At 73.5% G+C, this 55,952-nt stretch carries 56 protein-coding genes and 1 pseudogene (1 of these 57 running past the window's edge); 28 read left to right on the plus strand and 29 right to left on the minus strand.

The genetic code is table 11. From position 1 onward, the window contains the following. Positions 1–31: 31 nt before the first annotated feature. Entirely contained in the window at positions 32–1,105 is a 1,074-nt protein-coding gene (gene dapE, locus ACFT41_RS08910) for a succinyl-diaminopimelate desuccinylase (RefSeq protein ID WP_377590509.1), read from the minus strand. Between the two features lie 24 nt (positions 1,106–1,129). Between dapE and dapD the strand changes: the two genes are divergently transcribed. Next, a complete protein-coding gene (dapD, locus tag ACFT41_RS08915) occupies positions 1,130–2,089 on the plus strand; it encodes a 2,3,4,5-tetrahydropyridine-2,6-dicarboxylate N-succinyltransferase (RefSeq protein ID WP_377590508.1) in 960 nt (319 codons plus the stop codon). A gap of 103 nt (positions 2,090–2,192) precedes the next feature. Here the strand turns inward: dapD and ACFT41_RS08920 are convergent, their stop codons facing one another. Then, positions 2,193–5,591, minus strand: a complete 3,399-nt coding sequence (locus ACFT41_RS08920) for a S8 family serine peptidase (protein ID WP_377613782.1) — start codon at positions 5,589–5,591, stop codon at positions 2,193–2,195. A gap of 140 nt (positions 5,592–5,731) precedes the next feature. Here ACFT41_RS08920 and ACFT41_RS08925 point away from each other — a divergent pair, with 140 nt between their 5' ends. From ACFT41_RS08925 to ACFT41_RS08935, 3 genes are all read left to right on the plus strand, one after another. Beyond that, on the plus strand, positions 5,732–6,289 hold the full coding sequence (locus tag ACFT41_RS08925; RefSeq protein ID WP_377585986.1) for a sugar O-acetyltransferase: 558 nt from the start codon (positions 5,732–5,734) through the stop codon (positions 6,287–6,289). Positions 6,290–6,405: 116 nt separating this feature from the next. Then, the gene (locus tag ACFT41_RS08930; protein WP_377585984.1) at positions 6,406–9,012 is read left to right on the plus strand and encodes a hypothetical protein; all 2,607 of its coding nucleotides are present in this window, start codon (positions 6,406–6,408) and stop codon (positions 9,010–9,012) included. 146 nt (positions 9,013–9,158) lie between these two features. Next, positions 9,159–10,079: a ribosome-inactivating family protein gene (locus ACFT41_RS08935; RefSeq protein WP_377585982.1), complete on the plus strand. Its 921-nt coding sequence runs from the start codon at positions 9,159–9,161 to the stop codon at positions 10,077–10,079. Positions 10,080–10,147: 68 nt separating this feature from the next. Here the strand turns inward: ACFT41_RS08935 and ACFT41_RS08940 are convergent, their stop codons facing one another. The 3 genes from ACFT41_RS08940 to ACFT41_RS08950 are packed head-to-tail and all read right to left on the minus strand — an operon-like array spanning position 10,148 to position 12,557. Then, positions 10,148–10,795, minus strand: coding sequence for a nucleoside/nucleotide kinase family protein (locus ACFT41_RS08940; RefSeq protein ID WP_377585979.1), 648 nt, complete (start codon positions 10,793–10,795; stop codon positions 10,148–10,150). Continuing rightward, positions 10,795–11,442, minus strand: a complete 648-nt coding sequence (locus ACFT41_RS08945; protein WP_377585976.1) for an SIMPL domain-containing protein — start codon at positions 11,440–11,442, stop codon at positions 10,795–10,797. The genes ACFT41_RS08940 and ACFT41_RS08945 overlap by 1 nt, the downstream gene beginning before the upstream one ends. 59 nt (positions 11,443–11,501) lie before the next feature. Then, complete coding sequence (locus tag ACFT41_RS08950; RefSeq protein WP_377585972.1) at positions 11,502–12,557, minus strand: prephenate dehydrogenase; 1,056 nt, start codon at positions 12,555–12,557, stop codon at positions 11,502–11,504. A 166-nt stretch (positions 12,558–12,723) separates the two neighbouring features. Between ACFT41_RS08950 and ACFT41_RS08955 the strand changes: the two genes are divergently transcribed. Continuing rightward, positions 12,724–14,565, plus strand: coding sequence for a M48 family metallopeptidase (locus ACFT41_RS08955; RefSeq protein ID WP_377585970.1), 1,842 nt, complete (start codon positions 12,724–12,726; stop codon positions 14,563–14,565). A gap of 94 nt (positions 14,566–14,659) precedes the next feature. Here the strand turns inward: ACFT41_RS08955 and dapC are convergent, their stop codons facing one another. Both dapC and fdxA read right to left on the minus strand, forming a co-directional pair. Next, entirely contained in the window at positions 14,660–15,775 is a 1,116-nt protein-coding gene (dapC, locus tag ACFT41_RS08960; protein ID WP_377585998.1) for a succinyldiaminopimelate transaminase, read from the minus strand. Beyond that, positions 15,772–16,098, minus strand: a complete 327-nt coding sequence (fdxA, locus tag ACFT41_RS08965) for a ferredoxin (RefSeq protein WP_007072862.1) — start codon at positions 16,096–16,098, stop codon at positions 15,772–15,774. Before fdxA ends, dapC begins: the two co-directional genes overlap by 4 nt. 79 nt (positions 16,099–16,177) lie before the next feature. Here fdxA and ACFT41_RS08970 point away from each other — a divergent pair, with 79 nt between their 5' ends. Continuing rightward, positions 16,178–17,218: a GNAT family N-acetyltransferase gene (locus tag ACFT41_RS08970; protein WP_377585967.1), complete on the plus strand. Its 1,041-nt coding sequence runs from the start codon at positions 16,178–16,180 to the stop codon at positions 17,216–17,218. Between the two features lie 62 nt (positions 17,219–17,280). On the opposite strand, the gene ACFT41_RS08975 is transcribed toward ACFT41_RS08970, so the two are convergent. The 3 genes from ACFT41_RS08975 to mshB all read right to left on the minus strand — a co-directional run bounded on the left by ACFT41_RS08975 (position 17,281) and on the right by mshB (position 19,214). Continuing rightward, positions 17,281–17,745: a hypothetical protein gene (locus ACFT41_RS08975; RefSeq protein WP_377585964.1), complete on the minus strand. Its 465-nt coding sequence runs from the start codon at positions 17,743–17,745 to the stop codon at positions 17,281–17,283. An 81-nt stretch (positions 17,746–17,826) separates the two neighbouring features. After that, positions 17,827–18,267, minus strand: a complete 441-nt coding sequence (locus ACFT41_RS08980) for a hypothetical protein (RefSeq protein ID WP_377585996.1) — start codon at positions 18,265–18,267, stop codon at positions 17,827–17,829. Positions 18,268–18,284: 17 nt separating this feature from the next. Next, positions 18,285–19,214, minus strand: a complete 930-nt coding sequence (gene mshB / locus ACFT41_RS08985; RefSeq protein WP_377585961.1) for an N-acetyl-1-D-myo-inositol-2-amino-2-deoxy-alpha-D-glucopyranoside deacetylase — start codon at positions 19,212–19,214, stop codon at positions 18,285–18,287. Between the two features lie 86 nt (positions 19,215–19,300). Between mshB and ACFT41_RS08990 the strand changes: the two genes are divergently transcribed. Next, a complete protein-coding gene (locus tag ACFT41_RS08990; RefSeq protein WP_377585958.1) occupies positions 19,301–21,445 on the plus strand; it encodes a prolyl oligopeptidase family serine peptidase in 2,145 nt (714 codons plus the stop codon). Between the two features lie 296 nt (positions 21,446–21,741). Continuing rightward, a complete protein-coding gene (locus tag ACFT41_RS08995) occupies positions 21,742–22,056 on the plus strand; it encodes a hypothetical protein (RefSeq protein ID WP_377585956.1) in 315 nt (104 codons plus the stop codon). Positions 22,057–22,206: 150 nt separating this feature from the next. On the opposite strand, the gene ACFT41_RS09000 is transcribed toward ACFT41_RS08995, so the two are convergent. From ACFT41_RS09000 to ACFT41_RS09020, 5 genes are read right to left on the minus strand one after another with little or no spacing between them, the layout of a single operon-like run. After that, complete coding sequence (locus ACFT41_RS09000; protein WP_377585953.1) at positions 22,207–23,949, minus strand: ABC transporter substrate-binding protein; 1,743 nt, start codon at positions 23,947–23,949, stop codon at positions 22,207–22,209. A 35-nt stretch (positions 23,950–23,984) separates the two neighbouring features. Continuing rightward, positions 23,985–24,971 carry an ABC transporter permease gene (locus ACFT41_RS09005; protein WP_377585951.1) on the minus strand — a complete coding sequence of 329 codons (987 nt, stop codon included), beginning with the start codon at positions 24,969–24,971 and terminating at the stop codon, positions 23,985–23,987. A gap of 12 nt (positions 24,972–24,983) precedes the next feature. Continuing rightward, positions 24,984–25,991, minus strand: a complete 1,008-nt coding sequence (locus tag ACFT41_RS09010) for an ABC transporter permease (protein WP_377585948.1) — start codon at positions 25,989–25,991, stop codon at positions 24,984–24,986. Then, a complete protein-coding gene (locus tag ACFT41_RS09015; RefSeq protein WP_377585945.1) occupies positions 25,988–27,019 on the minus strand; it encodes an ABC transporter ATP-binding protein in 1,032 nt (343 codons plus the stop codon). The genes ACFT41_RS09010 and ACFT41_RS09015 overlap by 4 nt, the downstream gene beginning before the upstream one ends. Then, positions 27,016–28,071, minus strand: coding sequence for an ABC transporter ATP-binding protein (locus tag ACFT41_RS09020; protein ID WP_377585942.1), 1,056 nt, complete (start codon positions 28,069–28,071; stop codon positions 27,016–27,018). The genes ACFT41_RS09015 and ACFT41_RS09020 overlap by 4 nt, the downstream gene beginning before the upstream one ends. 219 nt (positions 28,072–28,290) lie before the next feature. Between ACFT41_RS09020 and ACFT41_RS09025 the strand changes: the two genes are divergently transcribed. From ACFT41_RS09025 to ACFT41_RS09050, 6 genes are all read left to right on the plus strand, one after another. Next, complete coding sequence (locus ACFT41_RS09025) at positions 28,291–28,839, plus strand: Uma2 family endonuclease (protein WP_377585940.1); 549 nt, start codon at positions 28,291–28,293, stop codon at positions 28,837–28,839. A 110-nt stretch (positions 28,840–28,949) separates the two neighbouring features. Continuing rightward, positions 28,950–30,386: a TldD/PmbA family protein gene (locus ACFT41_RS09030; RefSeq protein WP_377585937.1), complete on the plus strand. Its 1,437-nt coding sequence runs from the start codon at positions 28,950–28,952 to the stop codon at positions 30,384–30,386. After that, positions 30,383–31,816 (plus strand): TldD/PmbA family protein, encoded by a 1,434-nt coding sequence (locus tag ACFT41_RS09035; RefSeq protein WP_377585934.1) that lies wholly within the window; start codon positions 30,383–30,385, stop codon positions 31,814–31,816. Before ACFT41_RS09030 ends, ACFT41_RS09035 begins: the two co-directional genes overlap by 4 nt. A gap of 299 nt (positions 31,817–32,115) precedes the next feature. Next, positions 32,116–32,922: a hypothetical protein gene (locus ACFT41_RS09040; RefSeq protein WP_377585931.1), complete on the plus strand. Its 807-nt coding sequence runs from the start codon at positions 32,116–32,118 to the stop codon at positions 32,920–32,922. A gap of 10 nt (positions 32,923–32,932) precedes the next feature. Further along, the gene (locus tag ACFT41_RS09045; protein WP_377585928.1) at positions 32,933–34,849 is read left to right on the plus strand and encodes a fumarate reductase/succinate dehydrogenase flavoprotein subunit; all 1,917 of its coding nucleotides are present in this window, start codon (positions 32,933–32,935) and stop codon (positions 34,847–34,849) included. Then, the gene (locus ACFT41_RS09050) at positions 34,849–35,913 is read left to right on the plus strand and encodes a succinate dehydrogenase/fumarate reductase iron-sulfur subunit (RefSeq protein WP_377585926.1); all 1,065 of its coding nucleotides are present in this window, start codon (positions 34,849–34,851) and stop codon (positions 35,911–35,913) included. The genes ACFT41_RS09045 and ACFT41_RS09050 overlap by 1 nt, the downstream gene beginning before the upstream one ends. 111 nt (positions 35,914–36,024) lie before the next feature. Here the strand turns inward: ACFT41_RS09050 and ACFT41_RS09055 are convergent, their stop codons facing one another. Beyond that, a complete protein-coding gene (locus tag ACFT41_RS09055) occupies positions 36,025–36,465 on the minus strand; it encodes a (deoxy)nucleoside triphosphate pyrophosphohydrolase (protein ID WP_377585923.1) in 441 nt (146 codons plus the stop codon). Positions 36,466–36,648: 183 nt separating this feature from the next. Here ACFT41_RS09055 and ACFT41_RS09060 point away from each other — a divergent pair, with 183 nt between their 5' ends. Genes ACFT41_RS09060 through ACFT41_RS09075 form a run of 4 tightly spaced genes read left to right on the plus strand, consistent with a single transcriptional unit; the run spans position 36,649 to position 38,373 of the window. Then, positions 36,649–36,957: a pterin dehydratase gene (locus tag ACFT41_RS09060; protein ID WP_377585920.1), complete on the plus strand. Its 309-nt coding sequence runs from the start codon at positions 36,649–36,651 to the stop codon at positions 36,955–36,957. Positions 36,958–36,967: 10 nt separating this feature from the next. After that, positions 36,968–37,738 (plus strand): class I SAM-dependent DNA methyltransferase, encoded by a 771-nt coding sequence (locus ACFT41_RS09065; protein ID WP_377585918.1) that lies wholly within the window; start codon positions 36,968–36,970, stop codon positions 37,736–37,738. A 28-nt stretch (positions 37,739–37,766) separates the two neighbouring features. Continuing rightward, positions 37,767–38,129 (plus strand): PH domain-containing protein, encoded by a 363-nt coding sequence (locus tag ACFT41_RS09070; RefSeq protein ID WP_043965760.1) that lies wholly within the window; start codon positions 37,767–37,769, stop codon positions 38,127–38,129. 34 nt (positions 38,130–38,163) lie between these two features. Beyond that, entirely contained in the window at positions 38,164–38,373 is a 210-nt protein-coding gene (locus ACFT41_RS09075) for a hypothetical protein (protein WP_377585915.1), read from the plus strand. Between the two features lie 83 nt (positions 38,374–38,456). Here the strand turns inward: ACFT41_RS09075 and ACFT41_RS09080 are convergent, their stop codons facing one another. The 3 genes from ACFT41_RS09080 to ACFT41_RS09090 all read right to left on the minus strand — a co-directional run bounded on the left by ACFT41_RS09080 (position 38,457) and on the right by ACFT41_RS09090 (position 41,204). Further along, positions 38,457–40,316, minus strand: a complete 1,860-nt coding sequence (locus tag ACFT41_RS09080; protein ID WP_377585912.1) for a hypothetical protein — start codon at positions 40,314–40,316, stop codon at positions 38,457–38,459. A 307-nt stretch (positions 40,317–40,623) separates the two neighbouring features. Beyond that, on the minus strand, positions 40,624–40,884 hold the full coding sequence (locus ACFT41_RS09085) for a hypothetical protein (RefSeq protein WP_377585909.1): 261 nt from the start codon (positions 40,882–40,884) through the stop codon (positions 40,624–40,626). Beyond that, positions 40,884–41,204, minus strand: a complete 321-nt coding sequence (locus tag ACFT41_RS09090) for a DivIVA domain-containing protein (protein ID WP_377585906.1) — start codon at positions 41,202–41,204, stop codon at positions 40,884–40,886. Before ACFT41_RS09090 ends, ACFT41_RS09085 begins: the two co-directional genes overlap by 1 nt. A 147-nt stretch (positions 41,205–41,351) precedes the next feature. On the opposite strand from ACFT41_RS09090, the gene ACFT41_RS09095 reads away from it, so the two are divergent. Together ACFT41_RS09095 and ACFT41_RS09100 are read left to right on the plus strand one after the other, a co-directional pair. Then, positions 41,352–41,765 carry a GntR family transcriptional regulator gene (locus tag ACFT41_RS09095; protein ID WP_377585904.1) on the plus strand — a complete coding sequence of 138 codons (414 nt, stop codon included), beginning with the start codon at positions 41,352–41,354 and terminating at the stop codon, positions 41,763–41,765. Positions 41,766–41,909: 144 nt separating this feature from the next. Continuing rightward, positions 41,910–42,629 (plus strand): vancomycin high temperature exclusion protein, encoded by a 720-nt coding sequence (locus ACFT41_RS09100; protein WP_377585994.1) that lies wholly within the window; start codon positions 41,910–41,912, stop codon positions 42,627–42,629. Between the two features lie 61 nt (positions 42,630–42,690). Here the strand turns inward: ACFT41_RS09100 and ACFT41_RS09105 are convergent, their stop codons facing one another. The 4 genes from ACFT41_RS09105 to ACFT41_RS09120 form a co-directional block, all read right to left on the minus strand. Further along, the gene (locus ACFT41_RS09105; protein ID WP_377585901.1) at positions 42,691–43,584 is read right to left on the minus strand and encodes an alpha/beta hydrolase family protein; all 894 of its coding nucleotides are present in this window, start codon (positions 43,582–43,584) and stop codon (positions 42,691–42,693) included. A gap of 120 nt (positions 43,585–43,704) precedes the next feature. Further along, on the minus strand, positions 43,705–44,040 hold the full coding sequence (locus ACFT41_RS09110) for a glyoxalase superfamily protein (RefSeq protein WP_377585899.1): 336 nt from the start codon (positions 44,038–44,040) through the stop codon (positions 43,705–43,707). 76 nt (positions 44,041–44,116) lie between these two features. Next, a complete protein-coding gene (locus ACFT41_RS09115) occupies positions 44,117–44,743 on the minus strand; it encodes a histidine phosphatase family protein (protein WP_377585896.1) in 627 nt (208 codons plus the stop codon). Between the two features lie 35 nt (positions 44,744–44,778). Then, positions 44,779–45,405, minus strand: coding sequence for a dihydrofolate reductase family protein (locus ACFT41_RS09120; RefSeq protein WP_377585894.1), 627 nt, complete (start codon positions 45,403–45,405; stop codon positions 44,779–44,781). Between ACFT41_RS09120 and ACFT41_RS09125 the strand changes: the two genes are divergently transcribed. After that, the gene (locus ACFT41_RS09125; protein ID WP_377613786.1) at positions 45,358–45,762 is read left to right on the plus strand and encodes a Uma2 family endonuclease; all 405 of its coding nucleotides are present in this window, start codon (positions 45,358–45,360) and stop codon (positions 45,760–45,762) included. The two genes, ACFT41_RS09120 and ACFT41_RS09125, sit on opposite strands and share 48 nt — an antisense overlap. A 144-nt stretch (positions 45,763–45,906) precedes the next feature. Here ACFT41_RS09125 and ACFT41_RS09130 read toward each other — a convergent pair whose 3' ends face one another. From ACFT41_RS09130 to ACFT41_RS09150, 5 genes are all read right to left on the minus strand, one after another. Continuing rightward, positions 45,907–46,302 carry a hypothetical protein gene (locus ACFT41_RS09130; protein ID WP_377585891.1) on the minus strand — a complete coding sequence of 132 codons (396 nt, stop codon included), beginning with the start codon at positions 46,300–46,302 and terminating at the stop codon, positions 45,907–45,909. Beyond that, entirely contained in the window at positions 46,299–46,538 is a 240-nt protein-coding gene (locus ACFT41_RS09135) for a hypothetical protein (RefSeq protein ID WP_377585889.1), read from the minus strand. The genes ACFT41_RS09130 and ACFT41_RS09135 overlap by 4 nt, the downstream gene beginning before the upstream one ends. A 167-nt stretch (positions 46,539–46,705) precedes the next feature. Further along, entirely contained in the window at positions 46,706–47,791 is a 1,086-nt protein-coding gene (gene ychF / locus ACFT41_RS09140; protein WP_377585886.1) for a redox-regulated ATPase YchF, read from the minus strand. Positions 47,792–47,830: 39 nt separating this feature from the next. Beyond that, entirely contained in the window at positions 47,831–48,577 is a 747-nt protein-coding gene (locus ACFT41_RS09145) for a Type 1 glutamine amidotransferase-like domain-containing protein (RefSeq protein ID WP_377585883.1), read from the minus strand. Between the two features lie 67 nt (positions 48,578–48,644). Next, complete coding sequence (locus tag ACFT41_RS09150) at positions 48,645–49,154, minus strand: MarR family winged helix-turn-helix transcriptional regulator (RefSeq protein ID WP_377585880.1); 510 nt, start codon at positions 49,152–49,154, stop codon at positions 48,645–48,647. Between the two features lie 92 nt (positions 49,155–49,246). Here ACFT41_RS09150 and ACFT41_RS09155 point away from each other — a divergent pair. Continuing rightward, a pseudogene (locus ACFT41_RS09155) lies at positions 49,247–50,020 on the plus strand (EamA family transporter); the annotation flags it as partial. Positions 50,021–50,100: 80 nt separating this feature from the next. Here ACFT41_RS09155 and ACFT41_RS09160 read toward each other — a convergent pair. Further along, positions 50,101–50,694 (minus strand): hypothetical protein, encoded by a 594-nt coding sequence (locus ACFT41_RS09160; RefSeq protein WP_377585877.1) that lies wholly within the window; start codon positions 50,692–50,694, stop codon positions 50,101–50,103. A 174-nt stretch (positions 50,695–50,868) separates the two neighbouring features. Here ACFT41_RS09160 and ACFT41_RS09165 point away from each other — a divergent pair, with 174 nt between their 5' ends. The 6 genes from ACFT41_RS09165 to ACFT41_RS09190 all read left to right on the plus strand — a co-directional run. Beyond that, a complete protein-coding gene (locus ACFT41_RS09165; RefSeq protein WP_377585875.1) occupies positions 50,869–51,378 on the plus strand; it encodes a SigE family RNA polymerase sigma factor in 510 nt (169 codons plus the stop codon). Beyond that, positions 51,375–51,704 carry a hypothetical protein gene (locus tag ACFT41_RS09170; protein ID WP_377585872.1) on the plus strand — a complete coding sequence of 110 codons (330 nt, stop codon included), beginning with the start codon at positions 51,375–51,377 and terminating at the stop codon, positions 51,702–51,704. Before ACFT41_RS09165 ends, ACFT41_RS09170 begins: the two co-directional genes overlap by 4 nt. A gap of 125 nt (positions 51,705–51,829) precedes the next feature. Beyond that, a complete protein-coding gene (locus ACFT41_RS09175; protein ID WP_377585869.1) occupies positions 51,830–53,257 on the plus strand; it encodes an AlkA N-terminal domain-containing protein in 1,428 nt (475 codons plus the stop codon). Further along, positions 53,254–53,766 carry a methylated-DNA--[protein]-cysteine S-methyltransferase gene (locus ACFT41_RS09180; protein ID WP_377585867.1) on the plus strand — a complete coding sequence of 171 codons (513 nt, stop codon included), beginning with the start codon at positions 53,254–53,256 and terminating at the stop codon, positions 53,764–53,766. The genes ACFT41_RS09175 and ACFT41_RS09180 overlap by 4 nt, the downstream gene beginning before the upstream one ends. Before the next feature lie 88 nt (positions 53,767–53,854). Beyond that, positions 53,855–55,699 (plus strand): ABC transporter ATP-binding protein, encoded by a 1,845-nt coding sequence (locus tag ACFT41_RS09185; RefSeq protein ID WP_377585865.1) that lies wholly within the window; start codon positions 53,855–53,857, stop codon positions 55,697–55,699. A gap of 71 nt (positions 55,700–55,770) precedes the next feature. Continuing rightward, a protein-coding gene (locus ACFT41_RS09190; RefSeq protein ID WP_377585990.1) for an ABC transporter ATP-binding protein crosses the window boundary here: on the plus strand, positions 55,771–55,952 show its 5' end (the start). It continues 1,657 nt past the right edge of the window; 182 of the gene's 1,839 nt are visible here — the first part of the coding sequence; its start codon is at positions 55,771–55,773; its stop codon lies beyond the right edge, outside the window.

Genomic DNA, 55,952 nt, shown 5'->3' on the forward strand with positions numbered 1-55,952 from the left:
GCTGCGAGGCGACCCGGGCCGGAGCGGGGGCTCAGGCGGGGGCGAGCCAGCGGTGCAGGGTCGCCGCGCCGTCGCGGATCTTGCCGATCTCGACGTGCTCGTCGGGGTGGTGGGCCAGGTTGGGGTCGCCCGGGCCGAAGTTCAGCGCGGGGATGCCCAGCGCGGCGAACCGGGCCACGTCCGTCCAACCGAGCTTGCCGATCGGCGCCGCGCCGACGGCCGCCAGGAACTCCTTCGCCGGGGCCGCGTCCAGCCCGGGCACCGCTCCGGCGGCCACGTCGGTCACCCGCAGTTCGAAGCCGTCGAAGACCTCCCGCAGGTGCGCCTCGGCCTCGGCCGGCGTCCGGTCGGGCGCGAACCGGTAGTTGACCTCGATCTCGCACCGGTCCGGCACCACGTTGCCGGCGACGCCGCCGCTGATCCGGACCGCGTTCATGCCCTCGCGGTAGGCGCAGCCGTCGATGGTGACCCGCCGCGCCTCGTACGCCGACAGCCGGCGCAGCACCTCGCCAGCACCGTGGATGGCGTTCACCCCGTGCCAGGAGCGCGCCGAGTGGGCCCGGACGCCGGTGGTGGTCACCACCGACCGCATGGTCCCCTGGCAGCCGGCCTCGACGATGCCGTACGTCGGCTCCAGCAGCACCGCGAAGTCCGCCTGGAGCCACTCCGGGTGCGCGTCGGCGACCAGGAAGAGCCCGTTGTGCTTGGACTCGATCTCCTCGGCCTCGTAGAAGAAGTACGTCACGTCGTAGCGCGGGTCGGGCAGGGTGACCGCCAGGTGCAGCGCGTACGCCACGCCGGACTTCATGTCGGAGGTGCCGCAGCCGTACATGAGGTCGCCGCGCATGGTCGACGGGAAGTTGTCGTTCAGCGGGACGGTGTCCAGGTGCCCGGCGAGCACCACCCGGGTGGCCCGCCCCAGATCGGTGCGCGCCATCACGGTGTTGCCGTGCCGGAAGGTGGTCAGGTGCGGCACCCCGCGCAGCACCTGCTCGACGCAGTCTGCGATGGCCTGCTCGTGGAGGGAGACGGACTCTATGTCGACCAGTGCACGGGTCAACGCCACCGGATCGGCGAGGACCTCGGGGGTCAGCGGGTTCTCCATGGTTCGCACGGTACCGTCACAGGCGTGACGACTGCACAGCCTGCGTGGGGCATCGGCCTGGCCACAATCACCGCTGACGGGCAGGTGCTCGACACCTGGTATCCGACGGGCAAGCTGGGGCTCGGCGAGCTGCCGCTGGTGCCGGGCGAGGACGAGGCGGACGTGCTGGACCTGCCGCCGGGGGCGGTCGGCGAGCGGGCGCTGCCGGGCCTGCGTACGGTCCAGGTGGTCACCGTGCTCGGCTCGCTGGACGACCCGATCAAGGACGCCGCCGACGCGTACCTGAGGTTGCACCTGCTCTCCCACCGCCTGGTGCGGCCCAACGAGCTGAACCTCGACGGCATCTTCGGCGCGCTGGCGAACGTGGCCTGGACGTCGGCCGGGCCGTGCCCGCCGGAGCGGGTGGACGAGCTGCGGGTGATCGAGCGGGCCGCTGGCCGCCACCTGGCCGTCCACGGGGTGGACAAGTTCCCCCGGATGACCGACTACGTGGTCCCCTCCGGCGTGCGGATCGCCGACGCGGACCGGGTCCGGCTCGGCGCGCACCTGGCCGCCGGCACCACCGTGATGCACGAGGGCTTCGTCAACTTCAACGCCGGCACGCTCGGCACCTCGATGGTCGAGGGGCGGATCGTGCAGGGCGTGGTGGTCGGCGACGGCTCCGACATCGGCGGCGGTGCGTCGATCATGGGCACCCTCTCCGGCGGCGGCACCGACCGGGTACGCATCGGCGAGCGGAGCCTGGTCGGCGCGAACGCGGGCGTCGGCATCTCGCTCGGCGACGACTGCGTGGTCGAGGCGGGCTGCTACGTCACGGCGGCCTCGAAGATCGCCCTGCCGGACGGCCGGGTGGTCAAGGCCCGCGAGCTGTCCGGCGTCGACGGGCTGCTGTTCTGGCGCAACTCGGTCACCGGCGCGCTGGAGGCCCGCCCGCGCACGGGCCGGGGCATCGAGCTGAACGCCGCCCTGCACGCCAACGACTGACGGTCTGTGCGCCAACGACTGACGGCCTACGCGCCCGACGACCGACGGTGGGGCCCGCCCGTCCGGGCCCGGCGGGTGGGGGCCGCCGGGCCCGGACGCCGGGTCACTTCAGCCGGTACGCCTGGATGATCCGCGTGGTCACCGTGTTGCCGGCGGTGTCCTTCGCGGTGGCGCGCAGCGACACGTAGCCGTTGCCCGCCGGGTGGCGCAGCGTCGCCACCCAGCCGGCACCCTGGCGGCGCAGTTCCGCCTTGCGCCAGGTCTTGCCACCGTCGTACGAGGCGTCGACGGTCAGCGAGGCCACCTTCGACTTCGGCGCGCCGTCCTGCGGTTCGACCCGCACCGGCACGGTGAAGGTGCGGCCCGCCGGGGCGCTGTTGTCGGGGCGCAGCGCCGGGGCGAAGCGCACCGCCGCCGCCGGCTGCGGCACGAAGTCGGCACCGGCGACGTGCGTCGAGCGGAACGTCCACGCGGCGGTGACCTCGGTGCTCAGGTCGGTGAGGTCACGCCTGGCCAGGATCTCCACCCGGTAGTCCGCCGCTCCGGGCGGCACCTCGAACTCGCCGTAGCCGGCGTATCCGCTCTCCCCGACCAACTTTCCGTTGCGGTAGAGCCGGGTCCGCTGGGGCTCGTTGAGCGACCCGCCGACGTGCCCGACCGCGTCGCTGTGCACGGAGAGGTCGACCACGATGAGGTCGCCCTGGCGGGTGATCCCCTCGGTCCCCCAGCGCCGCACCGGGAACGACGGCGCGAGCGGGGCCGCGCCCCACGTCTCGTGGCCGGTCCGTCCGGCCCGGTACTTCGTCAGCGGCGACGCCAGCAGCGCCTGCACGTTCAGCCAGACGTCGTCGCGGGTGCCGAAGTCCAGCTCCGTGCTCCAGCTCACGGCGTTGGTGCTGTAGTGCTCGACCCGCTTGCCGGGCACCGCCGTGGGCAGGATCAGCGCGGAGCCGCCCGTGTTGTACTCCGGTTCGCCGAAGACGATCCGTTCCGCCTCCAGCCCCGGGTGGGCGTCCCGGAAGGTGTGCACGACGGTGGCGAGGTCCTTGTCGCGGTAGTGCTTGACGAAGCCGGTCGGCAGCCGACCCGGGAACGCCTCCAGCAGCGCGTAGAGGTAGGGGCTGACCTCGACGTCCCGGTCGACCCACTGGCTGCCGATCGTGGCGACGAAGCTCTCCGGCGTGCTCGCCGGGCCGAGGTGGGCGCTGGTCAGCCCGGCGAAGCCGTCGCTCCACACCCCGAAGGAGTAGCTGCCGCCGTCGGGGCTGAAGAAGATCGCGCTGACGTCGACCAGCGGGGCGGTCGCGCCGCGCTCCGGCACCGTGGTCACCACCGGTTTGCCGGCGCGGGCGTCGAGGGTGAGCCGGAGATCCCGGTCGACGACCAGCTCGGGCCGGGCGAGCAGGGTGGCCCCGGCAGGGTCGCCCGCCTCGTCGGTGGCGAACAGGAAGCTGGCCAGCCCGTAGCGGCCCTTCGGCACGCGCGCGGTCGCCGTCGCGGCACCGCCGTAGATGTCGATGGGGAAGGCGAAGCCCTCCAGGTCCATCAGGCTGGTGCCGTAGTCGCCGGTGGGCTTGCCGTCCCGCCCGACGTGGCTGACGGTGACGTCGTAGCTCTCCACCTCGCGGTGCACGGCGATCGGGGTGACCGCCACGGTCTCGCCGGAGCGGGCGACGACCCGGCCGGTGTGGTAGCCGTCCGGGCCGTCGACCCGGGTGTCGGCGCTGACCTGCACCCCGGCCGTGCCGCCGGCGGGCACGGTGACCCGGGACGCGCCGAGCCGGAACAGGCCGGCGGGGTCCGGCTTGCCGTCCGGCCCGGTGGCCTCGATCGTGAGGTCGAGGGTGACCGGCGCCGACCCGGAGTTGCGCCAGGTGATCGTGCGGTCGAGCACCGGGTCGTCGTCGTGCGGCCACTGCGCCCGGCCGAACGACACGCTCACCGGGTCGCTGGTGACCTGCTGCCCGATCGCCCGGGCCACGTCGACCCGGCCCGCGCCCTGCTGGTAGGCGGTCTGCTCGGGGTGCGGCTTCGCGGCGGCCATCAGGGTGGCCTTCAGCGCGCCGGCCTTCCAGTCGGGGTGCCGCTGGGCGAGCAGCGCCACCGAGCCGGCGACGTGCGGCGTGGCCATCGACGTGCCGGAGGCCGTGACGTACCGGTCGCCGACCGGCCCGCCGAGTTCGGTGCCGGCGGCCCGGGCCGCGACGATGTCCACGCCGGGGGCGGTGATGTCCGGCTTGAGGGCGTCGTCGCCGGTGCGGGGCCCTCGGCTGGAGAAGCCGGCCAGCTCGTCGTCCCGGTCGACGGCGCCGACCGCGAGGGCGGCGTCCGCGCTGGCCGGGGAGCCGACGGAGGCGTCCATGCCGGCGTTGCCGGCGGCGAGGACGAACAGGGTGCCGGTCTGCGCGGTGAGGGTCTGCACCGCCTCCTCCAACGGGTCGACCTCCGGGGTGTCCCACCCGCTGAGGCTCATGTTGACCACGGTGGCCCGCTTGTCCACGGCGGCCCACTGCATGCCGGCGAGGATCGCGGAGTCGGAGCAGCCGTTGTCCTCGCACACCTTGCCGGAGACCAGCGTGGCGTCCGGCGCGACGCCCCGGTACTTCCCGCCGGAGGCGGCGCCGCTGCCGGCGATGGTGGAGGCGACGTGCGTGCCGTGGCCGATCGTGTCGCCCGGCTCGGGCGCCTCGCTGAAGTTGCGCGACTCGGCGAGCCGGCCGGCGAGGTCGGGGTGCTCCGGATCGACGCCGGTGTCGAGCACCGCGACGGTGACGCCCTTGCCGGTGAGGCCGGCCGCCCAGGCGGTGGGCGCGCCGATCTGCGGGACGCTGTGGTCGAGGGTGACCCGACGCCTGCCGTCCAGCCAGAGCCGGTCGACACCCCCCGCAGTGTCGACGCGGGCCGCCGCCCGTCCGGTGGTCACCGCGCCCCAGACCGCGCCGGCCCGGGCCTTCTCGGCCGTCACCGCCGCGCCCCGGATGGCCGGCAGGTCGCGGGTCACCCGGGTGCCGGCGACGGCCCGGCGGGCGTCCCCCGGCCGGTACGACACCAGCAGCGGCAGGCTGTCGCGGCGGGCGTCGTCGTAGCCGGCGGCGATCAGCTCGGTCACGTCGAACAGCCGGGGGTCCACCCGGCCGGAGCGCAGCAGGGGCAGGGCGTCCTGCGGCTGCACGGTGACGTGGCCCCGGTCGCGGCGGACCAGGAAGCGCAGGTCGGCACGCCCCGCTCCGGGACGGATGCTCACCGCCCCGGAGCCGGTGACGGTGACCCGGTCGCCGGTGACCAGGGTGACGGTGGCCGGTCGGCCGGCGGCGGGTCCCGCCGGACCGGTTCCGCCGGCTCCGGCCGAGCCTGCGGCGAGCATCGCGGGGGACGTCGTTCCGGGGGACGTGGCCGGGGCGGCGGCGGCCGGGGCGGCGGCGGCCGGGGCGGCCAGGGGCGCGGCGAGCACCAGGCCCAGGGCCAGCGCCAGGCTGGCCGGTTTTCTTCCCTTTCGATGCAACTTGATCCTCCTCATGAGGCGTCATCACTGACAGGGGTCGCATTGACCGGGAGAAGAATTGCATACTCGGTATGCATAGGTGGAGACAAAAACGTGACGAACTTCGCACAGAGTCGAGATCGGGCGGGGATCATCGCCCGATGACCTCCATGAAGGACCGCATGCTGGCCGGCGAGCCCTACCGCGCCGAAGGGCCCGAGCTCCTGGCCGACCTGGACCTCGCCGCGCGCCGCAGCGAGGCGTTCAACCGCAGCTCCGCCGCCGACCCCGAGGCCCGACTGGCCGCCCTGCGCGAGCTGCTCGGCTCGGTCGGCGAGGACACCTGGGTCCGCCCGCCGTTCCACTGCGACTACGGCTTCAACATCCACCTCGGGCCGCGCGGGTTCGTCAACTTCAACGCCGTCCTCCTCGACGTCGCCCCCATCACCGTCGGCGCGGACGCCCAGATCGGACCGAACGTGCAGCTGCTGACGGCCACCCACCCCGTCGACCCGGAGCCCCGGCGACAGAAGTGGGAGGCGGCGCAGCCGATCACCCTCGGCGACAACGTCTGGCTCGGCGGCGGGGTGATCGTGCTCGCCGGGGTCACCATCGGCGACAACACCGTGGTCGGCGCCGGGGCCGTGGTGACCCGCGACCTGCCGGCGAACGTCGTCGCCGTGGGCAACCCCGCCCGGGTGGTACGCACCATCGACTGAGCCGCCCGAATTCGGTCATCACGGCGCCCACCTGCGAAAACGTCTCGCTCCAGGGGTGGCCGAAGCAGGCCCAGAGGGTGCACTCTGGGTAGTGGAGCCATCACTAGGAGGTACCGATGGCCGCTCGGGTGCTCGAACTACGCGTACACGGGGTGTCCAACACTCCCCCGGACCAGGTGCTCGGCCTGGCCCCACAGCCCGGCGACGACGGCCCCCGCCCCTGGCTCGTCGCCGGCGACGAGGTGACCGGCTTCTACCGCTCGACCGACGTCGGTCCGGACGACGCGGTGGTCGTCGAGGCGTACAGCTGGGGGCAGTTGACCTCCGGAGCGCGGACCGCGCGGGACGTCGAGCGGGCCCTCTGGACGCTGCTGCTGCCCTTCACGCTGGCGAACGTGGCGCTGCACGCCCGGCCCGGCATCCCACCCGACCCGGACGAGGAGCGCTGGGGCAGCCGGTCCGGGATCACCGCCTGGCTGGTCCGGCTGTTCTGCCTCAGCCTCACCGGGACGCTGGTCCTCGCCGCCACCGGCATCGGCGTGGACCTCATCGCCTGGCAGTGCGTCGACGAGGAGTGCCTGCGCCGCGTCCCGGGCGGGTGGGAGTTCCTCGCGCACGGCTGGTGGCGGCAGGGCGCACACTCCCTCGTCGTCGGCCTCGCGATCCCGCTGGGCCTGCTGGCGCTGCTCGGCCTGCTCGCCTGGCGGACCTACCAGTACGAGGCGGAGATGCCGGCCGCACCGGCCACCCGCCCGGCTGCCGACCCCGCCCCGGCCGGCGCGGCACCTCAGGACGACGGCCCGCCGCAGGAGAACCCCGCCACTGCCAACCCGTTGCAGGACCCCACCTTCTGGTGCGGCGAGGGGCAGCTGCGCCGCGCCGGGGTGCTGCACCTCTGCGTCGGCGCGGTGGTCGCGGCGGCCGTGCCGCTCGGCGCGGTGCTCGCCATGGACCCGCCGCTGGGCATACGGGCCGCCGTCGCCTGGCCCACCGTGGCGCTCCTCGGCGCGGTGGTGCTGATCGCCGTGGTGGCGCTGGGCCGGCCCTGGCTGAGCCGCCGCGCCGGGGACACCCCCCTCGGCCCATGGAGCGTCGCCGTCATCGTGCTGACCTGCGCCGGGGTGACCGGAACGGTGCTGCTCCTGCTGCTGCCGGACGGCCCGGCCGGCACCCCGCTGGCGCAGCTGCGCCCGCCCGCCGGGTGCATCCGCGACCCGGCCCAGGCCGGCTGCCTCATCGACCGCTCGCTGCCCGGCTACGACTGGATCATCGCCTGGTACGGCACCGGGCAGGTGCTCCTGCTCGCCGCCATCGGCGCGGTGGCCCGGTCCGGCCGGCGGGCGCTGGCCGCGCCGGTCGCCGCCGCGCTGCTCCTGCCGCTCGGCGTCGCCTGGATCGCCGGCTGGCTGCCCGCGAGCACGCCGGTACCGGAACGGCTGGACGACTGGATGCTCACCGTCCCCGCGATCGCGCTGGCCGGCGGCGGGCTGCTGCTGCCGCGCACCGGCCCCGCCGCGCGGCCCCGCCCCGGGCAGCCGCACGCCGACCTCGCCTGGGGTGGGCGGGGGCCGGCGGTGATCGCCGGATTCGGCTGGCTGCTCGGCATCGCGTACTGCTCCGGGGTGCTCTACTGGGTCACCGACCGGCTCACCGACGGCAACCCGGCGGGCGGCCGGACCGGGGTGGTCCCGCCGCTGCCGGTGATGTGGGCCGGTCTCGCCTTCGCCGTCGCGGTGCTCGCGCTGGCCGGCGTCGCGCTCCGCGCCGGCCTGCTGTTCCGCCGGCTCCGCCGGCAGGAGTACGCCGAGCTGGTGCCCGGCGACAACACCCTCTCCGCCCACGACCGGCGGCGCTGCCGCGACGTGAGCGCGTTCCGGGCGCTGCACCGGCTGGTGGGTGAGCACGCGCTACGCCTCATCGGCTGGTACGCGGCGGTCGGCGCCGCGCTCGCCACCCTAGGCTCCGCCGCCGCCCTCTCCCACGTCCCGCCCGACGCGGCCACCCTCACCGGATGGCCGACGGTGGTCAAGGCGGTGGCCGACGCCGGCGACACCCTGCTCGGCTGGCTGCCGGTGGCCATCGCCGCCGTGGGGCTCATGGTCTACCGCAACGACACCGTGCGCCGCTCCGTCGGGGTGCTGTGGGACATCGGCACCTTCTGGCCCCGGGCCGCGCACCCGCTCGCCCCGCCCAGCTATGCCGAGCGGGCCGTGCCGGAACTCCAGACCCGCACCGCCGGCCTGCTCGCGCTCGACGAGCACGACGTACGCCGGGTCGACGGGATCATCCTCTCCGGGCACAGCCAGGGCGCGGTGATCTGCGCGGCGGTGCTCCTCCAACTCCCCGCCCGCTGGCGGCGGCGGATCTGGTTCTTCTCCTACGGCTGCCAGCTCACCCGGCTCTACGGGCGGATCTTCCCGGCGTACTTCGGGCCGGACCGGCTGCCGGCGCTGGCCGACGCGCTGCGCGGGCCGTCCGGGCGGCCCGGCTGGACCAACTTCTGGCGGGACACCGACCCGCTGGGCTGGCCGGTGACGGCCGGCGAACGGAACCTGCCCGTCCACGACCCGGACGCGCTGCACCCCACCGGCGGGGAGGTCGCCGACCCGCCGATCCGCAACCACAGCGCCTACCCGGACGCCGCCGAGTTCCGCCGCGAGCGGGCCCGGGTGACCTGGCTGCTGCGGCGCGGCGTCCCGGTGCCCCGGCAGGGCGTCGGCTGAGAGCGGCGGCGACGCTGCGTAGTTTCTGCGTGTCTTCTTCGTGGTCCCGCCGCCATCCATCGAATGAGATGGAAACGCGGATGGCGGCCCGCCCCGGGCCGTCGCCGCGACCACGGCCACGGCCACCGGCCGGAGGAAGGAAGATCATGTTGCGTACCACGAGGCCACCGCTGGGCGGACGGCCCGCGCACCCGACGCTGCGCCGCCTCGCCGCGCTGCTCACCGCCATTGCGATGGCTCTCGGGCTGGTCACGGTCGCCCCGCCGGCCGCTCAGGCCGACTTCACCGGCAACTACACCGTCTTCGACTGGAACCTCGACAGCCTGAACTACGTGGGCTCCCCGGGCCCGTCCCAGCAGGCGGCGACCGACTACTGGAACATGCTCGCGCAACTGCACCGCGTCGCCGGGCACGACTTCCTCGGCGACAACGTCGACGAGACCACCCAGACGGGCGCCCAACTGATCGAGATCCGGCTCAGCCTGTCCGGCCTCTACCGGGCGTCCGTCTACCTGTGGTCCAACAACCTCTACGTCGCCGGCTTCTACTCCGCCAGCACGGGCCGGCACTACCAGTTCACCACCTACTCGGACGTGTTCCAGGCCCGCATCCGGGCCATGGCCCCGAACGCCCAGTTCACGACCATCGGCAGCGGCTCCTACACGGGCCTCAGCGGCGGCAGCCCGGAATCCCGGGCCGGTCGGCAGATGGGCCGCGCGACCATGATCGGGTCGCTGTACGTGCTGTTCACGCCGAACTCGTACACCCAGGCGCGCCAGCAGCAGGCCTGGGTCGACATCATCCAGTTCGTCGCCGAGGCGGCCCGGTTCGGGTCGATCCTCAACACCGTCTACAACAACCTCCGCAACGGCACCGGCAACCAGATGGGCACGAACAACATCGAGCTGGAGAACAACTGGGGGGCCGTCTCGTCCTTCATCCACCAGCAGGCGGACGGGGACTACCCCGTCGGTCACCACATCCAGATCTGGGGGCAGGTCTTCTACTTCATCAGCACGCTCGTCGCGAGGATCGGCTACGTGATGATCAACAACGGCTCCCGCTGACCGGGCGACCCACCCCGCGTCTGGCCCGCGCCCAGCGCAGCTGCCCGCAGCGCCGGCCCGCCGCCCGCTCAGCCGGGCGGCGGGTCGGCCAGCCGGACCACCAGGTCGGCCCGGCCGGCGGTGCCGGCCACCAGGGCCGCGTTGGTTTCGTCACTGCCCAGCGCCCAGGCCCGCGCCTGCTCCGGTGACCGCCCGTACGCCTCGTGCCGGGCGGTCAGCCGGCGCTGCCGCACCTCGGCGTCCAGGTCGAGGAACCACGCCTCGTGCAGCAGCGACCGCACCTCGTCCCACGGGTAGTCCGGCAGCAGCAGATAGTTGCCCTCGGTCACCACCAGCCGGACCTCCGGCGGCACCTCGACCGCACCAGCGACCGGCTCCTCCAGGTCCCGGCGGAACTCCGGGGCCCAGACCGAGGTCGGCTCCAGCCGGCGCAGCCGGCGCAGCAGCGCGACGAACCCGGCCACGTCGAACGTGTCCACCGCGCCCTTGCGCACGTCCCGGCCGAGCCGGCGCAGCTCCGCCTGGGCCAGGTGGAACCCGTCCATCGGCACCAGCCGGGCCACCCCGCCCAGCTCGGCGACGACCCGCCCGGCCAGCGTCGACTTGCCCGCCCCGGGTGCGCCCGCGATGCCCAGCAACTGGCGGGGACCGGCGTCGGCGAGCGCGCGGGCCCGGGCCACCAGCTCCTCGACGGCGAGCACGTCGGCGGTCGGCATCAGCCCAGCACCGGCTCGGAGATCGTGAACCGGGCGTCCACCGCCGCGTGCACGGTCTGCGGCTGCGGGTCCAGGTCCAGCTCCGGCGGGCCGCCGGACTCCACGCCGCCACCGGCGAACGCGGCACGGGCGAACATCGGCTGCGGGGCCGGCCCGGTGTCGGCCAGCTCCAGCAGGGCCGTCACCCGGGCACCGAGGGCCTCCGCGTACTCCCGGGCGCGGGCCAGCGCGTCGGCGATCGCGGCGTGCCGGGCGTCCCGGTGGGCCGGGCTGTCCGGCCGCAGCGACCACCAGGGGCCGGCGATCTCGACCTGGTCCTGGTCGGCCAGCCGCAGCATCAGCTCGCCCAGCGCGGTGAAGTCGGTGACGGTGACGGTGGTGGCGACGCTGCCGTGCCAGGCCACCACCCGCTCGCCGGAGCGGCGCGTCTGCGGCCACACCCGCAGGTCGCCGGTCTCCCGGCGGTCCACGGCCGGCTCGGCGGCGTCGAGCAGCACCCGCACGGCGGCGGCCCGCTCGGCGAGCCGGCTCAGGACGGCCTCCCGGCTGCGGTCCCGGGCCGTCGCGGTCACCGTGAACCGCGCCAGCTCGGGAGGAACCTCCCGGTACGCCTCGCCGCGCACCGCCACGACCGGTCCGTCCACCATGCCCTCACCCTAGAGGAAGGGCACCTTGTTGACGCATTCTGTAGAGCAGGGGCCCCTTCTTAACACCCGCTGGGCAGGTGGGCGGCGTACGTCACCGTGGCGTCCGTGACCGCACAGCCGGTCAGGTAGCCGCCGGCCGCACCGAGCGACAGCAGGTACGCCAGCTCACCGTCCACCGCCGCAGCGGCCGGTCCGTCGGCGGCCCCGTCGAGCGGCAGGGCGCGTGGACGTTCGAGCGGGAAGGCGCGGGGGGCGGCGGCGGGCAGCTCCCGGTCGAGCAGGGCCAGCCGGAGACCGTGGGCCCGCTGCTGGAGCGCGAGCAGGGCCGCCGCGTCGCCGTCCCGCAGCGCGGCGGCGTACCGGTCGAGGAGACCGGTCACCCGGGCGAGCTGGGCGAGCACCTGGTCACGGTTGCTCAGCAGCATGTCCACGGTCCGGGTCGCCGGCGTACCGACGATGCGGGTGCCGTCGCGGAAGCTGCCGGCGGCCAGGCCCAGCGCGGCGTCGCGCAGGTCGGCTTCGGCCACCGTCGCGGCGAGGGTGCCGGCCAGCAGGTGCGGCAGGTGCGAGGCGAGGGCCGCCGCCGCGTCGTGGGCGTCCGGATCCAGCGGTACGACCCGCGCGCCGAAGACGTCGACGAGCAGGGCCGCCAGCGTCCGGAACCGGTCGAGGCCCTCCGCCGTGGGGCAGAGCACCCAGGCCGCCCCGTCGAAGAGGGCGGGGCTGGCGGCGGTCAGCCCGGCGCGCTCGGTCCCGGCCATCGGGTGGCCCGGGACGAACCGGCCGGTCAGCCCGTGCGCCGCCGCGTACCCGGCGATCCCGCCCTTGGTGCTGCCGACGTCGGTGACCACGCAGTCGGGGCCGGTCAGCTCGCTGACGGTGCCCAGCGTCTCGGGCAGGCTGGACAGCGGGCCGCAGAGGAACACCACGTCCCGGTCGCGGACGGCGTCGGCGAGTTCGTCGGGGCAGGTGACACCCCGCGCCCGTCCCTCCGCCCGGGTGGCGGCGTCCGGGTCCCAGCCGGCGACGTCGAGCCCCCGTTCCCGCAGCCGGAGCAGGATCGAGCCGCCGATGAGCCCGGTGCCCACCACCGCGGCCCGGAGAGTCTCCACCATCACGCACCTCGGCGTCTCGGTCGGTTCCCGTCGAGATCGCCCCGACCCGGTCCGGCCCGAGGATATCTCCCCGTCCGGAAGGTGGTTGCCGGACGAAGATCGAAAGCCGTACGGTCCCCTCCGCCGCCCACCGCACGGGTGGGCGTACGGGGGAAGGGACAGCACCATGTCCGCGACGTACCGGGCGCTCGCCTCGGTGCTCATGTTGATCGGCTTCTATGTCGTCGCGCTGCTCCAGCTCGCCGCCGTCGTCGCCTTCGCCGTCTGGATCCACCAGTGGGCCAGCGGCCTGGTCACCGCCAAGCTCACCATCCCGCTGGTGCTCGCGCTGGGCGCGGTGCTGGTGGGTCTGTGGCGGGCCATCCGGACGAAGAACGAGCCCGCTCCGGGCCTGGTCCTCAGCGAGCGGGAGGCCCCGCAGCTCTGGGCCACCGTGCGCGAGCTGGCCGCCGCGGTCGGCACCCGCGCCCCGGACGAGATCCGGCTGGTGCCCGAGGTGAACGCGGCCGTCGCCGAACAGAGCAGCATGCTGGGCCTGGTCGGCGGCCGGCGGACCATGTACGTCGGGTTGCAGCTGCTCCAGGCGATGCGGGTGGACCAGCTCCGTTCGGTGCTGGCGCACGAGCTGGGCCACTACTCGGGCCGGCACACCCGGCTCGGCGGGGTGGCGTACCGGGGTCGACTGGCGATCGCGGAGACCATCGGGCGGATCAGCAGGCGCAACCCGGTCGGCTGGGTCTTCCGGGGGTACGCGAAGCTCTACCTGCTGGTGGACAACGCCGCGTCGCGCCGCCAGGAGCTGGAGGCCGACCGGTCCTCGGTGCGGCTGGCCGGCCGGGAGGCGGCCACGTCCGCGCTGCGTACCCTGCCGGCGCTCGACGCCGCCTGGGCGTTCTACCTACGCCGGTACGTCGAGCCGGGTTGGTCGGCGGGGCTCGCCCCGGACGACTTCTTCGGCGGCTTCGCCAAGCTGCTCGCCGGCCGGCGGAACGAGATCGACGAGCTGCGGGAGAACGCGCCCGACGAGAAGGCCTCCCGCTGGGACACCCACCCGCCCATCGGGATCCGGGTGGCCGCGATGGCCGACGCACCGGTTGACCCGGCTGCCCCCGACGAGCGGCCGGCCGCCGTCCTGCTGGCCGACATCGACGCCGCCGGCCAGGCGTTGCAGGGGCTCGTGGTCGATTGCGAGGGACGGCAGGTCCTGCCGTGGCCCGAGTTCATCGCGGCGGCCATCGCCGCCGGTGGGCAGCGCGAGGCCGACGCCGTCTACCGGGCCGCAGGCCGGTTCACCGGCGCGGAGAATCCCGGCCTGGCCACCGTGCTGGACCTGGTCCGCGCGGGTCGGCTGGGCGAGTTCGCCGAGCGGTTCCTCACCGGGGTCGACCCGGAGGAGGCGGCGGCCCGGTTCGCCGGCCCGATGGGGTCACTGCTGGTCAACGCCGCGATCCGCGCCGGGCGGGCGCACTGGCGGCTCTCCTGGTCGGCCCCGGCCCGGTTGGTCGGCCCGGACGGCGAGCCGTGCGACCTGTCCGACATCGCCAAGCTGGCGGTGGATCCGCTGACCCTGGACGACGCGCTGGCCCGCCTCGCCGAGCTGGGCGTCGACCCGGACGGTGCGACGGTGGTGCAGCGGCGGGTCTCCGGCCGGGACGCCGACCTCGTCGGCGGGCTCGCCAACATCAAGATCGACGGTACGGAGCACGACGTGCTGGTCCTGGACCGGGGGCTGGTGCTGATCGCCGACCCCGGCAAGGCGAGCCAGGGCGAGGAGCGGCTGCGGGCGCTGGTCGGCTCGGTGCCGGTGGCCGAGCTGGCGGGCCGGCACACCTTCTGGCCGTACGAGGAGATCACCTCGGTGGCGGTGAAGCGGGAGGTGCCGCTGAAGGCCGAGCTGACCCTGCACGACGGGCGCACGGTGACGATGCAGGAACTCTTCTTCGGCGAGCTGCTGGAGAAGAGCAGCCGCGACACCCTGCTGGCGGTGTTCCGGCGGATCAACGGGTGACGCCCCGGGTGCCCCGGCCGGTCGGTCCGGGGCACCCGGGCACACCCGCAGAGCAGGCCCGGGGGCCAGGGCTGGGCCGCAGAGCAGACCCCGGTCAGGGCTGGGCGAGGCGGGCGGCGACTGCCGCGACGTGCTCGTCGGACTCGGTCAGCGCCGCCCGGACGTGCTTCGCGCCACCCGGCCCGTAGAAGACGCCTGCGGCGACCAGGATGCCCCGGCGGGCCAGCCAGTCGACGGTCGACCAGCAGTCCTCGCCCCGGGTCAGCCACAGGTAGAGCCCGGCCTCGGAGTGCTCGACGGTGAACCCGGCCCCGGTGAACGCGGCCAGCAGCCGCTCGCGCCGCGCCCGGTAGCGCTCCCGCTGGGCGTCGGCGTGCTCCTGGTCGCCCAACGCCGCGATCATCGCCGCCTGTACGGGCGCCGGCACGATCATGCCGGCGTGCTTGCGCACCTTCAGCAGCTCCGCCACCAGGGCGGGGTCACCGGCGACGAAGCCCGCGCGGTAGCCGGCCAGGTTGGAGCGCTTGGACAGCGAGTGCACCGCCAGCAGCCCGTCGTACGACCCGCCGCTCACCTCGGGCGCGAGCACGGAGACCGGCTCGGCGGCGGCCGACCAGCCCAGCGGCAGATAGCACTCGTCGCTGGCCACCACGGCCCCCCGCTCCCGCGCCCAGTCGACCACCTTGCGCAGGTGGTTGGCGGGCAGCACCCGGCCGGTCGGGTTGCCGGGCGAGTTGACCCAGACCAGGCGGACCCGGGGGTCGGGGCCGAGCGCGGTCAGCGAGTCGGTGCGCACGGTGGTCGCACCGGCGAGCCGCGCCCCGTCCTCGTACGTCGGGTAGCAGATCGACGGCACCACGACGACGTCACCGGGCCCGAGGCCGAGCAGGGTGGGCAGCCACGCCACCAGTTCCTTGGAGCCGATGGTGGGCAGCACGCCCAGGCCGTCGACGCGCACACCGCAGGACCGGGCCACCCACGCCGCGACGGCGTCCCGCAGGGCGGGGGTGCCGGCGGTCAGCGGGTATCCGGGTGCGTCGGACGCGTCGGCCAGGGCCTGCCGGATCACCGGGGGCACCGGGTCGACCGGAGTGCCCATCGACAGGTTGATCGGGCCGTCCGGGTGCGCCGCGGCCAGGGCGGCCGCGGCGTCCAGGGTGTCCCAGGTGAACTCGGGCAGCCGCGACGAGACCGGCGCGGGCCGGTTCAGTGGCCCTCTCCGCGCGGCGGCTGGCCCGCGACGAACGTCGCGTCCTTCTCCACCTTGCCGATCTTCGAGGCTCCGCCGGGCGAGCCCAGGTCCTCGAAGAACTCGTAGTTCGCCCCGGTGTAGTCCTTCCACTGCTCCGGGACGTCGTCCTCGTAGAAGATCGCCTCGACCGGGCAGACCGGCTCACAGGCACCGCAGTCGACGCACTCGTCGGGGTGGATGTAGAGCATCCGGTTGCCCTCGTAGATGCAGTCGACCGGGCATTCCTCGATGCATGCCTTGTCGAGCACATCCACGCAGGGCTCGGCGATGATGTAGGTCACCGGTCTTCTCCTCCGCAAGACACGCCGCGATCACCCGCGACGGTTAGAGCCTAGTATCTCGCCGGGGAGGGGGTCGATCGTGCTCCGACAGCAGGATGTGGGACACCGGATCGTGGTTCGCCGGATTGTGGGGATTCGCGAAGGCCGGCCGCTCTTCTCCGACGCGCTCGGCGAGCTGGTCGAGCTGACCGAGACCCATGTCACTCTGGCCACCGACCAGGGCCGGCTGCGGGTGCCGGTGGCCGAGGTGCACCGGGCCAAACGGGTGCCGCCGGCGCGTCGGCCGACCGCCGCCGCCGTCGTGGCGCTGGAGCTGGCCGCCGACGAGGCGTGGCCGGCGCCCACCCGGGGCCGGCTCGGCGACTGGCTGCTGCGCGGCGCCGAGGGGTGGAGCGGGCGGGCCAACTCGGCGCTGCCGGTCGGCGACCCGGACCGGCCGCTGCCGGCCGCGCTGGACGCCGTCGAGCGCTGGTACGCCGACCGCGCCCAGCCGGCCCTGGTCAACACGCCGCTGCCGCTCGCCACCCCGGTCGGTGCCGAGCTGGACGCGCGGGGCTGGACCTCCCGCCCGCTGGTGCTGGTGCAGACCGCGCCGCTCGCCCCGCTGCGCGCCGGCCGCCCCGAGCCGCCACCCGGCCACGCCCACACCCTGCCGGACCAGACGGACCCACCGCCCGGCCAGGCCGACCCATCGCCCGCCGCGCCCGTCCGGACCGGCCTGCCGCCGGTCGAGCTGGCCGCCGCGCCGTCCGACGACTGGCTCGCGGTCGCCGCCGGGCGCAAGGGCGGCCTCCCGGCCTCCGCCCGCCACGTGCTCACCGCCGTGGGCCAGGTCCGCTTCGCCCACGTGTACGCCGACGGCGCGCTGCTCGCCGTCGGCCGCGGCACGGTCACCGGCGACGGGCGTTGGCTCGGGCTGAGCCTGATCGAGGCGCTGCCGCACGCCCGCCGCCAGGGCCTGGCCACCCACATCATCCGCGCCCTGGCCGACTGGGGCGCCGCCCTGGGCGCCTCCGGCGCCTTTCTCCAGGTGGAGCAGCGCAACACCCCGGCGGTGACCCTCTACCGTGGTCTGGGCTTCACCACGCACCACACCTACCTCACCCGCGTCGCCCCCTGACGAACATGGCGCGGCGGGCGGCGTGCCACCCGGGCGGCGGTCGGCCACCGGCCACGGGCCGGTCAGCGGCGCACGGTGCGGCGCGGCCTGGCCGTCTTGTTCTCGGCGTAGCGCTTCAGCATCCGGGAGCGGTGGTCGCGGCCGAGCGCGGTGGCCGTCAGGTAGCCGACGAGGACCCCGGCGGCGGTCGCCGCGAGATAGAGCCAGATCTGGGCGAAGAAGGTGCCCGCGCCACCGCCGAACGGGTTCTGCCCGACCAGCAGCGGCCCGACCAGGACGGTCAGCAGCAGCGCGACCCCCACGGCGGCGGCCACGTCACCGGCCCACCGGCCCACCGGGTGGTCCTGCCCCCAGCGGAACGCCAGCACGGCGAGGATCAGACCGATCGCCAGGAACATCACCAGCGAGACCCGGTCGGCGGCGGTGACGTCGCCGTCGAAGCCGAGCCTGATGACCACCCGGGCGACCACGTTGACCGCGAACAGCGCCCCCGCGAGCACCCCGACCGCCCGCCACCGATCTTTCATCGCACGTCTCCCGCCGCACCGCCCGCCCCGACGGCGGGCCTCCTGGCAGGAATATCTACCACCGGAACCTGTGCGTCGTCATCACCCGCCGCGACGGGCCGGTGGCGGGGCGAGCACCTGCCGGAACCCCATCACCGCGAACGTCATCGCGCCCGCCACGATCATCGCCAGCCCGACCCAGTTGTCCCCGGCCAGCAGCAGGTCACCCTCGCTGGTCCGGACCGCCGCCGCGCCCATCAGGACGAACCACGGCGTGGCGGGCAGGACCACCGCCCAGCGGCGACCCACCGCCGCGTGGGCGAACCAGCTCAGCGCGACGTTGGCGAGCACCGCCACCGGCACCGACGCGCCGACCAGCGTCCCGGAGACCCGGACGGTGGACAGGAGCAGCTCCAGCAGCGCCGTCGCCACCGCGCCCACCACGGCCACCACGCCACCGGCGACCCGCAGGGCGAGGTCGAGCAGCCGCAGCGACCGCCCCGGCGGGGGCGGCGCGGGGGCCTGCGGGGGGACGACCGACATCGGCGCGGCGGGCAGGGTCACCGGACGCCGGCCGCCGCGACCGGGGCGCGCCCCGCGCCGTCCCCGTCGAGGTCGAGCCCGGCGAACAGGTCGTCCTCCCAGCCGTACGGGCCGTTGCCCGGCCCCTGCTCCCCCACCGCCAGCGTGAAGTACTCCACGCCCATGAACTCGGCCCCGAAGTTGCCGGCGATCGAGTAGAGCCAGGAGGTGGCCGGGATCTGGGTGGCGTGCGCCCGCATCGCGGCCTCCTTCGCGGCGTGCTGGTCGGTGGCGTCGATCCGGGCGCCGATCTGCTCGTCCGGGGTGCCGAAGGGCAGGTCGGCGACGCTGCCGATGCCCTCGAACGGGTTGTCCGACGCCTCGGTGAAGTGGTTCATCCCGGCCTCCAGCACGCTGCGCGGCATGGCCGTCCAGTAGACCTTGGCCGGGGCGAACCCCTCGGCGGCGGCCAGCTCGTGCGCCCGCATCGCCACCCGGTGCGCCTGGATGTGGTCGGGGTGGCCGTAGAAGCCGTTCGGGTCGTACGTGATCATGACCTGCGGGCGTACCTCCCGCATGATCTCCACGACGAACCCGGCGGCGGTGTCGAGGTCGGCCTGCCAGAACGCCCGGGGGTGCTCGTTGGTGGCCTGACCCATCATCCCGGAGTCGCGGTAGCGGCCCGCGCCGCCGAGGAAGCGGTGGTCGGCGACGCCGAGCGCGGCGCAGGCGGCGGCCAGCTCCCCGATGCGGAACCCGCCGAGCTGGTCGGCCTCTGCGGCGGCGAGCTGGGCCAGCTCCGGCACGTGGATCTCGCCCTCCTCGCCGAGCGTGCAGGTCACCAGCGTGACGTGGGCGCCGGCGGCGGCGTAGTGGGCCATCGTCGAGCCGGTGCCGATGGACTCGTCGTCGGGGTGCGCGTGGACCAGCAGGAGGCGGCGGTCGGGCAGCGTCGTCACGACGGTCACTCTAACCGGCGGTTCACCCACGCCGGCCCCGACGCGTCCCGCCAGGTCCGCCACATCACCCCCGGGGCGGCTCTACGATCCGACGTGTGGACTTTCCGGAGCTGGCCGCCCGTACCCGCCGGTTCGCCCACGGGGCGCCCCGCGCCGTCACCGTGGCCGACGACGGCTCCCGGGTGATCTTCCTGCGCTCCGCCGGTCCGGAGGATCCCGCCGACGCGCTCTGGCTGCTCGACCCGGCCACCGGTGAGGAGCGGCTGATCGCCGACCCGGCGGTGCTGCTCGGCGCCGGCGGCGACCCGGCCGCCCTCACCCCCGGCGAGCGGGCGCTGCGCGAGCGGCGGCGGCTCAGCACCGCCGGCATCGGCTCGTACGCGCTGGACGCGGCGGGCCGGGTGGCGGTGTTCGCGCTGTCCGGTCGGCTGTTCCGGGCCGACCTGGTGCACGGCGACGTGATCGAGGTGGCGACCGCCGGCCCGGTGCTCGACCCGCGCCCCGACCCCACCGGCGAGCGGCTGGCGTACGTCACCGACACCGCCGACGGGGTGCGCCCGGGCGAGCTGCGGGTGGTGGCGGCCGACGGCACCGACAGCCTGCTGGCCGGCGAGGACGCCGGGGTCGCCTGGGGGCTGCCCGAGCACGTCGCGGCCGAGGAGTTCGGCCGGTTCCGGGGCTACTGGTGGGCGCCCGACGGGCGCAGCGTGCTGGCCGCGCGCGTCGACGAGTCCCGGCTGCCCCGCTGGCACCTGCACGACCCGGCGGACCCGGCCAGCCCGCCGACGACGGTGGCGTACCCCCGGGCGGGCGGGCCGAACGCGGAGGTCAGCCTCCACCTGCTCGACCTCGACGACGGCTGGGTCGACGTGCACTGGGACCGGGAGACCTACCCGTACCTCACCTCCGTCGACTGGGCCGACGGCAACCCGCTGCTCACGGTGCTGCGCCGGTCGCAGCAGCACGGCCTGGTGCTCGCCGTCGACCCGCGCACCGGCGAGACCCAGGTGCACGCCGAGCTGGCCGACCCGCGCTGGGTGGAGCCGATCCCCGGCACCCCGGCGCACCTGCCCGACGGGCGGGTGCTGGTCGGCGGCGAGCTGGCCCACGACGGGTACGACGCCCGCTGCCTGTTCGCCGACGGCACCCTGCTCACCCCGCCGTCGCTGTACGTGCGCCGGGTGGTGGGCCGGCTGCCCGCCGGCAGCGGCCCGGCCGACCTGCTGGTGGAGGCGAGCGAGGGCGAGCCCAGCCAGCGGCACCTGTACCGGGTGCGGACGCTGATCGGCGCCGGGGTGGATGCCCGCCGAATGAGCGGCACCCCCGGCTGGCACACGGCCGCCGTGGGCGGGGACACGCTGGTGGTCGGCACCGCGTCGCTGGACCAGCCGGGCACCACCTGGGCGGTGTGGCGCGGCGACCGGGAGGTGGCGCAGCTGCGCTCGCTGGCCGCCGCCCCGCCGTACTCCCCCCGGCCGACGATGGTGCGGGTGACCGACCGGCGGCTGCCCAGCGCCGTGCTCTACCCCACCGACCACGTGAAGGGCACCCGGCTGCCGGTGCTGCTGGACGTCTACGGCGGCCCGGGGCACCAGGAGGTGGTGGCCGCCCGGTCGGCCTGGCTGGAGCGGCAGTGGTGGGCCGACTCCGGCTTCGCGGTGGTGACGGTGGACAACCGGGGCACCCCCGGGGTGGCCCCGTCGTTCGAGAAGGCGGTGCACCGCCGGCTGGCCGACGTGGTGCTGACCGACCAGATCGACGCGCTGACCGCGCTCGCCGACAAGCACCCCGACCTGGACCTGGAGCGGGTCGGCATCCGGGGCTGGTCGTTCGGCGGCTGGCTGGCCGGGCTGGCGGTGCTGCGCCACCCGGAGCTGTTCCGCTGCGGGATCGCCGGCGCCCCGGTCACCGACTGGACGCTGTACGACACCGCATACAGCGAGCGCTACCTGGGCCTGCCGGAGGACGGCATGGACGTGTACGCGCACCACTCGCTGCTGGAACTGGCGGCCGAGCGACCCGTGCCGGGTGAGCCGGCCCGGCCGCTGCTGCTGGTGCACGGCCTGGTCGACGACAACGTGGTGGCCGCGCACACGCTGCGGCTGTCGGCGGCGCTGCTGGCGGCGGGCCGGCCGCACTCGGTGCTGCCGCTGCCCGGGGCCACGCACATGGCGGCGGGCGGCCTGTCGGAGCGCCTGCTCCGCCTGGAACTCGACTTCCTCCGCACCCACCTGGGGTAAGGAAGGGCCCCTGTCAACGCTTTCTGTATAGGAAGGGCCCCCTGTTAACGAGGCGGTCACGGGCCCGAACGTCTGCAATGATGAACGATCTTCGATCACACTCCCCTGTGCCCCGCCGCACCGACCTCCACCGGAGAGACGACATGCAGCCGTTGCGTCCAGAGCCGACCGCAGGGCGTCCGGTCTGGATGTGAGTCGGCGCTGCCGTCGGGCTCGCACTCGCCGTCAGCATGTACCTGAACAGCAACAAACCCCGCACTCCTGCCGCAGCGAGCCGACCGCCGACGGAGACATTCGTGGTCTCCGGCGCGGTGCTGCTGGGCGCCGGCGCGTCCTTCGTCCGGGACGACCACGGCGGCTGTGCCGGCACGGGCGACCATGCCGACATCAAGGACGGCGCACCGGTGATCATCACGACCGGCGATTCGTTCGCCGGCGGGAAGCTGACCGACGCCCGCGCGCTCACCGACGGCACCTGCCGGTTCTGGTTCTCCGTGCGGGGGGTCCCGACCCGGCAGGACACCTACCTGCTCATGGTCGCCGACGAAGGCCCCCGCCAATACAACGAACGCGAGCTCAAGAGCGCCCTGCTGGCCCTACGAGCCGACTGAACCCCAAGCCCCGCCCCGCCCACCTCCCCGGCCCCGCCCGCCAGCCCCGGTGATCAAGAGGTTTGCGTCATCACAGAGATCAACAATGACGTTTTCCTCTTGATCACCGAGGCGAGGAGGCGAGGCGGGGTGGGGGTGGGAAGGGGTGGGTTACTGCTTGACGTGGGCGTTGACGAAGGACGGGTAGCCGAAGACGCTGGAGATGAAGACGCCGCCGGCCTTGGAGCCGTGCACGTTGTACGCCACGTCGACGTAGAGCGGCACCACCGGCGCGTGCTCCTTCATGATCCGCTGGTCGAGTTTGGCCCACTCGGGGCCCTGCTTGGCGGGCTCCAGGGCGAGGATCCGGTCGAACTCGGCGTTGATCGCCGGGTCGTCGAAGTACGACTGGTTGCTGTTGCCCTCGGCCTTGATGGTGCGGCCGTCGTAGAGCACCGGCAGGATCGACGCGCCGCTGGGCCAGTCCGCCGCCCAGTTGCCGATGTACAGGTCCCAGGGGTTGTTCTTCTTCTTGACCTCGTCGAGCTTGGCGTCGTCCGGGATGTTCCGCACGGTGATCTTGAAACCGGCCCGCTCCAGGTTGCCCTTGAGCTGGGTCGCCTGCACCTGCTCGTCGGTGTTGTCGGCCACGCCGAGGACCAGCTCCGGGGTCTGGCCGCCGAGCAGCTCCTTGGCCTTGTCGACGTCGCCGTTCGCCCCGGCCGGGTAGGCCTCGTACGCCTGGAAGCCGATCGTGGCCGGGGGCATCAGGGTGGTCAGCGGCTGGGCCACGGTCTGCCCGCCGAGCGCCTTGATCAGGCCCTCCCGGTCGATGGCGTAGTTCAGTGCCTGGCGGATCTTCAGGTCGGTGACCCGCTGGTTGTTGATGACGAGCTGGTTGGCGCTCGGCGTCGGCGAGAGGATGGTGCGCGACTTCAGCGCCGCGTCCTGGGCCACCCGGGCGACCAGCGAGGGCGGCACCGAGTTGAAGGCGAGCGCGCTCTGGTCGGGGCCGTTGTCGGCGATCACCCGGTTGTTGGCGGCGTCGGCGGTCGGGCCGAAGCTCCACACGAACTGGTCCGGGTACTGGTGGCGCACCGGGTCGGTGGCCGGGTCCCAGTTCGGGTTGCGGTCGAGGGTGAGCTGCACGCCGACCTGGTTGGTGGCGATCTTGTACGGCCCGGACGAGAACGGCCGCTGGTCCAGGTTGACCCCGGTGTCCTGGTCGGCCCGCAGCGGCGCGGTGGTCGGCAGGGACACCGCGAACGGCAGGTCGCAGCGGGGCTTGGCGAACTCGAAGCGCAGGGTCCGCTCGTCCGGGGTGGTCAGGCCGGGCGGCAGCGCGTCCCGGTTCTTCTGGAAGTCCCACTTCGTGTCGAACTGCGGGGTGTCGGCCAGCCACTCCTGCAGGTAGGTCGGGCCACCGGCGAGGTCCGGGTCGAAGGACCGGGCGATGCCGTACGCGATCTCCTTCGACGTGATCGGGCTGCCGTCCTCGAACTTCACCCCCTGCTTGATCGTGAATTCCCAGACCTTGCAGTCGTTGTCGACGTTGGTACCGGGGGTCTCGGCCAGGTCGCCGACGAGGACCAGGCCGCCCTTGCCGTCGTCCTTCCAGGTCGTCAGGTAACGGGCGAAGAGCGGGTTGGCCATCAGGCCCGCGAACGAGTACGTCCGCTGCGGGTCCAGGTGGGAGATCGGCGTCTCCCGGATGATGGTGAACGTGCCGCCCCGGCGCGCCCCGCTCACCTCGGCCGCCGGGCCCTGCGAGTCCTTCGGGTCGGTGGCGATGACGCCGGTCTGCTGCCGGCCGGTGTCGACCGTGGTGCCCTCGCCCGTGTTCTCCGAGCACGCCCCCAACGCCACCACCAGTGCGATGGCGCCGCCGACGCCGGCCGCTGCGCGTGGTCGCATCTCCTACCTCCTCTGTCGATGAATCTCGTAACCGGTCAGCGCAGCCGCACCCGGGGGTCGATGGCCGCGTAGAGCAGGTCCACCACGACGTTGGCCAGCACCACGAACACCGCGGCGATGAGCACGGTCGCCATGATGGTGGGCAGGTCGCCGGCGCGGACGGCGTCGACCGCGGTACGCCCCAACCCCTGGATGCCGAACGTCGTCTCCGTGATGACGGTGCCGCCCAGCGCCCCGCCCACGTCCAGCCCCGCGATGGTCACCACGGGGGTGACGGCCGCGCGCAGCGCGTGCCGCCCGTACACCCGGGGTTTGGTCAGGCCCTTGGCCCGGGCCGTGCGGACGAAGTCCTCCGACAGCGTCTCCAGCAGCTGCGCCCGGGACAGCCGCGCGTAGATGGCGGAGAAGAGGAACGCCAGCGAGACCCACGCCAGCACCAGACCGCTCGCCCACCTGAGCGGGTTGTCGAACAGCGACGTGTAGCTGGGCACCGGCAGCAGCCGCAGGTTATAGACGAAGACCAGCAGCAGCACCGCCCCGACGAAGTAGAGCTGCAACGACGCGCCGGTCAGCGAGAAGCCGATGGCCACCCGGTCCAGCCAGGTGCCCCGGCGCAGCGCCGAGACCATGCCGAGGCCGACGCCGAGCAGCAGCCACAGGATCGCCGCCGGGATCACGATGCTCAGGGTCACCGGCAGCACCCGGGCGATGGTGTCGCTGACCGCCTCGTTGCTGACGTACGACCAGCCCAGGCAGGGTGCGTCGCACCGGCCGCCCTGGGCGCTGCCGAGGTCCCGCCCGGTGACGATGCCCTTCAGGTAGCCCGCGTACTGGGTGACCAGCGGGTCGCGCAGGCCCAACTCCTGGCGGACCCGCTCCAGGCGTTCCGGGTTGCAGTTCTTGGGGCACATGCCGCTGACCGGGTCCCGGGGCAGGGCGAAGAACATCAGGAAGCTGAGCACGCTCACCGCGAACAGGGTGAGCGCCGCCGAGAGCAGCCGCTTGACCAGGAACCGCGCCATGGTGGAGCCCTCCTACCGGGACGACTTCGGGTCGAGCGCGTCGCGCAGCGCGTCCCCGAAGAGGTTGAAGGCGAAGACCAGCGCGAAGATCGTGACGCCGGGGAAGAAGACGTACGCCGGGTCGGTCTGGAGGTAGTCGAGGCTGCGGTAGATCATCCGGCCGAAGCTCGGCGTGGCGTCGGTCAGCCCGACCCCGATGAACGACAGCGCCGCCTCGCTGGTGACGTACGACGGCACCGCGAGGGAGAACGACACCAGGATCGGGGCCCAGAGGTTCGGCAGGAGCTGGCGGAACAGCATGTGCCCCAGCCCGGCGCCGCTGGCGCGGGCCGCCTCCACGAACTCCCGCTCGCGCAGCGCGATGACCTGCCCCCGCACCAGCCGGGCGGTGCTGGTCCAGCCGAACAGGGCGAAGATGGCGATCAGCACGCCGATCTGGAACGCGGGCGGCACCTCCTCGCGCTGGCCGTAGAAGCGCAGCGCGATCGTCGGGGTCAGCGCCAGGGCGATGATCAGGAACGGCATGGCCAGGGTCAGGTCGGTGATCCAGTTGAGCACGGCGTCGAGCCAGCCGCCCAGGTAGCCGGCGAGGGTGCCGAGCACCACGCCGATCGCTGCGGTGATCACCGCAGCGGCGATCGCGATGAACAGCGACGTCCGCAGGCCGTGCACCATCCGGATGAAGATGTCCCGGCCCAGGCCCGGCTCCAGCCCGAACCAGTGTTCCCCGGTGACCCCGCCGGCATAGCCCAGCGGCATGCCGAAGCCGTCGAGCCGGCCCTGGAACTGCTCGCGCGGGCCGATGCCGTACAGCGCCTCGATCAGCGGCACGGCGAGCGCGGCCAGCAGGAAGAAGGCCAGCATGCCGGCGCTGACCATGGCGGTGCGGTCCCGGCGCAGCCGGGCCCGGGCGAGCTGGCCGGGCGACCGGCCGACGATGCCCCGACCATGGGTGCCGGGATCGTCGCCGGTGGACTCGATCTCCGCGAGGGCCACGCCCTCGACCGGGGACAGGCTCACGTCGTCACCTCCGCACCACTCGCGCCGGCCCCGTCGCGCCCCGGGAAGCGCCCGCCCGGGTCGGGCTCCGGGAAGTGGCAGGCCGTCAGTTGCCCGCTGCCGTCGCGGGACACCAGCGCTGGCTCCTCGGTGGCGCAGACGTCGCGCGCCTTCGGGCACCGGGTGCGGAACCGGCAGCCCGACGGCGGGTTCAGCGGGGTCGGCACGTCGCCGGTGAGCCGGATCCGCCCGCCGGGGCCGAGCCGCGTCACGTCGGGGACCGCCGACAGCAGGGCCCTGGTGTACGGGTGCTGCGGGCGCTCGTAGATGCCCGCCCGGTCGCCGATCTCCACGATCCGGCCCAGGTACATCACGGCGACCCGCTGGCAGAAGTGCCGCACCACGGCGAGGTCGTGGGCGATGAACACGAACGCCAGCCCGAGGTCGCGTTGCAGGTCGCGCAGCAGGTTGACGACCTGCGCCTGGATCGACACGTCGAGGGCGGAGACGGGCTCGTCGGCGACGATCAGCTTCGGCCGCAGCGCGAGGGCGCGGGCGATGCCGACGCGCTGGCGCTGCCCGCCGGAGAACTCGTGCGGGTACCGGTTGTAGTGCTCGGGGTTGAGCCCGACCAGTTCCAGCAGCTCCTGCACCCGGCGGCGCACCCCGCCGGGCGGGTCGATCCCGTTGACCCGCAGCGGCATCGCCACGATCCGGCCGACGGTGTGCCGGGGGTTCAGCGACGCGTACGGGTCCTGGAAGATGATCTGGAGGTCCTGGCGCAGCGGTCGCAGCTCGCGCCGCCCGGCGTGGGTGATGTCGCGGCCGGCGAACTCGATCCGCCCGGCGGTCGGTTCCAGCAGCCGCACCAGCATCCGGCCGGTGGTGGTCTTGCCGCAGCCGGACTCCCCCACCAGGCCGAGCGTCTCGCCGGGGCGTACCGCGAAGTCCAGGCCGTCGACGGCCCGCACCAGGCCGGTGGCGCGGAACCCGGTGCGCACCGGGAAGTGCTTGGTCAGCCCGCTGACCCGCAGCAGCGGCTCGCTCATCGGGCCACCCCCGTCCGCGCGACGTCCTCGGCGTGCAGCCGGGCGCGCTCGTCGGCGGGCAGGTGGCAGGCCGCCAGGTGGCCCGGCTCGCCGGCCGGGGCCAGCGCCGGGACCTCGGTGCGCGAGCGGCCGCCGGTGCGGTCGGCGTACCGGCAGCGGGGGTGGAAGGCGCAGCCGGGCGGCAGGTCGATCAGGCTGGGCGGGTTGCCGGGGATGGGCACCAGGTCCGCGTCGGCGTCGCCGTGCAGCGAGGGCACGCTGGAGAGCAGACCCCAGGTGTACGGGTGTCGGGGCCGCCGCAGCACCTGCTCCGCGCTGCCGTGCTCGACGGCCCGGCCGGCGTACATCACCAGCACCTCGTCGGCGACCTGGCCGACCACGCCGAGGTCGTGGGTGATCAGGATGATCGCCGAGCGGAACTCGGCCTGGAGGTCGGCCAGCAGGTCCAGGATCTGCGCCTGCACGGTGACGTCGAGGGCGGTGGTCGGCTCGTCGGCGATCAGCAGGGCCGGGTCGTTGACCAGGGCCATGGCGATCATCGCCCGCTGCCGCATGCCGCCGGAGAACTCGTGCGGGTACTGGTCGTAGCGCTTTCCCGGCTGGGGGATGCCGACCCGGCCGAGCATGTCGACGGCCCGCCGCCGGGCCTCCTGCCGGCCGGCCCGCCGGTGGTGCACCCGGTACGCCTCGGCGATCTGCCGGCCCACGGTGTAGTAGGGGTGCAGCGCCGACAGCGGGTCCTGGAAGATCATCGCCACGTTCCGGCCACGCAGCCGGCGGACGTCCTCCTCGGGCAGGCCGACGAGCTGCCGGCCGTCGACGGAGATCCCGCCGGTGACGGTGGTGCGCCTGGGGTCGTGCAGGCCGAGGATCGCCAGCGAGGTGACGCTCTTGCCGGAGCCGGATTCGCCGACGACGCCGAGGGTGCGGCCCCGCTCGACGGCAAAGGAGACCCCGTCGACCGCGTGGACGGTGCCGTCGGCGGTGTCGAAGCGCACCCGCAGGTCGTCGACCCGCAGGTAGGGGCCGGACGCCGGTGCTGGCTCGCCCACGACCACCTCCCCAGTGACGAAGAGAAACTACAACAGATCACTGAGGCTGAAAATAAGCTACAAGCGGGTGGCTGTCAGCGGTGCCCAGCGTAACGACTCGGCAACTCTGCCGACACCCCTCGCCGCCGGGCCGGCTCTTCCCCATCGATCGCACCTCGGGTGCGACCATGGCGGGGGCAGCCGGGAGAGGATCCGTGCTCGATCGAGGTGGAGGTGACCATGACCGCGGCGGTGTTCGACCACGACGGACCGTGGACCGAGGAGGAATACCTCGCCCTCGGCGAGACGTCGCAGCGGGTCGAACTCTTCGACGGGAGCCTCCACGTGACCCCAGCCCCCACCCCACGCCACCAGCGGATATCGCGCAAGCTGGGCAACATCCTCGAACCGGCCGCCGAAGCGGCCGGGCTGGAGCTGCTGGAGGCGGTGAACGTCCGGCTCCGACCCGGGCGGGTCCCCGTCCCCGACCTCGTCGTCACGGACCCGGTCGACCTCGACGACGTCTACGTGGCGGCGGACGACGTCCGGCTGGTCTGCGAGATCATCTCGCCGGGCAACGCGTCCACCGACAACGTGCTGAAGATGCACTACTACGCCGCTGCCCACATCGACTGGTACCTGCTGGTCGAGCAGGAGACCGGCGCGCTGCGCCTGCACCGGCGTCGGCACGCCCACTACGTGGAGCACTCGGCCGCCAAGCGGGGCGAGGTGCTGGAGTTGACCGAGCCCGTCCGGGCGAAGATCCGACCCGAGGATCTCGTCCCCTGACGGATGTCGGTCCCGTCCCCTAGGGTCGGGCGCATGAGCGAGCGCCAGCGAGCGAATCATCCATCTGGCCCGGTGTCTCAGGGCGGCGCGCAGCGCAGCGGAGCGTCGTCATGACCGGATTCGATGCGGCGTCCGCCGCCGTGCAGGCGGCCCTGGACGCGGGTGCCCGCTACGCCGACGCCCGGGTGATGCACCGCCGCTACGAGTCGATGTCGGCCCGCAACGGCGACGTCGAGGAGCTGACCCAGGACGAGAGCCTCGGGCTGGGCGTCCGGGCGCTGGTCGGATCGGGCTGGGGCTTCCACGCCGTACCGGAGCTGTCGGACGCCGCCGCCCGCGACGCCGGCCGGCGCGCCGCGCTGATCGCCGCCGCGAGCGCGCGGGTCCCCGGGCCGCCGATCGACCTGGTGCCGGCCGAGCCGGTCGTGGCGAGCTGGGCCTCGGCCTGCGAGGTGGACCCGCTCGGGGTGGCCCTGTCCGACAAGGGCGACCTGCTGGTCGGCGCGACCGCCACGATGGCCGAGCACGGCGCCGACCTAGCCGAGGGCCTCTACCAGGTGTGGGACACCACGAAGTGGTTCGTCTCCAGCGAGGGGCACCGCATCGACCAGCGCATCCGCGAGTGCGGCGGCGGCATCTCGGCCACCGCGATCGGCGACGGCGAGACCCAGCGCCGGTCCTACCCGAGCTACCGCGGCCAGTACGGCACCACCGGCTGGGAGCTGGTCACCTCACTCGACCTGGCCGCGCACGCCGCCCGGATCGCCGAGGAGAGCCGCGCGCTGCTCACCGCCCCCGAGTGCCCGGCCGGCGAGACCGACCTGATCCTCGGCGGCGAGCAGCTCGCGTTGCAGATCCACGAGTCCGTCGGGCACGCCATCGAGCTGGACCGCATCCTCGGCTGGGAGGCCGCCTTCGCCGGCACGTCCTGGCTGGACCTGGCGCAGCTCGGCTCGCTGCGCTACGGCTCCGAGCTGATGAACGTCACCATCGACCCCACCATCCCGGGCGCGCTGGGCAGCTTCGGCTTCGACGACGAGGGCTCCCCGGCGGTGCGGCGGGACGCGGTGCGCGAGGGCCGGTGGGTCGGGGTGCTCGCCGGCCGCGACTCGGCCGCCGTCGCCGGCCTCGGCTACGGCGGCAGCGTACGCGCCGACGGCTGGGCCCGGCTGCCGATGGTGCGGATGACCAACGTCGGGCTGGAGCCCGGCCCGCACACCCTCGACGAGATCGTCGCCGCCACCGACGACGGGGTGCTGATGGACGTCAACCGCTCCTGGTCGATCGACGACAGGCGGCTCAACTTCCAGTTCGGCTGCGAGATCGGCTGGGAGGTGAAGCGGGGCCGGCGGGGGCGGATGCTGCGCAACCCCACCTACACGGGCATCGGCCCGCTGTTCTGGCGCTCGATGGACATGCTCTCCGCCGAGACCGTCGCCTGGGGCACGCCGAACTGCGGCAAGGGCCAGCCCGGCCAGGTGGGCCACACCGGCCACCCGGCCGCGCCGGCCCGGTTCCGCAACGTCCGAGTGGGGGTACGCGCATGAGTCAGGGAGACGAGCGGGACGAGCTGGGGCTCGCCGATCAGGTGGTCGACCTGGTCCGCCGGCTGGCCGGGCCGCAGGCGGAGGCGGAGGTGGTGGTCACCCGGTCCGACCTGGCGCTGACCCGGTTCGCCAACTCCTTCGTGCACCAGAACGTCGCCGAGTCGGGCGTCTCGGTGCGGCTGCGCGTGCACGCCGAGGGGCGCACGGCGGCCGGCGGCGGCAGCGTGGTCACCCCGGACGGGCTGGCCGCCCTGGTCGAGCGGGCCCTCGCGGCGGCCCGGCTCTGCCCGCCGGATCCGGCCTGGCCGGGGCTGGCCCCGCGCTCGCCGGTGCCCGCCGCCCCGGCCTGGGACGAGGCCACGGCCTTCGCCGAGCCGGGCGAGCGGGCCGAGCGGGTGCGCGCGTTCGTCGACGCCGTGGGCGGGCTGGAGGCCGCCGGATACTGCCGCACCTCCTACCGGGCGGCGGCGTTCGCCAACTCCACCGGGCACTCGGCGCAGGGCGCCGCCGCCGAGGCGGCGATGGACGGCATCGCCCGCACCGGCGGCGCGGACGGGGTGGCCCGGCTGCACGCCGACCGGCTCGCCGACCTCGACGGGGCGGCGCTGGGGGCCCGGGCCGCCGCGAAGGCACGGGCGGCCGTGGACCCGGTCGAGCTGCCCCCGGGCCGGTACGAGGTGGTGCTGGAGCCGGCCGCCGTCGCCGACCTGCTGCACAACTTCGCCCTGTGGGGCTTCAACGGCAAGCGGCACGCCGAGCGGCAGTCCTTCGCCGAGCCGGGCGCGGCCCAGTTCGACCCGGCGGTCACGCTGGTCGACGACCCGCTGGCCGGGTCGGGGCTGCCGTTCGACGTGGAGGGCACCGGCCGGCGGGCCCTGACGCTGGTCGACGCCGGCACCACGGTCGCCGCGGCGCACGACCGGCGCAGCGGCGCGGCGGCCGGGGTCGGCTCCACCGGGCACGCGTCGCCGGAGGCGGCCACCTTCGGCGCGATGCCGGTCAACCTGCGGTTGTCCGGCCCCGCCCCGGGCGCCACCGACGATCCGGCGCGCACCGGCGGCGGGGCGGGGCCCGGGTCGCCGGCGCCGGCCGGGCCGGTGGTCGACGACGACACGGCCGCCCTGGTCGCCGGGATGGAGCGGGGCCTGCTGGTCAGCGACCTGTGGTACACCCGGGTGCTGGACACGAAAAGCCTGGTGATCACGGGGCTGACCCGCAACGGGGTCTGGCTGGTGGAGGGCGGGGTGCCGGTGCGGGCGGTGCAGAACTTCCGCTTCACCGAGTCCTACCCCCGGGCGCTGGGCCCGGGTGCCGTGCTCGGGATCGGCCGCCGGGCGGTCCGGCAGCCGGACCGGGTCGACGGCGTCTGGTGGGACGCCCCGGCGCTGCGGCTGGCGGCCTGGAACTTCACCGGGGGCGCCTCCGGCTGACCCGGGCGGCTGACCCGGGCGGATGATCCTGGCCGGTTCTCCGGGCGGTTCGGGAGTGAGGTTCTTAACATCCGACATCGATCGTGTTGCGGAGACTTTTCCGCAGCCCGGACACACGGGACACTCCCTTGCGCGGACGGCCCACGGAGATCGGCGTAACGTGTGTCAACTAGCTGCGCCGGTACGGCCGGTGTGGTCGTTGGTGTGCGCGGTGAGGTGGCAGCGGGTACGGGGTCGCCGGTCCGCGTGCCGACCGGAACAACTGCCGCCCGTGAGGGCCCCGTCAGGGAGACGACCGAATGACTTCAACGGCAACGAGGCCGCGGGGAGCGCGAGCGCGCGCCGCCATAGCGGCGAAGACGTTGCGGACGGACCGGTGGTGGTTCGCTCCGCTGATCACCGTCATCGGGCTCAGCGCCTGGGTGGCGTACGCGACGGTCCGGGTCTTCATGCACGACTTCTACTGGGTCGACGAATACCACTACCTGACCCCGTTCTACTCCCCCTGCGTGACCGAGCAGTGCGTCGAGGGGGCCGCCCACTTCGGCCGTTTCCTGCCCGGCTGGTGGATCATCCCGGACGCGGCGTTGACCCTGCCGTTCCTGCTGCTGTTCCGGCTGACCTGCTACTACTACCGCAAGGCCTACTACCGGTCGTTCTGGCTGTCGCCGCCGGCCTGCGCCGTGCCGGACAAGCACGACAGCTACTCCGGGGAGACCCGGTTCCCGCTGCTGGGCCAGAACCTGCACCGCTACTTCTTCTACGCCGCCGCGGTCATCTCGCTGATCAACACCTGGGACGCCGTCCTGGCCTTCCACTCGCCGGAGGGCTTCGGCTTCGGGCTGGGCAACATCGTCCTGCTGGTCAACGTGGTCATGCTGTGGGCGTACACGATCTCCTGCCACTCCTGCCGGCACATCATCGGCGGGCGGCTCAAGCACTTCTCCAAGCACCCGGTGCGATACAAGGCCTGGACGGGCGTGTCCTGGCTGAACGTCCGGCACATGCAGCTCGCCTGGATCACGCTGGGCACCCTGGCGCTGACCGACTTCTACGTCATGGCGGTCGCGGCCGGCTGGTTCAACGACCTGCGGTTCATCAACTAGAGGGCCTGACATGACGACCACGAATCGCATCGAACGACACCACTACGACGTCGTCGTGATCGGGGCCGGCGGCGCCGGCCTGCGCGCGGCGATCGAGGCCCGGCTCGCGGGCAAGAAGACGGCGATCATCTCGAAGTCGCTGTTCGGCAAGGCGCACACCGTGATGGCCGAGGGCGGCGCGGCCGCCGCCATGGGCAACGTGAACAGCCGGGACAACTGGCAGGTGCACTTCCGCGACACCATGCGCGGCGGCAAGTTCCTCAACAACTTCCGGATGGCCGAGCTGCACGCGAAGGAGTCGCCGCAGCGCATCTGGGAGCTGGAGACGTACGGTGCGCTGTTCGACCGCACCTCCGACGGGAAGATCTCGCAGCGCAACTTCGGTGGCCACGAGTACCCCCGGCTGGCGCACGTCGGCGACCGGACCGGCCTGGAGCTGATCCGCACCCTCCAGCAGAAGATCGTCTCCCTCCAGCAGGAGGACAAGGCCGAGTTCGGCTCGTACGACGCCCGGATCAAGGTGTTCGCCGAGACCACGATCACCGAGCTGCTGCTCGACGGCGAGAAGGTCGCCGGGGCGTTCGGCTACTACCGGGAGTCCGGCGAGTTCATCCTCCTCGAGGCCCCGGCCGTGGTGCTCGCCACGGGCGGCGTCGGCCGGTCCTACAAGGTCACGTCGAACTCCTGGGAGTACACCGGCGACGGGCACGCGCTGGCCCTGCGCGCCGGCGCGACGCTGATCAACATGGAGTTCCTCCAGTTCCACCCGACCGGCATGGTCTGGCCGCCCTCGGTGAAGGGCATCCTGGTCACCGAGTCGGTGCGCGGCGACGGCGGCGTGCTGAAGAACTCCGACGGCAAGCGGTTCATGTTCGACTACGTCCCCGACGTCTTCCGCAAGCAGTACGCGGAGACCGAGGAGGAGGCGGACCGCTGGTACACCGACCCGGACAACAACCGGCGTCCGCCGGAGCTGCTGCCCCGCGACGAGGTCGCCCGCGCGATCAACAGCGAGGTCAAGGCCGGTCGGGGTACGCCGGCCGGCGGCGTCTACCTGGACATCGCCTCCCGCCGCTCGGCCGAGGAGATCCGCCGCCGCCTGCCGTCGATGTACCACCAGTTCAAGGAGCTGGCCGACGTCGACATCACGAAGGAGCCGATGGAGGTCGGCCCGACCTGTCACTACGTGATGGGCGGCGTCGAGGTGGACCCGGACTCCGGTGCCGCGTACGGCACGGTGCGCGGGCTGTTCGCCGCCGGTGAGGTGTCCGGCGGCATGCACGGCTCCAACCGGCTCGGCGGCAACTCGCTGTCGGACCTGCTGGTCTTCGGCAAGCGGGCGGGCGGCCACGCGGCGTCGTACGCCGATCAGTTGACCGCGCGCCCGAAGGTGTCGATCGGCGCGGTGGAGGCCGCCGTGGAGACGGCGCTCGCGCCGTTGCAGCGCGACACCGGGGAGAACCCCTACCAGCTCCAGCAGGACCTCCAGGCGGTCATGGGCGATCTGGTCGGGATCATCCGCCGGGAGGGCGAGCTGGCCGACGCGCTGGGCCGGCTGGCCGAGCTGCGCGAGCGGGTGGCGAAGGTCAGCGCGGCCGGCGGGCGGCGCTACAACCCGGGCTGGCACCTCGCGCTGGACCTGCGCAACATGCTGGTGGTGTCGGAGTGCACCGCGAAGGCGGCGCTGGAGCGGCAGGAGTCGCGCGGCGGCCACACCCGGGAGGATTTCCCGGCGATGGACCCGACGTGGCGCCGGGTCAATCTGGTCTGCGCGCTGGACGGCGACGCCGTGCGGCTGACCCACAAGCCGCTGCCGAGGATGCGGGCCGAGCTGATCGGCCTGTTCGACCGGGCCGAGCTGGCCAAGTACCTGACCGACGAGGAGCTCGCGGACTTCGACGCCCTCGCTGAGGAGGCGGGCAACTGATGGGAACCAAGCGTCACTTCAGGATCTGGCGGGGCGACGAGAGCGGCGGCGACCTGCAGGACTACCAGGTCGAGGTCAACGAGGGCGAGGTGGTCCTCGACGTCATCCACCGGCTCCAGGCCACCGACGCGCCGGACCTGGCCTGCCGGTGGAACTGCAAGGCCGGCAAGTGCGGCTCCTGCTCGATGGAGATCAACGGGATGCCCAAGCTGGGCTGCATGACCCGGATGTCGACCTTCTCCGAGGGCGAGACCGTCACGGTCACGCCGCTGCGCACCTTCCCGGTCATCCGGGACCTGGTCACCGACGTCTCGTTCAACTACGAGAAGGCGCGGGAGACCCCGGCGTTCGCGCCGCCGGCCGGGGTGGCCCCGGGCGAGTACCGGATGCAGCAGGTGGACGTCGAGCGCTCGCAGGAGTTCCGTAAGTGCATCGAGTGCTTCCTGTGCCAGAACGTCTGCCACGTGGTCCGCGACCACGAGGAGAACAAGCAGGCGTTCTCCGGCCCCCGGTTCTTCATCCGGGCCGCCGAGCTGGACATGCACCCGCTCGACGTGAAGACCGACCGCAAGGAATACGCGCAGGCGGAGCAGGGCCTCGGCTTCTGCAACATCACCAAGTGCTGCACCGAGGTCTGCCCCGAGCACATCAAGATCACGGACAACGCGATCATCCCCATGAAGGAACGCGTGGTCGACCGCAGGTACGATCCCCTGGTATGGCTCGGTAGCAAGATCTTCCGGAGGGGTCAGGTGCCTCAGACCAGCGTGACCAGCGCCTCGCACAGCGGTGCCGTCCACTCCCACGCCGCCCCGGGCGGGGTCCACTCGCATGCGGGCGGCTCCCACGACCAAGCCGCCGAGGCCCAGGCCCAGGCTGGCGTGAACTGGCACCGCGAGGTGCCCAAGCCGACCGCCCCGGCCGTGGACGACAACGGCAAGCTCCCGCTGACGGAGCTCACCTTCGACCGGGCCGCCGCGCCGTCGCCGTTCGGCGACGACGTGCAGTTCCCGCTGCCCCCGGAGCACCTCAACTTCGTCCACCCGGAGCAGGACAAGCACTGACAGGGCGAGACGGCGGGGGTCGGCGGCACAGGCCGCCGGCCCCCGCCGACGTTTCTCCCCTGCCCTGCCCCTGCCGCTGGGCGACTCAGTGGGCGGTGAGCAGGGGGCTGCTCAGTCGGCGGTGAGCAGGGGGCGCAGGGCGGCGACGATGGGTGCGTCGGCGGGCAGCCAGGTCACGGTGTCCAGCTCGGCGGCGGAGAGCCAGCGCAGCGCCGAGTGCTCCAGGGCCTTCGGCCGGTCGCCGTGCAGCAGGCGGGCCGCGTACACCTTCAGCACCGAGCGGCCGTGGGCCATCCGCACGTTGCGGCCGACCCGGTCGCCGATCTCCACGCGTACGGCCAACTCCTCGGCGCACTCGCGGACCAGGGCGGCGGTCTCGCTCTCCCCCGGCTCGACCTTGCCACCGGGGAACTCCCACATCCCGGCCACCTCGGGCGGGGCCGACCGGGCGCAGGCGAGCACCCGCCCGTCCGCGATGATCGCCGCGCCGACGACCACCTTCGGGTCCCGTCGCTCGGTCTGTCCGCTTTCGCTAGCCCGTTCGGTTCGCACGGGCTCCCAGCGTGCCAGATCAATAGGCGGTTTGGGTACCGTGGCCGACCGCTAGGCCAGTAGAAGTAGGAAGTGTGGGCGTGGACACACCCTCGGTCGGACGACAGACTGGGGGTACCGACATAGACACGGGACGGCGACGATTTGGCCACAAGCCGGCAACGGCGCCTGGGAGGTGCGGTGATGCGTGTGCTGTTCAGGAGCCGGGCGAGGCACGACTACCTGAGCGACGCATTGACCCTGCTGACCGGGTGGACCCGCGAGGGCGAGCAGATCCGGCGCACGCTGATGATCGACGACACCCAGCACGCCGCCCTGACGGAGCGGGTCAAGGTCGTCGCCGACGCCCTGCACCTGCGCCCCGAGATCAGCCGCCGCGACGACCGGACGCAGATCCGGGTCGGGCACGGCGACGGCGCGCCGCTGGGCGAGGGCGAGGTCCTGCTGGCCGCCCGCATCGAGGACGCGTACCGGGCCGTCACCGGCGCCTGACCCGACTCCCGTGCGCGACGGGGAGTTCCGCGACCCGCTGTTGGTGCCCGGCTACGACGCCGAGTGCCCGTGGGGGCCCGACGACGACTTCTTCCTCTCGATGGTGGCCGACTCGGTGACGGCCGGGTCGGTGACGGCCGGCATGCCTCCCGCCCGCGTGCTCGACCTGGGCTGCGGCACCGGCCGACTCACCGTCGCCCTGGCCGCCGCCGGGCACGCCGTCACCGGCGTCGACCCGGCCGGCCCCGCCCTCGCGGCGGCCCGCCGCCGGCCCGGCGCGGACCGGGTCACCTGGGTCGAGGACACGTCCGCGGCGCTGCCCGACGCGGCGTTCGACGTGGCCGTCATGACCAGCCACGTGGCGCAGGTCTTCGTGACCGACGACGAGTGGGCGCGTACCCTCGCCGACCTGGCGCGGGCGATCGGGCCCGGCGGCCGGCTGGCGTTCGACTCCCGCGACCCGGCGGCCCGGGGCTGGGAACGCTGGAATCCGGTCCACTCGCGACGGGTGGTCCGCCTGCCCGACGGCGGCGCGGTGCGGGCCTGGACGGAGGTCACCGACGTGCGCGACGGTACGGTCGACTTCACCCACTACTACGTGTTCCCCGACGGGGACGAGCGGCCCAGCTCGACGACGCTGCGTTTCCGGGGCGAGGCCGAACTGCGCGGGTCCCTGGTGGCCGCCGGCTTCGCCGTCGAACGGGTGTACGGCGGCTGGGCCCGGCAACCGGTGGGCGCGGGCGACGGGGAACTGGTCGTCGTCGCCCGGCGGCTCGGGTGAGCTTGTCGGGTCCGCCTACCGTGGGGTAATGGCGAATGCGACATACGACCGCAAGGAGCAGTTCCAGCAGATCCAGAGCGGCCTGCTCACCGGTGAGCAGATCATCGCCGTCTACGACGCCGTCGGCACCGGCACCGGGTTCATCGGCCTCACCGACCGGCGGGTGATCATCCAGGACCGGTCCTTCGTCGGCAAACGGTACGCGATCACCAGCATCCCGTACTCGAAGATCACCAGCGTGAGCGTGGTGAGCAACAAGTCGTGGGGCGGGGAGTTCTTCTCCACCGGCTCGATCGCCATCCACGTCGGCACGCACACGTACGAGGTCGAGTTCCGGGGCGCGCAGAAGAGCCACCACGTGCACAACGTGATCCTGCACTACATCTCCTGACCCCGACCTCGACCTGGTGGTCTACCGTCGGGGTATGACGACGCTGGTGATTCTCTTCGGGTCGGCCCTGGCGCTGATTCTGGCCGCGTTCCTCGTGGTCGCCTGGCGGGACCGGCGGCGGCGATCGTCGCCGGAGGACTCGGCGGCGGCCCGCGAGGCGGCCCGCACCCAGCAGCGCTACGCCGCCGAGCGGCACGCCAGCCAGGGTGACATGTGGCGCGGTCAGTCGCAGGGCACCCCCTGACCCGCCGCCCGGCCTGACCCGCCGCCACGAGCCCGCCTCGTGGGGCCGCCCGGGTCGGCCGGGGCGGCCCCACGAGGTCGCGGTCAGCCCCAGGTCAGCTTGATCAGTTCCCAGCCGCCTTCCGGAACGTCGTCGGTCGGGTCCGTACGCAGGTTCATCGGGTTGCCCATGCCGAGATAGAGGGTCGACCCATCAGTGATCATGGTGCGGAAGCCGTAGTTGAGGTGGTTGCCCAGCCCTTTAGTGTCCACCGCCGTGGCGGGCCGCTGGTTCGAGTCGAACATGTACAGGTCGCCGCCGTAGAGCTCCGGGTCGATCGTGATCGGATCCAACCCGTCGCTCAGCCCCTCGACCGCGCCGCTGAAGCCCAGCTGCGCCGCGGTCTCGGGCAGCAGGTCCTTGGCGAGATAGCTCCAGTCCATGGTGCCGACGAAGAGCCGGCCATCGGTGACGGCCATGGTCCAGGTGTAGTTCGTGTAGATGTTGCCGAAGCCCATGCGCCCGAACTGCGCGCTGGAGCCGGTGGACATGTTCTCCCAGCCACCCGCGCCGCTGTTCGCCTGCGCGTTGAAGACCGGCAGCTCCGGCTCGCCATAGAGCAGGTCCACGTCCTCGATCAGATCGATCCCACCGAGGAGAGGCCCGAACCCCCGGCCCCGGAAGATGCTCACCGCGCGCTGGGAGTTCTCCAGGGTGTCCCGAGCCGCATACTCGTCCGCCGGCGGGTACATCGCGGCGACCACGCTCGTCGACTTCATCGGCACGTGCATCGTGCCCCAGTAGAGGTAGCCGCCGTACGAGACCAGCGCACCGAGGCCGTACGTGGTGGCGATCAGCGGATCCGGCTCGTACTGCTGGACGCTCCAGACCTGCTCCCAGCCGGCGGCGTCGTCCGCGGTCAGGCCGGGCGCACCGTTCTTCAGCGGCGGGCTCATCCACACCCCGGCGATGGTGGGGTCGACCTCCTGGATCGGCCTGATGCCGAGGCGTTCGAGCAGCGGATCGACGATGGTGTGGGGCGAGACCGGGTCTCCACCCGCCGATCCGCCCGCCAGCGAGCCGCCGCCGCTCCACGCCGACCAGGTGCTGACGAAGATCCGGCCGTCATGCTCCGTCAGGTCGGCGATCTGGGCCGGCAGTTGGCCGACCTCGACGAAGTCGAACGGGTTGGCGCGGTCCCCGGCCCAGCGCAGCAGGTATCCACCGTCCTTGCCGTTGGGGCCCACCCCCACGCCCGCGTAGAGGACCCCGTCGGCCACCAGGAAGTGGCGGATGTTGCCGTACCTGGTGAAGTTGGCCGAGCCGAGGTAATCGCCGGTGACCGTGTCGAACGCGAACATGTTGACCGTCGCACCGAGGGCCGGCCCGGCGAGGAAGACGACCCCCTGGCTGGTGCCACCGGCACGCAGTCCCAGCGTCCGCTTCAACCGGTTCAGGTCATCCGTGGACCGGTTCTTGATGACGTCCGTCTTCTCGGTGAGCGCTCCGGAGGAGAGATCGTGGACGTACACCCGGGGTTGCCGGTGATCGCCGACATTTGTCGGCATGGTCGGATTCTGCACCACGATCTGACTGTTCGCGTACTCGCACACGTAGTCGTCGTACAGCCGGGGTGTCGGCTGCGCGAGAGTCGTGCCGGCGACGATGCAGTTCACATTCGCCCCGGTGCCGAACCACAGGCGATTGTCCGCCTGGGCGAGCGACCACACGTACGCCTGGTTGACCTTGGCCTGTCCCTGCGCGCAGGGCGGCCCGGCCGGGTAGGGAATCCCGACCCCGGCGAAGCACTCGTCGGGGGTGGCCTTCGCCAGCAGTTGGTGCTGGAAGGTCGGCGTCGAATCCGGCAGCAGCCCCCCGAGCCCCGCGCCGGCTGCGGACGGGACAGCGGCAAGAACCGGCAGGACACCGAGCACCACGGCGGACAGTAGGCGCCATCGAGACATTCTGGGCCGATGCATCGCTACCCTCTCCTTGGACGAAATCCGGTCGTAGTGATGCTTGACAATGGCTAGCTCGATGGACGCCGCAGCGACCACGGGGACGGAGGCGCGGTCTTCAGTCACAGCTATCGGCGCACAAGCATTGCCTACAATGCATCTTGGTGGCGATTCGACACAGCGGCTTCAATGGATAGCTTGCTCTGATTTCGAGCGCCCATAGCGTACCGTCGGTGACTGCTCTTGTCAGCCGTCCGATGTGGACGCGACATTGACAGAAGTGGCCCCGGTGGCGGTTTCGGTCCAACATCCGTCAGCGGACCGCCGGACGGCGGGTGCAGGGGCCGTCGTGGTCGGCCCGCAGCAGGCAGCGCCGACCACCGGGCAGGCGCAGGTCGCAGAAGACCCGATGCCGTACGCCCTGCTCGTCCTCCGCCGACACGGTGGTCTCCCCCGGGTCCGCGCAGGAGAGCACCCCTGACCAGCGGGCCACCACCCGGGCGAGGCGCACCGCACCGACCAGGTCGGCGGCGAGCACGGGCAGGTGGATGACGTACCGCCCCCGGGCCGCCATCAGCGTCGGCCCGCGTGGGGTCGACGAGCCCGCTCGGCCCGCAGGCGGCGCACCTCGCCGCCGAGCCGCGCCGCCTCCAGCCGGGCCGTCCGCAGCGCGTCGTGCTGGGCGGTCAGCTCGGTGGCCAACCGGTCCAGGAACGCCCGCACCTCTCCGGGGTCCAGGCCACGCCGCCCGAACCGGGCCGCCCGGAACCGCTGCGTGCGCACCTGCCAGGGCAGCAGCGACACGTACGCCGAGGAGCGCGGGCCGGGTGCGACCCCGAGCCTCCGCGACGCCCACCCGGACCCACCGTCCCACCTGAAGAACCCGCCCACCATCGGCCCACTCCTTCGCCTGACCACTCCGGGGTTTCCGTCCCAACACGGGAAGTAACTGGAACCATAGCCATGCACCCTTATGGCCACAAGCCTTTGTTGCCATATAGCCAAGAGGAGCTTCACCCACGAGGCCACCACGCTGATGCCATGACCATCGATCCGCGCTCCCACACGCCCGTCTACGTGCAGCTCGCCGACCTGCTGCGCGAGCGAATCAAGTCCGGCGGCCTCCCGGCGGGCTCGGCAATCGGCAGCGAGACGCAGCTGATGCAGGAGTACGGCATCGGGCGGGACGCGGTCCGGATGGCGATCTCGACTCTGCGCGCGGAAGGGCTGGTCACCACCAATCGCGGCAGGGGGACCGTCGTGCGGGAGGCTCCCCCGCGGCGGGTGGTGGAGTTGGTGCCGGGCGCCTCGGTCGTCGCGCGGATGCCCAGCGGCACCGAGCGCCGGGCTATGCAGCTCGACGAGGGCGTGCCGGTCCTTGAGGTACGCGGTCCGAAGGGCGACGTGGAGATCCTGCCCGGCGACGAGGTCGAACTGACCCGCCCGCCGGCCTGACTCCGCCTTGGTCCACACCATGTCGGCGACATGGTCCGGTCGAGGGCCGATTGATACCGCCATGTCGGCGGCATGGAGTCGATCAAGGCTAAGTCGATCAACGCCCCGCCGTACGGGTGGGGCGGCTCGGGGATACTCGTACCCATGCGGCGTCGACTCTCCACCGTGCTCGGCAGACTGCGATCGGCCCGGGGCACGCGTACGCGCTGGTTGCGCCGCGCCGCCGTCGCGGGCGTTCTCGGTGCGGCGCTGCTGACCGGCGGCACCGTGGCCAGCGTGACGTGGATCCGCGGGGGCGCGCAGGGGCACATCTTCGCCGAGGCGGACGTCCCCGAGGCCCCCGTCGCCCTGGTGCTCGGCACGAAGGTCCAGCCCGACGGGACGCCGTCGCCGTTCCTCACCGCCCGGCTGGAGATCGCCCAGCGGCTGTTCGCCGCCGGGAAGGTCCGCGCCGTCCTGCTCTCCGGCGACAACATGAACCCCGACTACGACGAGCCGACCGCGATGCGGGCCTGGCTGCTCGACAACGGCGTGCCGGCGGAGAGGATCGTGCTGGACTACGCGGGCTTCGACACGTACGACTCGTGCGCGCGGGCCAAGCGGATCTTCGGGGTGGAACGGGCCACGGTGGTGACGCAGTCCTTCCACCTGCCCCGCGCCGTGGCGGTGTGCCGGCGGCTCGGGGTCGACGCCAGCGGGGTGGGCGACGAGACGGCCCGCGCGTACGCCAGGACGTGGCGGGTCAGCTCCACCCGGGAGTACGGGGCCTGCGTGAAGGCCGCCGTCGACCTGCTCTCCGGCCGCGACCCCGTGCACCTCGGCCGCCGCGAAACCGGCGTCGACGACGCCCTGCGCAGCGCGTGACCCGGCCCGCTGCGCGAGGAGCTGACCGCCGGCCCTGGCACGGGGCGCTGAGCCCGGCCCGCTAGCCGGCGGGCAGCCGGGCGTCGAGCCAGCTCAGCAGGGTGGCCGCGTACTGCGGGCTGATGCTGTCGAGACTCGTGCCCTCGCCGAGGGTCGGGTAGTGGTCGCAGCCGTCCAGCCGGCAGACGGTGGGCGGGGTGGCCGCCCCGGCGGTGGCCCGCCGCCAGGCGGCGACGCTGTCGTCGATCGAGACCCAGGCGTCGGTCGTACCGAAGAACAGCAAGACGGGGCAGCTCACCCGGGCCAACACCCGGACCGGGTCGAAGTCCATGTCGCGCCAGGTGCCCGGCTGGTCGGGCAGCACGCGCGGCAGGTAGACCAGCGGGAACCACGGGCGCTCGGCGGCGCGGTCGATCACCGCCTGCGCCGCCGCGCGGTCGAGATCCCCCCGCAGGTACGCCTCCATGGCGGCCCGAGCCCGGCCCAGCTCGGCCAGGTCGCCGTCGCCGTACCCGTGCCGGCGCAACTGCTCGGCGGTGCCGTAGCGCATCTGGGCGGCGGGGCTGACCCCGCTGCCGGAGACCAGCACGAGGAAGGCGACCAGGTCGGGCCGGAGCCCGGCGGCCAGCGGGGCGGCCCAGGCGCCCTGGCTCAGCCCCCACAGCCCGACTGGCACGTCGCCGACGTGGCGGCGCAGCACGTCGACCGCCGCGATCGCGTCGGCGGCCTGGTCGGCCAGGGGCACGTCGTGGCCGTCGACGCGGGGCCGGCGGTCGAAGCGCAGCACCGCGACCCCCGCGCCGGGCAGCAGCCGGGCCAGGTGTTCGTAGCAGAAGTACGACCGGTGCCCCGCCTCGGCCGCGTGCAGCACCACCAGCCCGCCCCGCACCGGGCCGGTCGGCAGGCTCAGGGTGGCCGGCAACCGCATGCCGTCGACGTCGACGCTCAACTCCACAGGCGACACCCCATCACGCCCGATCGCCCCCGCGCTGCCCCGCCCCGGCACCCAGGTGCTTCCCGACCTGGACAGTTGTCGTCAGCTGCCGACGACAACTGTCCAGGGATGCGGGCCGGATCAGGCGGGGACGGTGCCGACCCGGATGCGGTTGCCGTCCGGGTCCGTCAGCTGGAACTCGCGGCCCCAGTCCCGCTCGGAGACCTCGACGCCGCCGCAGGCCGCCGCGACCGCATCGACGTCGTCGACGTACAGGTAGAGCAGGGTGCCCGGCCGGGCGTCGCCCGCGTGCTCCGACAGGTGCACCTCGATGCCGCCCCGCGCGATGCTCACGTAGCGCGGCAGCTCCGGCGCGAACCGGTGCTCCCACTGCTTGCGGAAGCCGAGCCGGGCGTACCACCCGGCGGTGGCCTCGGCGTCCGCGACCCGCAGCACGGGTGCCAGTCGTTCCGTCATCGGCACAGTGTGCCCGAGCGGGCCGACACACCAACCCGGACGCCGCGCCGAAGACGTCAGGAGACGTCAAGTGATGTCAAGAGACGTCGCTGAAGCGGCGCAGGGTCCAGCGGGACGGCGGCCAGCCGGTGGGATCGCCGTCGGTGGTCCACTCGGTGATCGAGGCCGGGGCCACCTCCATGTCGAACGCCCGGAACAGCGGCTGGGCGGCGAGCGCGTGGAAGGAGGCCTCGACCGTCTCGGTGTGCCCGACCAGCACGACCGTGCCGCCCCAGTGCCGGTGCGCGATGTCCATGATCGCGCGACTGACGCGTACGACCAGCTCGGCCCAGCTCTCGTTGCCCTCCTCGAACGGCCGGAACACCCCGCCGCCCTCCACGGCGTGCTCGGTCTGGAACCGGGCGGTGGGCAGCCCGTCCGCGTACGGCGGGGTGTGCCAGGCGCACAGCCCGCAGTCGGGCACCGGGCTGACGCCCAGCGCCTCGGCGATGGGCCACGCGGTCTCGACCGTCCGGCGCAGCACCGACGAGTAGACCGCCACCGGCCCGGCGACGGCGAGTTCGTCGCGGAGCCGGTCGGCCAGCCGGCGCGCCTGCTGATGGCCCGAGTCGGTCAGTCCCCGGCAGCCACCCGGGCCGCCCACGACATCCTCGACCTTGTGCACCGACTCACCGTGCCGGACGAAGAGGAGCCGAGTTCGCATCAGGACATCATGTCCTGCGCGAGCCACCCTGTCGATCAAGCAGCGGCAACGTTCAGCATGCGACGCGGTACCAGTGGGCCGTCTCGCCGGGGATCGGCGGCGTCAACCCGCACGGCGGGCCCGCCCTCGCCGAACGTGATGCCCGGGTGCGGCTCGGCTGGCGGCCGGTGGGTGAGCACGAACACCGGCCCGTGGTACTGCCCGCCGAACGCGCCCTCCTTGTCGGTGCCCCGATTCGGGTCGCTGCCGCCGAAGGTGCCGTTGCCGGCGAGGATCGCGCCGACGTTTGCCAGCAGGCGCTCCGCCGTCGGGTTCTCGCCGGTCAGGTGCTCGGTCAGCCAGGACATGTCGCCGCCCGGGCCGGCGATGAAACCGTCGAGCGACGCCGTCGCCGAGTACAGCAGCCTGGCCATGGTTCTCCGTTCCTCGCGCCACCAGATTCCGTCGCCGTGCCACAGCAGGATGGCTGCGCGCAGCAGGCGTGAGCCGCGATTACCGAATACTACGGTGACGGCATGACCGCGGTGCCCGAGTGGATGCGGCCTCCTCGCCCCGAGGGGTAGTACGCCGACGATCTTGACAAGCTCGCCGAAGCACCGCGCCACACCGAACTGATCGACGGAGCACTCGTCTTCACGATGTCTCCCCAGCGGGTCTGGCACGCCCGGATGGTCACCGCACTGGTGAACCGGCTGACGGAACAGGCACCGCCGGGCATCGAGGTCGACAGAGAGATCACGATTCGACTCGACAGGTGGAATCGTCCCGAGCCCGATCTCCTGGCCACAGTGGAGGTGGTCTCTCCGGAGTCGGCCCACCGCGATCGGGCGGTCAAGCTGCCCAAGTACGCGGAAGCCGGCATCGCCAACTACTGGCGTATCGAGGAGGAGGCCGGATCACCAGTGGTCCACGCCTACGAATTCGACGGGCCACCCGGTCGTACGTGCCGACCGGAATCCATCGACGTGAGCTGCGCACCACGACGCCGTTCACGATCAAGCTCGACCTGGATGGGCTGATGCCCGGCGGCAGGAGCTGAGCCGGGCACCACCTCCGGCAGAGGTCGAACCGGGACGTCACTACACGTTGAAGCGGAACTCGACCAAATTGCGTCGCCGATCAACAAACCTGACACACCTGCGCCGTCGCCGGAGAAAATCCACCTAGAGCCCGATGGCCCGAACCCGCTGCCCGCACAGCTTGACGATGTCATCGACATCGGATGTCAGGACCGCCACCGGCGCGGGTAGTCGCAACGCCACCTCGGCGACCATGGCATCTGTGGCGTACTTGTGCCCATGAAGCCCCGCCGCCTTCAACAGCCCCGCACTGCGTCGGGCGCTTTCCTTCGTCACCGCCTCCACCCGAATCCGGGACAGCAGCCAGGTCAGCCGCGCGACGTCCACGTCGGAGTGGGAGACCTCGATGATCGTGGCGGCCGACATGGCAAGATCGACCCCATCACGCTCTGCCTGCTCCAGCAGTCGCATCACCTTGCGGTCCTGTTCGATCCACATTGTGAAGCCTTGCGAGTCGAGCACCAGCGACTCAAGGCTCACGCCGCACGCCTGATCTCCTCGGCCCCATGCAGGAGCGCCCGGGCCCCGGCCATCTCCTCGTCAGTGAACGTCCCAGATTCGCCCTGGTAGCGATCCAACTCCTCGCGGAGAAGTCTGCGTCGCTCGGCCCGCTCGGCCAGCTCAGTGAGGTAGCCGGAGACGTTGTCGGTGTGTGTCTTCATGCTCTCCAGCAACTCTGCCGGCAGCGTGATCGTGACCTTCTTCGTCCTCGCCATCCTGCGACCATACCATGGTGTTACCGCTGCTGAGCGAATCCGATCCAAGCCTGGCGCGCTGCCCTGACCAGGATTGACCGCCCAGGACCTACGCGCGGAAGGCTATGCGGGTTCGAACCAACGCCGGCTACGAGCGGCGACCTGAGGCGGCAGACGTTGGACCGAAATCAGACATTGAACCGGAACTCGACGACGTCGCCGTCCTGCATGACGTACTCCTTGCCCTCGATGCGGACCTTGCCCGCCGCCTTCGCCGCCGCCATCGAACCGGCCGCGACCAGGTCGTCGAAGGAGACCACCTCGGCCTTGATGAACCCGCGCTGGAAGTCGGAGTGGATGACCCCCGCGGCCTCCGGGGCGGTCGCGCCGACCGGGACGGTCCAGGCCCGCGCCTCCTTGGGCCCGGCCGTGAGGTACGTCTGGAGCCCGAGCGTGCGGAAGCCGACGCGGACGAGCTGGTCCAGCCCCGGCTCGGACTGCCCGATCGACTCCAGCAGCTCGCGGGCCTCCTCCTCGGGCAGGTCCACCAGCTCCGACTCGATCTTGGCGTCCATGAAGACCGCCTCGGCGGGAGCGACCAGGGCGCGCAGCTCGTCGAGGAACTCGGCGTTGGCCAGCTCGGCCTCGTCGACGTTGAAGACGTAGAGGAACGGCTTGGTGGTGAGCAGGTGCAGCTCGCGCAGGTGCTCCAGGTCGATCTTGGCGGCGGCGGCACCGGCGTACAGGGTGGTGCCGCCGTCGAGGACCTCGACGGCCTGCTTGGCGGCGGTCACGGCGGCGGCCCGGTCCTTGCGGAGCTTGGCCTCCTTCTCCAGCCGGGGCAGCGCCTTCTCCAGGGTCTGGAGGTCGGCCAGGATCAGCTCGGTGTTGATCGTCTCGATGTCGTCGGCCGGGGAGACCTTGCCGTCGACGTGCACCACGTTCGGGTCGGAGAAGGCCCGCACCACCTGGCAGATCGCCGAGGCGTCCCGGATGTTCGCCAGGAACGCGTTGCCCCGGCCCTGCCCCTTCGACGCGCCCCGTACCAGGCCGGCGATGTCGACGAACGACACCGGCGCGGGCAGGACCTTCTGCGAGGAGAAGATCTCGGCCAGCTTCGCCAGCCGCTCGTCCGGCAGCCCGACGACGCCGACGTTGGGCTCGATGGTGGCGAACGGGTAGTTCGCCGCGAGCACGTCGTTCTTGGTCAGCGCGTTGAACAGGGTGCTCTTGCCGACGTTGGGCAGGCCGACGATCCCGATGCTGAGGCTCACGGCCGGCCAGTCTACGCGGCCGACCCCCGCCTACTCAGATCAGCTCACCTCACCGGTCAACAGTCGCGGCTCGATCCGGGTCTCCCGGGCCCCGCCGTCGGCGGCACGGACGACCTCGTACGCGGCGACGCCCGCCCGGTCGGCGACCGCCTCGACCAGGCGGGTGCCCCGGTAGACCAGCCCGACGCCGTCGTCGGTGCAGTGGCTGGTCGGCAGCGTGCCGTCGGCGACCAGCGCGTGCATCAGGGGTCGCCGCTGCTCCTCGCTGTCGTAGTGCACCCCGTTGCCGTACGGCAGCCAGCCCAGGCCGTCGCTGAAGCCGCGCAGCCGGGGGCCGAAGCTGTCGGTGGCGCCGCCGACGTGCCAGCAGATCGAGCCGGCAGAGATCCCGGCCAGCACCACCCCGGCCTGCCAGCACTCGTGCAGGATCTCGTCGATGCCGTGCACGCGCCACACCGCGCACAGGTTGGCGACGCTGCCGCCGCCGACCCAGATCACGTCCTGGGCGAGCAGGTGGGCCCGGACGTCGTCGACGTTCGGCATCGGGAACAGCGCCAGGTGCGACGCCCGGAAGCGGGTGCCGGCGAACGCCGCGTGGACGGCGGCGATCGAGGCGTCCCGGTCGCCGACGGCCTGGCCGAGATAGCACAGCCGGGGTTCGGGACCGGCCTGGGCCAGCTCGGCGGCCAGCTCGAAGACCGGCCCGGGGCGCAGGTCGTTCGGGCCGCGTCGGCGGCTGAGGAAGCCCATGCTGGTGGCGACGATGGTCGGTTCGCTGGCGGGCACGGCGGTCGGTCCTCTCCTCGGCGGGCTGTCGCGGGCGGCAGCGGCTGGTGGGCTGGTGGCTGTTGCGTCAGCGGCGGTGTTCGGGGGCCGTGGCGGCGGCGAGCAGGTCGCGCAGCAGTTCCGCCAGCCGCTCCTGGTCCCGCTGCGGGAGGGCGTCGAGCAGGCGCCGCTGCGTCGCCAGGCCGGCGTCGGCCGCCTCCTCGGCCACCCGCCGGCCGGTGTCGGTGAGGCTGACGTGGAGGCCCCGCCGGTCGGCCGGGTCGGGGGCGCGGCGGACCAGGCCGGCGCGCTCCAGGCGGTCGAGGCGGCCGGTCATCCCGCCCGAGGTGAGCATCAGCCCGGCGGCCAGGGCCTTGGGGGCGAGCGTGTACGGGGCGCCGGCCCGGCGCAGGGCGGCCAGCACGTCGAACTCGCCCCGGCTGATGCCCCAGGCCGCGTACACCCGCTCCTGCTCGTCGCCGACCAGCCGGGCCAGGCGGTAGATCCGGCCGAAGACGGCCATCGGCTCGGGCCGCATCCCGGCGCGTTCGCGCCGCCACTGCTCGACGATGGCGTCGACGTCGTCCCGCTCGGTCACCCCGGCATTGTGCCGCACCTCGCACTGGCGTTACCGACTCGCCGATGATTAGCTTAGCTCTAAGATACTTAATGTCTAGCGATTGGCTCCCCATGTCCCGCCGTACCGCCGACCTGCTGGCCACCGCCGCCGCGCCCGCCGCCTGGGGCACCACCTACCTGGTCACCTCCGAGCTGCTGCCGCCCGACCGGCCGCTCTGGTCCGGGGTGGTGCGGGCCCTCCCGGCCGGCCTGCTGCTGCTCGCCCTGACCCGGCGCCGCCCCCACGGCGCGTGGTGGTGGCGGGCCGCCGCGCTCGGCGCGCTCAACATCGGCGCGTTCTTCCCGCTGCTCTTCTACGCCGCGTACCGGCTGCCCGGCGGCACCGCCGCCGTGCTCGGCGCGGCGCAGCCGCTGCTGGTCGCCGGGCTGGCCGCGTGGGCCCTCGGCGAGCGCCCCCGGCCCCCGGCCCTGCTCGCCGCGCTCGCCGCCCCCCTGGGCGTGACGCTGGTCGTGCTCCGCCCCGACGCCGGGACCGACCCGCTCGGCGTGGCCGCCGGGCTCACCGGCACCGCCGCGATGGCGGCCGGGCTGGTGCTGACCCGACGCTGGGGGCGCCCGCCCGGCGTCGGCACCCTCGCGGCGACGAGCTGGCAGCTCACCGCCGGGGGCCTGCTCGTCGCGCCACTCGCCGTCGCGGTCGAGGGACCGCCGCCGCCCGTCGACGGCCCGGCCCTGCTCGGGTACGCCTGGCTCGGGCTGGTCGGCACCGCCGCCGCGTACGCCCTGTGGTTCCGCGGCGCGGCGCGGCTGCCCCTGACCCAGGTCTCCGTGCTCGGCGCGCTGAGCCCGCTGACCGCCGCCGCGCTCGGCTGGCTGGTGCTGGGCCAGGCGCTGAGCCCGGTGCAGCTCGCCGGCTTCGCCCTGGCGGTCGCCGCAGTGGTCGTCGGCCAACTGCCGGCGCTGCCTCAGCCGGCCAGCAGGCGGCGGCCCTCGACGCCCGGCCCCGACGTGGTCTCCCGGCCACCGGCCCCGGACGGCTCGATGGCGGCGAACTCCCGACGGGCGGCCGGCGGCAGCTCCCTGACCGCCGCAGCCGGCAGCGTGAACCGGTGCACGGCGGACGGGCCGGTGACCTGGGACCGGGGCGCGGCCCCGGACCCGGGCTCGGAGCGGGGCCCGGACCCGGACCCGGGTTGGGACTGGGACTCGGAGCGGGACCCAGACTCGGACTCGGACTCGCCCAGCATCCAGCGCACCTCGTCGGCCGTCCAGCCCAGCCCGGGGCGGCTGGCGATCTCCCGCACCAGGCGCAGCCCCACCCGGGTGTCGTCGTCATAGAAGCGCATGCACCAGTGGTGCGCCCACATGCCGAGCGCGCGCAGGCCGGCGGCGTCGAGCGACGCGACGAGCCGGCCGCAGGCCGTGTCCCGGAACGCCCGCCCCGGGTCACCCGCCCGGTCCCGCTCCATCGCCCCGTACGCCGCCGGGGCCACCGCCCGCATCCGGTCGTAGAAGCCCTGGACCATCGTGCGGTCGAGCCGCGCCCGCCCCGACCCCATCAGCGAACCCCCCGCCCGGCCACGCTCGCCATCGCCGCACCCTTCTGGAGTTGATGCCGGGACGCTACCGACCACTGCCGACACTTTCCCGCCCCGTTCTTCTTCCGCCGTCAGGGATAGCTGCGGCGAGCCGGGGCGTCTGTATCTGTGACGGACAACAACAGGGGAGGGCGGGTGGACGAGGAAGACCGGGCCCGGCTGGCCGAGTTCGTGGCCAACCGGACGCCGGCCCTGATGCGGGTCGCGTACCTGCTCACCGGGGACCGGCACACCGCCGAGGACCTGTTCCAGTCGGCGCTGGCCAGGACGATCCCGAGATGGCGGGAGCTGCGCCACGCCGATCCGGAGGGCTACCTGCGCACGGTCATGTACCGGGAGCAGGTGAGCTGGTGGCGTCGGCTGCGTCGGCACCGGGAGACGCTGCTCACCGAGGCCGACGAACGGGCCGGTCCAGACCCGAGCGGCGGCACCGACGTACGGCTGGCGATGCGGGCCGCGCTGCGCACACTGCCGGTGGCCCAGCGCACGGTCGTGGTCCTGCGGTACTACGAGGACCTGACCGAGACCCAGGTGGCCGCCGCACTGGGCTGGCCGGTCGGCACCGTGCGCAGCCGCACCAACCGGGCCGTGGCCCGGTTGCGGCAGCTCCTGCCGGACATCGAACTCCTGGAGGTACGGCGGTGACCACGCCCTTCGAGAACCTCATCCGCGACACCCTCTCCGACCTCGCCGAGGAGGCACCGACAGTGCATGACCAGTTGACCCGGGCGGAACGCCGGGCCCGGACCCGCCGCCGCGCCACCATGACGACGAGCGCGCTGGGCGTCCTCGCCGCCGTGCTGATCGGCGCCCCGATCGCGATGGCCGCCGGCGGCGGGGACGCCCCGCCCGCCGCACCCTCCCCGGTACCCACCGCCCCACACGACGACGCACCCTCCCCGGTACCCACCGCCCCACACGACGACGCACCCTCCCCGGTACCCACCGCCCCACACGCCAGGGCGCGCTGACGACAGGATGCCGGTGGCCCCGCGCGGGGCCACCGGCGCCCCGGGACGAGGGGCGCCGGGCGTCCGGACGCTCAGGTCCGATTTCCGCGAGCCACCGCAGGTGAGCTGCGGGCATCATCGGGGGCGTGGAGTTGGACTTCGAGCGGTGCTACCGGGCCGTGGACAGCCGTGACCAGCGGTTCGACGGCTGGTTCTACACGGGCGTCACGTCGACCGGGATCTACTGCCGGCCGTCCTGCCCGGCGACGACGCCGAAGCGGCGCAACGTCCGGTTCTTCCCGTCGGCCGCCGCCGCCCAGTCGGCCGGACTGCGGGCCTGCCGCCGGTGCCGCCCCGACGCCGCCCCGGGCTCGCCCGAATGGGACGTGCGGGCGGACGTGGTGGGCCGGGCCATGCGGCTGATCGCCGACGGGGTGGTCGACCGCGACGGGGTGCCCGGGCTGGCCACCCGGCTCGGCTACACCGAGCGGCACCTGCACCGGATGCTCTGCGCCGAGCTGGGGGCGGGGCCCCTGGCGCTCGCCCGGGCGCAGCGCGCCCAGACCGCCCGCATCCTGATCGAGACCACCGGGCTGGGCATGGCGGAGATCGCGTTCGCGGCCGGGTTCGGCAGCGTCCGGCAGTTCAACGACACCGTACGGGAGGTCTACGCCGCTGCGCCGTCGCAGCTGCGTACCGCACGGGGTGTCCGGCCGGCCCCGGGCGGGGCGGGCACGATCACGCTGCGGCTGGCGTACCGGCCGCCGTTGCACGCGGCGGCACTGCTGGACTTTCTCGCGCTGCGGGCGCTGCCCGGCGTGGAGGAGGTGCGCGACGGGACGTACCACCGGGGGTTGCGGCTGCCGCACGGCGCGGCGGAGGTGGCACTGACCCCGGCGGACGGGTACGTCTCGGCGACGCTGCGGCTGGCCGACCTGCGCGATTTGGCCCCGGCGGTGGCCCGCTGCCGCCGGCTGTTCGACCTCGACGCCGACCCGTCGGCCGTCGACGGCACCCTCGCCGCCGACCCCGCGCTGGCCCCGGCGGTGGCGGCGGAACCGGGCGTACGCCTGCCCCGCGCCGTCGACGGCCTGGAAATGCTCGTCCGCGCCGTCGCCACCCAACAGGTCTCCCTGGCCTCGGCCCGCACCACCCTCACCCGGCTGCTGCCTGCCGCCGTCCCCACCGGTGGCGGGTTACGGGGGTTTCCCGACGCGGAGGAGTTGCTGGGGGTGGCCGATGAGGCATTCCGGATGCCGGTGGCGCGGCGGGAGACGATCCGGGCCGCGGCGCGGGCCGTCGCCGACGGCTCGCTCGACCTCGACCCGGGCGGGGATCGGGAGGAGACCACGCGGCGGCTCCTGGCGCTCCCCGGGGTCGGCGCGTGGACGGCCGGGTACGTGGCCATGCGCGCCCTCGGCGACCCGGACGTCGGCCTCACCACCGACCTGGCCGTCCGGCGCGGTGCCGCCGCGCTCGGCCTGCCCGACGGCCCACCGACCCTCGACGCGTACGCCGGGCGCTGGCGCCCCTGGCGCTCGTACGCGGTGATCCGACTCTGGAGAGCAGCATGACCATCACCCTCGACGGCGCGGTCGTCGACACCCCCGCCGGCCCGCTGAGCATCGTGACCGGCCCCGACGGGGCGGTCCGGGCTGCCGGCTTCACCGCCGAGCCGGAGTCGCTGATGCCGCTCGTGCACCCCGGGTTGCGCGGCCCGGTGCGGCGACGCGCCGACCTCGGGCCGGTGACCGCCGCCGTTTCCGCATACCTCGACGGCGAGTCGACGGCCATCGACGGGGTGCCCGTGCAGCAGCACACCGGCGGCGCGTTCCAGGCGCACGCGTGGCGGGTGCTGCGCGAGGTCGAGCCCGGCCGCCCGGTCACCTACACGGCGTACGCCGAGCTGGCCGGGCGGCCGGCGGCGGTGCGCGCCGCGGCGGCGGCCTGCGCCCGCAACGCCGCCGCCCTGTTCGTCCCGTGCCACCGGGTGCTGCGCACCGACGGGAGCCTCGGCGGCTACCGCTGGGGGCTGGACGTGAAGCGCTGGCTCCTCGCCCACGAGGCCCACGAGGCCCACTAGGCGTCGAAAGCCGCCAAGGGTGCCGATACCGCCGAGACTGCCGAAAGTTGACAGCGGCGACCGTCCACTTTGGCGCTACCGTCGGTTGGTGCCTGCGGAGAGCGACGGCGACCCGGCCCACCGGGGCGACTCCGCTCGCCCGCTGCGCAACCTCTGGCGGCTGCGCCCCTACCTGCGCCCACACGCCGTCGAGTTCTGCTGGCTGTTCGCGGCGGCGCTGGCGGCCACGGGGGCAAGCCTGGCCGTGCCGCTGGTGGTGCAGCGGGTGGTCGACGGTCCCGTCGCCCGGCACGACCCGGGCGGGCTGGTCCGGCTGGGTGGGCTGGCCCTGCTGCTCGGCCTGGCCGAGGCCCTGCTGATCTTCATCCGCCGGTGGGCCCAGTCGTCGTCCTCGGTGGGCATGGAGGCGGCGATCCGGGCCGACATCTACGCCCACCTGCAGCGGCTGCCGGCCGGCTTCCACGACCGGTGGCAGTCCGGCCAGTTGCTGTCGCGGGTCACCAGCGACCTGTCGGTGATCCGCCGGTTCCTCTCCTTCGGCCTGCTGTTCCTGGTGCTCAACCTGGTCACGTACGCCGCCGTGGTGGTGCTGCTGGTCCGGCTGCACCCGGCGCTGGGGCTGCTGGTGGCGGCCAGCGCCGCGCCGCTGTTCCTGATCAGCCGCCGGTTCGGCCGTTACTACCACGCGGCGTCGCGGCGGATGCAGGACCAGCAGGGCGACGTGGCCACCCTCGTCGAGGAGACCGCGCAGGGCCTGCGCACGATGAAGGCGTACGGCCGGGGGCCGGAGCTGGCCGCCCGGTTCGCCGACGGCGCGCGGGCGCTGCGCGACACCGGCGTGGCCAAGAGCCGGCTGCTGGCCCGCACCTCGGCGCTGTTCGACCTGGTGCCCAACCTGACCCTCGGCGTGGTGCTGGTCGCCGGGGCGGTCGCCACCGCCCGGGGCGCGCTGACCATCGGCGAGCTGGTCGCCTTCGTCAGCCTGCAACTGATGCTGATCTGGCCGGTGCAGTCGCTGGGCTGGATCATCGCGAACGGCCAGGAGGCGGCGACGGCCGCCGACCGCATCCAGGAGGTGCTGGACACCGAGCCGGCGATCGTGGACGGCCCGCACGCGGTCGCCCCGGCCCGGGCTGCGGTCCGGGGCCGGCTGGCGTTCGAGGGCGTGTCGTTCCGCCACCCGGGATCGCCCGCGCCGGTGCTGCGTGGCATCGACCTGACCGTGGAGCCGGGCGAGACGCTCGCCCTGGTGGGGGCGACCGGCGTCGGCAAGAGCACCCTGCTCTCGCTGGTGCCCCGGCTGCACGACGTGACCGCCGGCCGGATCACCCTCGACGGCCACGACGTGCGGGACGTGCGGCTGTCCTCGCTGCGCCGGCTGGTCGGGGTGGCCTTCGAGGAGCCGACGCTGTTCTCCATGTCGGTGTGGGAGAACCTCACGCTGGGCTGCCCGGACGCCGACGAGGGCGAGGTCCGGGCGGCGCTGGCGCTGGCCCAGGCGGACTTCGCGTACGAGCTGCCGTGGGGGCTGGCCACCCGGGTCGGCGAGCAGGGGCTCACCCTCTCCGGCGGGCAGCGGCAGCGGCTGGCGCTGGCCCGGGCCGTCCTCTGCCGGCCGGCGCTGCTGGTGCTGGACGACCCGCTGTCCGCCCTCGACGTGCACACCGAGGCGCTGGTCGAGGCGGCGCTGCGGCGGGTGCTGCGGGACACCACCGCCCTGCTCGTGGTGCACCGGCCGTCGACGGTCGCGCTGGCCGACCGGGTGGCGCTGCTGGAGCGGGGGCGGATCACGGCGGTCGGCACCCACTCACGGCTGCTGGCCACGGTGCCCGCGTACCGGGCGGTCCTGTCCGCCGATCCGCCCCCGGCCGACACCCTCCCGGCCGACACCTTTCCCGCCGGGCCGGACGGGCGGGGGCTGGTGCGGTCGTGACCACCACCACCGACGCCGCCGCCGACGCCGACGACGCCGACGACGACGACCGTTCCGGCCCGGCGACGCACCTGGACCTTCAGCGCTGGCGGGGGCGGGCCACCGACCCGGAGGCCGACCGGAGCCGCGCCGAAGAGGCCACCCCCGAGGCGATCGCCCGGCTGCGGGTGCGCAGCCGGGCGCTGCTGCGCGACCTGCTGCGCCCGCACCGGGGCCGGCTGGGGCTGGCCGTGGGGCTGCTACTGGCCCAGAA

The organism is Micromonospora sp. NPDC057141, from assembly GCF_042670805.1.
Taxonomy (GTDB): Bacteria; Actinomycetota; Actinomycetes; order Mycobacteriales; family Micromonosporaceae; genus Micromonospora.

Bases quoted from the DNA above. Each gene is read 5' to 3' on its own strand.
- dapE (WP_377590509.1), bottom strand. From the start codon at position 1,105: ATGGAGAACCCGCTGACCCCCGAGGTCCTCGCCGATCCGGTGGCGTTG.
- ACFT41_RS08925 (WP_377585986.1), top strand. From the start codon at position 5,732: ATGACCTCCATGAAGGACCGCATGCTGGCCGGCGAGCCCTACCGCGCC.
- ACFT41_RS08930 (WP_377585984.1), top strand. From the start codon at position 6,406: ATGGCCGCTCGGGTGCTCGAACTACGCGTACACGGGGTGTCCAACACT.
- ACFT41_RS08935 (WP_377585982.1), top strand. From the start codon at position 9,159: ATGTTGCGTACCACGAGGCCACCGCTGGGCGGACGGCCCGCGCACCCG.
- ACFT41_RS08940 (WP_377585979.1), bottom strand. From the start codon at position 10,795: ATGCCGACCGCCGACGTGCTCGCCGTCGAGGAGCTGGTGGCCCGGGCC.
- ACFT41_RS08945 (WP_377585976.1), bottom strand. From the start codon at position 11,442: ATGGTGGACGGACCGGTCGTGGCGGTGCGCGGCGAGGCGTACCGGGAG.
- ACFT41_RS08950 (WP_377585972.1), bottom strand. From the start codon at position 12,557: ATGGTGGAGACTCTCCGGGCCGCGGTGGTGGGCACCGGGCTCATCGGC.
- ACFT41_RS08955 (WP_377585970.1), top strand. From the start codon at position 12,724: ATGTCCGCGACGTACCGGGCGCTCGCCTCGGTGCTCATGTTGATCGGC.
- ACFT41_RS08975 (WP_377585964.1), bottom strand. From the start codon at position 17,745: ATGAAAGATCGGTGGCGGGCGGTCGGGGTGCTCGCGGGGGCGCTGTTC.
- ACFT41_RS08980 (WP_377585996.1), bottom strand. From the start codon at position 18,267: ATGTCGGTCGTCCCCCCGCAGGCCCCCGCGCCGCCCCCGCCGGGGCGG.
- ACFT41_RS09000 (WP_377585953.1), bottom strand. From the start codon at position 23,949: ATGCGACCACGCGCAGCGGCCGGCGTCGGCGGCGCCATCGCACTGGTG.
- ACFT41_RS09005 (WP_377585951.1), bottom strand. From the start codon at position 24,971: ATGGCGCGGTTCCTGGTCAAGCGGCTGCTCTCGGCGGCGCTCACCCTG.
- ACFT41_RS09015 (WP_377585945.1), bottom strand. From the start codon at position 27,019: ATGAGCGAGCCGCTGCTGCGGGTCAGCGGGCTGACCAAGCACTTCCCG.
- ACFT41_RS09025 (WP_377585940.1), top strand. From the start codon at position 28,291: ATGACCGCGGCGGTGTTCGACCACGACGGACCGTGGACCGAGGAGGAA.
- ACFT41_RS09030 (WP_377585937.1), top strand. From the start codon at position 28,950: ATGACCGGATTCGATGCGGCGTCCGCCGCCGTGCAGGCGGCCCTGGAC.
- ACFT41_RS09035 (WP_377585934.1), top strand. From the start codon at position 30,383: ATGAGTCAGGGAGACGAGCGGGACGAGCTGGGGCTCGCCGATCAGGTG.
- ACFT41_RS09040 (WP_377585931.1), top strand. From the start codon at position 32,116: ATGACTTCAACGGCAACGAGGCCGCGGGGAGCGCGAGCGCGCGCCGCC.
- ACFT41_RS09045 (WP_377585928.1), top strand. From the start codon at position 32,933: ATGACGACCACGAATCGCATCGAACGACACCACTACGACGTCGTCGTG.
- ACFT41_RS09050 (WP_377585926.1), top strand. From the start codon at position 34,849: ATGGGAACCAAGCGTCACTTCAGGATCTGGCGGGGCGACGAGAGCGGC.
- ACFT41_RS09060 (WP_377585920.1), top strand. From the start codon at position 36,649: ATGCGTGTGCTGTTCAGGAGCCGGGCGAGGCACGACTACCTGAGCGAC.
- ACFT41_RS09070 (WP_043965760.1), top strand. From the start codon at position 37,767: ATGGCGAATGCGACATACGACCGCAAGGAGCAGTTCCAGCAGATCCAG.
- ACFT41_RS09075 (WP_377585915.1), top strand. From the start codon at position 38,164: ATGACGACGCTGGTGATTCTCTTCGGGTCGGCCCTGGCGCTGATTCTG.
- ACFT41_RS09080 (WP_377585912.1), bottom strand. From the start codon at position 40,316: ATGTCTCGATGGCGCCTACTGTCCGCCGTGGTGCTCGGTGTCCTGCCG.
- ACFT41_RS09085 (WP_377585909.1), bottom strand. From the start codon at position 40,884: ATGGCGGCCCGGGGGCGGTACGTCATCCACCTGCCCGTGCTCGCCGCC.
- ACFT41_RS09090 (WP_377585906.1), bottom strand. From the start codon at position 41,204: ATGGTGGGCGGGTTCTTCAGGTGGGACGGTGGGTCCGGGTGGGCGTCG.
- ACFT41_RS09095 (WP_377585904.1), top strand. From the start codon at position 41,352: ATGACCATCGATCCGCGCTCCCACACGCCCGTCTACGTGCAGCTCGCC.
- ACFT41_RS09100 (WP_377585994.1), top strand. From the start codon at position 41,910: ATGCGGCGTCGACTCTCCACCGTGCTCGGCAGACTGCGATCGGCCCGG.
- ACFT41_RS09110 (WP_377585899.1), bottom strand. From the start codon at position 44,040: ATGACGGAACGACTGGCACCCGTGCTGCGGGTCGCGGACGCCGAGGCC.
- ACFT41_RS09115 (WP_377585896.1), bottom strand. From the start codon at position 44,743: ATGCGAACTCGGCTCCTCTTCGTCCGGCACGGTGAGTCGGTGCACAAG.
- ACFT41_RS09135 (WP_377585889.1), bottom strand. From the start codon at position 46,538: ATGGCGAGGACGAAGAAGGTCACGATCACGCTGCCGGCAGAGTTGCTG.
- ACFT41_RS09160 (WP_377585877.1), bottom strand. From the start codon at position 50,694: ATGGGGTCGGGGCGGGCGCGGCTCGACCGCACGATGGTCCAGGGCTTC.
- ACFT41_RS09180 (WP_377585867.1), top strand. From the start codon at position 53,254: ATGACCATCACCCTCGACGGCGCGGTCGTCGACACCCCCGCCGGCCCG.